Origin of the sequence: Bradyrhizobium sp. 215_C5_N1_1, from assembly GCF_052075935.1 — a bacterium.
Classification (GTDB): domain Bacteria; phylum Pseudomonadota; class Alphaproteobacteria; order Rhizobiales; family Xanthobacteraceae; genus Bradyrhizobium; species Bradyrhizobium barranii.
In genome coordinates this window covers 7,222,501-7,279,189 of sequence record NZ_CP197228.1, presented here as the reverse complement: position 1 = coordinate 7,279,189, position 56,689 = coordinate 7,222,501, and the positions used below count along the sequence as shown (strand labels likewise).

Below are 56,689 nucleotides of genomic sequence, written 5' to 3'. Positions count from 1 at the left end.
AGCGTGCCGGGAGGTCGTCACCATCTACCGAACGCGAAAGGAGGAGGTTTTTGGCGGCTCCTTTCAACAGCCTCGGCGCATGATCTAGGACCGCAATCCCGACGTCAGACATCCGTGGATGTGGGGGCGGCTCACGCAATGGTGAGCGTGCCGATTTGCCGTTCGCGCAGCTGTGATTTTCCACTGCGTGTCTTTTCCCAAGCGCATACCTAGCTAATCCTTGTCAAAAAAATTCGCAGGAAACGCTTTCAACAGAGCAGCCGATTCTAGCCAGCGCGAACGCTCCGCACGAAAACAACAACCGTTCGGAGTACGATTATGATTGGATTCAGGACTTCCATTATTGCAGCGATGATGTCGATTGGCGCGATAACCTCTGCAAGTGCCCAGTGCCCGACGTGGGCGACTCAAAATCCAGCTTCGTTTCAGGCGCAATATCCCAATAGGGATATATTGAACGACTGCGAGTTAACGCCAGCAGGCAGAATGGGCCTCGAACTCCCTGGCGGCGCGGCTCCCTGGTATGGGGCCAACAGGGCTTATGGGGCAATGCCTGGCGTTGCTCAACACCACAGCTTTCAGCACCGATAGCGGTGAGTAGTGGCCGTTCTTTTCGGGACGGTTGCGTTGCAGGCCCAGAAATCGGGAGACAAGTCGATGACATCACAAACCGACGAGGCCGCGCAGTCCAGGCTTATGGCGGACATCCCGTACGATCAGCAGACGAAGATCACCATCGAGCGCAGAGGCCAAATTGTACTGATTGGCATCAATCGGCCTTACATCGACAACCGGCTGGATCCGGATGCGACAGAAAGCGTGGCGAGAGCATACTACGAGTATGATCGGGACCCCTCGCTCCGTGCGGCGGTTCTGTTCGGCTATGGCGACCGCTTCTCCAGAGGTGTCGATGTCGATGCCTACAAGGCATTCGCTCAGTCGGGAAAAAAGATGATGGATGGGCCCGGCTTCATCGACCCTCTGGGGCGGACCGGGCCAGCGCTCACGAAGCCTCTGGTTGTCGCGGTGCATGGCGACACCTGGAATATGGCGCACGAGCTTTTCCTTGTAGCGGACATACGCGTAGCGTCGGAAGACACGGAGTTCGGTCAGGATGAGAATACGCACGGCCGTTTTCCCGGAGGCGGTGCAACGGTTCGTTTCCCCAGAGAAGCCGGATGGGGAAATGCCATGCGGTTCATTCTAACAGGCGATCATTGGGGTGCGAAGGAAGCCCTCCGGATGGGAACGGTTCAGGAAGTGGCCCCAAACCGAGATGCGGCTCTCGCGAAGGCTGTCGAGATCGCCAACAAGATCGCCGCATGCGGCCCTCTCGGGATTAAGACGTCCCTGGCCTCCTCCCATATGGCGCTCGAAGACTCTCAGACGGCGCTCGCTAAGCTCGGCGACCAATATAGTGCGCTGCTCACGACCAGGGATTTCCAGGAAGGCCGTGATGCCGAGGCACAAAAGCGTCCACCCGTTTACGATGGACGGTGACAACAAGCTCGCGGACGGTCGTGTTGCGTTCGCGTATCGCCAGCGTATTTCGTTCTACCAAGTCTCGCCGAAGGGCAGGCGCTCTTCGACTGTTGGGCGACGTGCCACGCCTCATTGGGATGGCGGCGGGCTGGATAAAGAAGTCGTTGGGTGCATCGGGACGGGGTTGGCAGTCAACCTCAAAACGGCAAAGGCTCTCGACGTGGCTGTACCGCCAGGGCTCCTCGCCCGCACCGACGAAGTGATCGAGTGAGGACGGCTTACTTCTCCTGATGGCCCCAATGCGAACTGCAAGCGAACTGCGAAGTGGTCCGCTTATCGGGGCGGACCGGAAGTGACCGGCCGACTTCCCAAGCGCCGTTTTTGACCCGTTGCGGACATTGCGTCGCACGGTTAGGGCGGGCTGCCAGCCCTTTTCTCGCTCGGCTCCCGGTTGAAAAATGCTAGGCTGTATGCCTCAGTCGGGCGCTTCAAACGAGTAATTCAATGAGGCGGCGCGAGTTCATCACGCTCGTCGGCGTTGCCGCGGTTATGGGCCCGAGCCCGGCGCGGGCGGAGCAGACGAAAAAGCTACCCATCATCGGATTCTTGGGCCCGGCCTGGTCGGCCCAAGATTTCGAGGATCAGTTGCGCGAACTCGGTTGGATCGCGGGGCGGACCGTTGCGATCGAGTATCGCTCTGCGGAGGGACATACCGAACGCTCCAAGGAAATTGCGACCGAGTTCGTCCGGCTCAAGGTGAATGTCATCGTCACGGTGGGGGGATCTCCGACTCTCGCGGTAAAACGCGCGACATCGCTCATCCCAATTGTCTCCATTTCTGGCGACCCTGTTGGCAGCGACCTCGTCGCAAGTTTGGCCCGACCGGACGGCAATGCGACCGGCCTGGCGCTCAACCCCATCAGTCTTGCCGGCAAGCGCCTCGAGCTGTTGCGCGAGGTTGTCCCAGGTTTCCGCCGCTTGTCCGTTATGGTCAATGCCAATAGCCCCGGTTTCAAAAACAGGATGGATGAGGTGCAGGCGGCGGCATCCGCGCTCGGCCTCGAGGCGACGATATTGGAAATCCGGCGCGCAGAGGACGTTGCATCGGCTTTCGAGGCCCTCAGGGACCGTGCGGACGCACTCTATGCCGTCGGCGTCCCACTCACCTTCGCCATTGCGACCCGAGCGCTGACCGCGCGAATTCCAACGATGTTTGAATACCGAGAGTTCGTCGATGCGGGCGGGCTGATGTCCTACGGCGTGGACGCAACCCACCTATGGCGGCTTGCTGCGACCTTTGTCGACAGGATTTTGCGTGGGGCGAAGCCCGCCGACTTGCCAGTCCAACAGCCGACCAAGTTCGACCTCGTCATCAATCTGAAGACCGCCAGGGCACTCGGTCTGAAAGTACCGGAGTCATTCCTGTTACGCGCCGACGAGGTGGTTGAATGAGCGCGGCTGCCGGGCAGCCACCAAGGGACCGCCGCCCAGGAACTGGCTGGAACGTATGTCGGCCCGAGCTGCATGGTGTGAGACGAGAGCAAATATCGCTGCATTGGACAACAGGCCGAGATTTCGCGAGAGCGGCACGGCGGGCCTCCAGCTCTTATTTTGCGTTTGCGAATACATCCGCTGCGTAGACGACCTTGCCACCCACGACCGTCAGCAGAGACGCCGTGGCGCCAATTTGCTCGACGGGGACGGACATGAAGTCCCGATCGAGAACCGCGAAGTCGGCGAGCTTGCCGTTTTCGAGCGTGCCGCGCCGCGTCTCGTCGAAGCAGAACCAGGCGCTTCCCACGGTGTAGAGGCGCAAGGCCTCTTCGCGGCTGGGTGTTTCGTCCGGGCCGCGCGTCGATAGTCCGCCGACGGTCTTGCCGTCGAGCATCCATTGCAGCGCCACGAACGGATTGTAGGATGCGACCCGATGCGCATCCGTGCCGGCCCCGACATGGACGCCCGTCCGCAACGCCGTGACGATGGGCGGCATGCTGCGCGCGGCTTCGCCCGCCTGCGCCACGATACGGTCGCCTCCGAGGTACATGGCGTCCTGCATGGTCCAGCCCACACCAAGGGCCTTCATCCGCGCCAGCGTTTCGGGCGAGGTGTTGTCGAGATGGGCGATGGACCAGCGCAGCGGCGCGATCGGCGTCTCCTTGTTGACCTCTTCATAGAGGTCGAGGAGGTGATGGACGGATTTGTCTTCCTGCCAATGGATGGTGACCGTCAGCCCTTGTTTTGCCGCCCAGCGAATGATCTCGAGGAACTTGTCCTTCGCCGCCGCGTCGGGCGCGTTGTTGTTGTACATGGCGCCGGTGATCCGCTCGCCGATTCCGTTGAATCGCAGCATGTCGTCGCCGAATCCCATCGGCAGGAACGGCGTGAGGTTCTTGTACTCCTCGAATTCGGCGCCGACATTCTGGGCGAACAGGCTGTAGGAGACACGCACCGAAAGTGATTTTTCACGCCAGAGCTTTTGCAAGGCGGCGTAGTGGCTGGGATAAATGCTGAAACCGCCGGGATCCACGATCCCGGTAATTCCGAGACGATTGAGCTCCGTGAAGAACTGCCGGGTCCCGGCGACATTGTCCTCGAAATTGGGCCTCGGCAGGCGATCGAACAGCGCGGAGATACTGACGATGGAGCCGTTGAACCAGCCCGTGGTTTCGCCCGATGTGGCACGCTCGGCCGTGATCCCGGCCGGCAACTGATCCGCGGAGATCCCGAGGGCTTGCTGCGCCTTCGGCGTCATCAGCAGCGCCGAATAGAACAGCTGGATGTAGGCCGGATTGTCGGGAACGGCCGACATCACCTCGGCGAGCGTCGGCCGCCGCTTCTCCGCAAATTGCAAGTCGCTCCAGCCACCGGCCACGATGATCCAGGACGCCGGGCGCGCTTTGGCCGCCTGGCGCAAGCGTTCCATGGCTTCGCCAATGGTCTTTGCGCCGATCCAGTTGACCTCGGTGGCGTAGGTGAGGCCGGCGCGCACGGCGTGAATATGGGAATCGATCAATCCCGGAATGATCGTGCGTCCGCCGGCGTCGACGCGGCGCGTCGCGGGCCCGATCAGGCCTTCCATGGCATCGTTGCCGCCAACTGCAACGATCTTGCCGTCGCGGACGGCGAGCGCCTGCGCGATCGTCGATGCAGGATCCAGCGTCACGATCTTTGCGTTCGTGACAATGAGGTCGGCCGTTTGTGCGTAAGCCGAAGTGGCCCAGCACGAGATCACCAAAATCGCCAGAAGCTTGCGCATGTTCAGTCCCGGAATGAGAGAGGCAGGAATGAGAGAGGCAGGAACGGCGCCACACATCCGCCGCTGGATGCGCTCGCGGGCATCGCGTGTCGCAACGGGGAGTGTCGCGATCTTGATCATGTCTGGCTCCAACAAAATCAGCCGGTCCACCGGAAAATTCGGTCAAGGCCCAAATCATTGATTTCGCAGCCCGCCTTCGCCCGTCGGGCTTCGGCGCGGCAGCCTTCGCCGCTTCGCTTGCCATTTGCGGCACCGGTTTGCCTAGCCGAAGCTCGCGAAGCGTGTCGGGACCAATCAAAAGCGAGTCGCTTAACCCATTGATTTATCGTGGCCTGCCAAAAATTCGCGAGTCGAGAAACCCAAGAATCATGAGTCGATTTTCACCAAAAGCCAAAACTCGTGAGTCGATAGGGGAAGCGCGCTCGATATTGAGTTCTGAGTTCGCGTTGCCCGCTAAATGTCGTAGGTCGAAGTCTCGTCAAAGGCAGCCTAGCGGGTCGCGACTCGTGAACTAGGCCGCGAATTCTGACAAAAGCTCGAGCCAACCACCTAGTCCTTGATGGATGGAACTCCGCCTGAACCAGGGGCTCGGCTCTTGATCCTAGCCACAACTCCGGCGGCGAACTCACTCTTGCTGCTCAGCCCTCTCAAGGCTGAAACAGGGGATCGATTCCCCTAGGGAGCGCCAGCAAGTGTTTTTCAGTCACTTACATCAACAAATAGCGGCGCTAGCGGCATTCGATAGCGGCAATTCGCGGGGTCGCCACGCTCGCCGGGCGAGTGCTTCGTGAAGTTGAATTTGGTTGGATATGGAAATCGACGAAAACCTGATCCGCCGCGACCTGACGTCGGCGCAACGGGCGAAGCTGATCTCCAAGCGAAAGGCGGCTTGACGGCCTTATGGACAGTTTCGCTAAGGACACGGCGGCAAAATCTGGCAAGTCCGAGCGATCGATTGAGCGCGACGTAACCCGCGCCAAAGCGCTAGGCTCCGACCTTGATCGCGTGGCCGGGACGTCGCTGGAGAAGGAGCGCTTAACTGGACGCGCGGGCGTGCTGCAGACCACAGTAGCGCTTGTTCCAGATTTAACCTTCCGCGACGACATCAAGCTTAATCCGCGTCTTCGATTGCACCCGAGCTGCGGAGCGCTAACCTCTCTGCACCGGACATTGCCCCGTCCGGGTTCACCATGGCGAGGTCGTCGCGCCAAGATACTCGGCGCGGCGGCTTCGTTTATCTACCGCAACGGTATGAGCTTCATTTGGCGAATAAGCCCGACGATGACCGGTTCGATCTCGTTGAGATGCGACGACAGATCACGAACTTACGCTCGCAACACTCTGACAATCTTCTCGTCACATCGCGATTGAACCGCTTCTTCGTGAAGATTGCATTTTTATCTGAGCCGAAGGATGCAGCACACGCGCAGCACCTGCGGTCCGAATTCGCGCGGACGCTGCAAGGTATTGAAACGATCGTCACCCGGAGGCCATCTGCGAAGCGATCTGGTATCGTTAAGCGGCCCAAGTAATGCTAACGCGGGTGCGCTCTTGCGCTCGCCGGGTCCGGGTCCGGGGCCGATGGTCGATGGAGTCGCGAAGTCGTCCTCGTTTCGCGTATCGAAGCCGCATCGCCGCGTTGGCGTTGATGCACCGCATTCCGAGCTTCGCAACATCGCCGGATTTCGTCGGGGAAGGTGGTCTACTCGCTTACGGTGCGTCGAGACGGCGTCATTTTATTCGATCAGCTTACCACGTCAAAGGAATCCTTGAGGGTGCACGAGCCAGCGACTTGCCCGTCGAACAGCCGACGCGGGTCGAGTTATGGATCAACGTTAGAACTGCAAAAGCGCTCAAGCTCGTAGTTCCGACGACACTACTCGCACAAGCTGACTCAAATAATTGAGTAGACGCAAAAGACGTCTATTGGCACGAGCCCGACCAGTCGCGTTGGTCTGCCAAATTCCGTTCACGCGAGTAGACCGGAAGTCACCGGCTCAAAGGTGGACCGGTGCGTACGACCCGGACCTTGGCACGGGACCTCTGTCCTGGGCTTTTCATTAGGACCACGGCGGCTCTTCGCTCGCCCCGATTGCCTCGTGGTGGATTGTGAAGCCCGCCGAACGTCAGCAACACAGTTCTTACAGAGGCAGGATCGAAACCAATATCCTTGGCGTTTGGTGGATGTGCCTCGCTGCCCTTCAATCGGAGCGTCAAGTGCAACTGCTCGCAAAGGTGCCGAACCACGAGATTGACCTGATCGTCAGTCATGATCTGCTTTTCCCGCTACCATCTTGCGGCCCAACTGGTAGCACATCTGATAGCCCTACACGCAACGACCCCGCCTCGCGAGTCGCGTGGTAGGGCCGCCTGCCGTCCGGACTTGGGCTGGATGAGTCGAGCCGGCCAACTCAATTTATTCCCGGTCAAAGTGAAGAGGTGACTGCGCAAAAGGAGCACTCCGTTGGGTATCCTAATGTGACAGATCGATTGTCCTAATTCGGACAGCTCCAGGCGGCTGGCCGCACGCTAAGGGTTCACTCGGGAGGGTCATTCCCCTTCGGCTCTTGTAAAAACTTTGGCGGATGAACTGACCCCTGAGCTGCGACCATCGATCTATCGGGCCTAGTGCTCGACCTCGGAGGTAAGCCGCTTCCCGACATCAGTAGTCACATCGTGACACGGTAACGAAGTCTCAACCCTACCTGGCTCGACCCTCATTTGTGTTTTGAGTTTCCTCGTTTGTATGCTTGAGCATCGCTTTGAGTTCTTCTTCGAGCGATCGCGGCGAAATTCCGAGTGAACCGAATCCCGGCCGGCTGCCCGAGACCATCGTGTCGATCTGCATAAGCTCAACCTGATTGCGCGTGAGCGGCGGGTGCGGCAGGATCTCAGCGAGGCCGGCGGCGGCATTCCAGAAAGCAAAGGGTATTCGCACCAGCATTGGCCGCAATCCGGCGGTGCGCGCAATGGTCCGCAACAGCTCGCCGTATGAGTAAACGCGCGGGCCGGCCAGTTCGTAGATTGGAAACGGTCTTTGTGTTTGCCGCAGGACCTGTGCGATCGCCGCGGCGACGTCGTCCACGTACACCGGCTGAAGCCTCGTCCTGCCGTCGCCGAATAGCGGATAAGCCGGCAGGGTCCGAAGCAGCCCAAGAATTGTCGTGAGAAAGGCGTCGTCCGGCGCGAACATTACCGCCGGGCGGATAACGACTGCGCCAGGGAACGCCGCTTGCACAGCCACCTCGCCCTCGCCGCGATTGCGAATATAGGGCGACGGCGATGTGGGGTCAGCGCCTATGCCTGATAGGTGCACAAACCGTTTGACCCCGGCCCGCCGTGCCACTCCAGCGATCCTGGCGGCCGCTTCGACGTGCACCGAATGAAATGTGTCGCCTCCATGCTCGGTGTAAAGGCTGATCGCGTTGACGACGCCGTCGGCACCCATAACGGCGGCCTCTACAGAGCGCTCGTCATGGGCATCAGCGATGACCTGTTCCGCGTTGTCGCCCTCGGCCCGCGCAGGATGCCGTGAGGCTATACGCACCGTAACGCTGGAGACGCTCAAATGGCGTACAACGCGACAACCAACGAAGCCGGTCCCCCCAAACACGGTCACGCGGTTCATTCCCCGGTCCATCCCACGATCCTGCGCAACGTTCTGTATTGACCCGCCGAGCGCCGCGCGCACTGCCTCAGTGGCCTCCGCCGGCGAACTGCCTTTGTTGAGATGATGTGAGATCACATCAATCAAAATGTGCGCTGCAGGGCCGACCGTTTGCCACTCTCTCCTAGCTTGATCGATTAGCGGCTGCGCCTCATTATAGAGCGTTTCCGCCTGTTCGATGATCGGATGTGCCTTACTGAGAAGATCGATCAGCGCCTTGGTCGCGGGCAACGACCGCTCAATTTGTTCAAGCTGCGCGTCGCTGAGACCGGAAACGTGACCAATGACTTCAATGAGCAAGTGTTTCAGCATAGCGCAACCTGCTGGTAGCGACGCACTAACTCAGGGCAACCAAGCGAAAGTAGGCACGGGCTCGGGGGGCGTCAGTTGTTGTCTCAGCCGACAGGGTCCGGCCGCCAAGCTCTCGGAGCTTGGAACAATCGCGCGCAATGGTGGATGATATTTGATCCACATCGATTATGTCCAGCATCTGGACCCAAATTTTCGTTAGCTGCCTTGGGCAAGGCCTTTGGGGAGTGCAAGGCTGACAAGTCTTGGTACGTCCTAGAAAACACGACGTCGGGCCACTCTGTTAGGACACATCCGGCGGGGCCGCCTTGCCGAAAGAGGCGCGGTATTGAGAACTGTCCTGATGGACGGTGATGGGCTCAGTGCCCAAGTCGAACGGCTTGAAGCGGTGGAGACGGGTCGGCGGCACCGCTGGTCCGAGGACGTGCGTGTGGCCATTTCCCGGCGAAACCGGTACGACACTTTCATTCAGGGATTATTTTTCGGGTCGGCAGAACCTTTAGCGTTACCCAGCCGATCTTGTCGTGACCGCCAATCTTCCGCCAAGAAAAACGATTCTTGTATCGAATACTTGGAGAGCTGTGAAAGGCGATGAGCGGAGAGGTACGTGGGCAACCGCGTGCACTGGCCTAATCTCTGAACCTCAGAGACGCGCTGGCGCGCGGAAAAAACGTCGCGAAATTCGATAGGGGTGATCCAATCTTTGCGCGGACCGCAAGCAGTTCTGGAGCTAGATGCATGAAACTATCCGGCGGAGCGAAGCGAACATCAGGCCACCGCTCATACAGCTGCCGTCGCACGTAAATGCGCAACAATCCGACCATCGTGCAAAAATACGGCGGCGTCTGTCTAGAAACCCCGGAAAAAATCCGCGCGGTTGCGAGGAGCCTCGCCGATTTGCACAGCCGTGGTCATCGCGTCGTGGCGATCGTTTCAGCGATGGGTAAGACGACCGACGAATTAATTAAGGCGGCTTATCAAGTAAGCCCGCATCCCAACCGCCGCGAACTGGATATGTTGCTAACGACCGGTGAGCGCATCAGCATGTCGTTGATGAGCATGGCCCTGTCTGATCTCGGTGCGCCAGCCATTAGTTTTACCGGGAGTCAGGCCGGTGTAATGACAGACGAATCTCATTCTTCCGCGCGAATTTTAGATGTGCGGCCTGCGCGCGTGCTCGAAGAACTCGATCGCGGACGCATCGTGGTTTTAGCGGGCTTTCAAGGCGTGAATCCGCGAACCAAAGAGATCACCACACTAGGCAGGGGCGGCAGCGACACCACTGCCGTCGCCATGGCTGCGGCGCTAAAGGCCGAGCGCTGTGAAATTATCAAAGAGGTCGACGGAATTTGCTCGGCCGATCCGCGCGTCGTGGCGAGCGCAAAGCCATTGCGCCGGCTGGATTTTGCATCGTTATCCGAAATGTGTTTTTGGGGCGCCAAGGTTTTGCATTTTCGCAGCGTGGAGCTGGCACAAAGCCAAAATATCCCTTTGTTCTTACGAAAATGGGGCAATTACGAACACAGCACGCGAGTGATGAAAGAGGTTATCGGAATGGAAACCGGAAAAATTCTGGCCGTCAATTCGATGGCTCGTATTGAGCATGTGGAGATCGCTTCGACGAATCTCAGTCATGGTTTTGAGAAATTTGCGCAGCATCTCAAGCAAAACGGCCTATCTTGGCCGCAAGTCCTCGTCTCGGCTTTCACCGCCGGAAAAACGCGCATCATGATGACTTGCGAGTCGGAAACGCTCGACACTCTGCTGCGCACGCTGGAAAGGAGCAAGGACTTGCGCAAAGGGCGTGAGACTTTGAGTTCGGTGAGCCTCACTTGCTTCGGCGGCGTTTCTTCAGACTTGCCATTTCAGGCGATGCAAATTCTGCAATCCCACGGGATTGTCGTTGAAAAGTACGTTCTATCACCACATTCGATAAATTTGTTCGTTCCTGTGGAGACCCGCGAAGCCGCGGTCAGGGCCTTGCATTCGCTGATCTAACAACCTCTTTGAGAAGATATCACGAAATCGCGTATGGGGAGGGATGGTCAAGAGGGGCGGCTCGCCGGCTCGATGCGGCGACAACGAGAGTTCTTAATCTTGCTGATACGCGCCCGTCCGCCATCGTTGGTGTCAATTTTTTATAGTCGGGAGGCGTCGATCATGCCGGGCACCATTGGTTGGCTACTTCGCGAGGGCGAACGAATTATTGCTTGCAACACAGGTCTATTGGGTGACAAGCACCTTCTAATCGGCGCTACCCGCGTTCGTAACGAAGCGCTTATTCTCAGAGACACACTGGATTACGTGGGCAAGCAGGTCGATGCGATTGTCGCTTATGATGACGCGAGCACGGATCGTACGCTGGAGATTCTATGCGAACACCCGAAAGTCGCTCTGATTGTGACAAATCGTTCATGGGAAGCTGACATCGAGGCGCGCCGGATTGCTGAGGGTCGGCATCGCGGCCTCTTGTTGCAGACGGCGCGCGAGCATTTGCAGTTCGACTGGATGTTTTGCTTCGATGCGGATGAGCGCGTTACCGGGGATTTACGCGGATTCATAGAAGGAACGCATTCTAGCGAATGCGACGGCGTGCGGGTTCAACTGTTCGATGCCTATATGACTCCTGGGGACCACGCACCCTATCAGGCCGATCGCGAACTGTTGGACTTTCGTCGTTTCTTTGGTCCGGAAAGGCGAGACATTCTGATGTTGTGGCGAAACCGGTTGCAGGTCACCTTCGCAGAGCACCATGCGCGCGAGCCGGGTGGCGTTGAACGCGTGGCGACTGGCCTCTATTGCCAGCACTACGGCAAATCGTTGTCGGTCGACCATTGGGAAGAGACCTGCGACTACTACATGCGACACTTTCCGTTCGATACCTACGGACGAAAATGGCGTGAACGCAAAGGTCGAGCAATCCACACCCAATCGGACTTCATGCGGCCGTTGTACGAGTGGGGTGACGGGCTCTTCGCGAATGCGATCAAGATGTGATTGTCCGAAAACTGAGCCGCCCCCGTGCCAATGCGGCCGCTTCGAAGTCGGCTTCGTTGATCTGGACGCGTTTTGGTCTGCGTTCGGTCGTGTTCGTTGTGTTCCGGTGAGATCGTTTCTGGTGCGAAACTGGTGCGGTAGATGGTCTGAGATTTTCGTGCCTGACGTGCTGTTTCGCAACGCCTCCCGAAGATTGTTCGTGACCAGCGCGCCAAACAAATCGCGCCCAACAAGCCTTGCCGCCCCGCGCGGTCGACGAACCTCGCTCCGGGATGAAGCCGGCTCTGACGGTTCCAAACTAGGAACCTGACAGGCGCTGAGCGCAAGAATCCCGGGAGGTGTGAGGCGGCTCACACCCCCACGTCAGGCTTCGCGCTAATCAGATCGCTGCGGGGATTTCTGGCGGACAGGAGATTTCGCATGAAGCCTTTGATCATTTGTTCCATCGCCGCTGTTGGTCTGCTTGTTGCTGTGACCGGCATCCCGCGATCACACTCGAACGCAACGGTCGGGCGCGCCGGAACATCAAGCACGTCGACATTGCAGGGCATGCAAAGCGGTCGAAGCGCAGACAAGCTGCCGGTCGACGATTTTGACGATCGGTCATTGGTCTTTCCGCGGGATTCCAAGCGCTAAGGCATGATCCGAAAAAGTGCGCAGCGGTTTTCCGAAAAGATCATGCTCAAACAACAACCTAAAGCGCGATGACGATTCATCCCAATCTCATCGCGCTTTAGGCAGAAGGCCGCGCAGCAGACCGTTCAGCCAGGGCTCGCAAATCGATGCGCTTGAGCCTGCGAGGTCGAACGAAATCGTGGTCGAGAGGCGGGGCTACGGGCCCAGGAAAGCGGGCGGAATCGGGTAGTCGTTCCCCAAAAGGCCGAGCAATTCCAGCTCGCCTCGATGAGCGTCCAGTTCCAGAATGGCCAAGAGAAGCATCAGCACGGCCGCGGTATAGATGAGGAACGGTGACGTTTCAGCGGGCACATCGTCACGGTGTGGCGGTATCGCATCGCGAAGTGATCGCCACAACGAAATGAAATGCAGATACGTTTTAGGTCGTATTTGCATGACGTCGTCCTCGACGTGTCAGATCAAGCATAGGTTCAGGCTATGCCCGGTTCAAGCCGACAACAGCCGTTGCGGCATTGAGTAGCGGAGCCATGCCCGTCCTGCGGTGCAGCATGGAAACCGGATAACGGCTTCAATCATTGACGAGACCGAGCGAGTGCACGTACGCCGTGTCAACACCGACGACATGCCCGAACGACCTGTAAGCCGCAGATGAATTGGGTCCCACGTCTCAGCACCAGTCTCTGCATCGTTGCCGCTCTGTTGGCGATGCATTCAGCGCCGGCGCCAGCGCAATTGACAGGTCACGGTGGGCCCGTGCGGGCGATTGCGATTTCCAGTGATGGCAAAAATGTTCTGTCGGGCAGCTTCGACACCGCCGCCATCCGATGGTCGCTCAAGACCGAATCCGCCGAGCAGGTCCTTCGCTTTCACTCCGATGCGGTGAACGCGGTGGCCTTCCTGAAGGATGGGCGGATGGTGACTGCCGGAGCGGATGCGAAGGTAGCGATCTGGACGCCTGGCCGGCAGCAGCCGGATCAGGTTTTCGAGGGCCATGGCGCGCCGATCGCTTCACTTGCAGTCTCGCCGGATGGCGCAAGAGTGGCTTCTGCCTCCTGGGACCATACAGTTCGTATCTGGTCGCTCGGCGATGGCGCGCAGCAGGTGCTGGAAGGGCATGCGCAGAACGTCAACGGCGTCGCATTCACGCCGGATGGACGATCGCTGGTGAGCGTGGGTTACGATCGTGAACTGAGGATCTGGCCATTGGCGGGTGGCACCCCTAATGTCATCACGCTGGGCTCACCCCTTAATGCCGTGGCAGTCGCGCCTGACGGCGAGATCGTAACGGGTGGTGCTGATGGCAAGCTACGCTTTCTGATGTCGGAGGGCCGGGAAAGCGGCGAGGTGCAAGCTGGCCAGACGCCGATTGTCGCGTTGTCGATCTCTCCAGACGGCACGTCGGTCGCTGCTGCAGGAATTGGCGGTGTCGTGACGGTCATCGACCGAAAGGCGCGAGGCATCGCGCGAAGCCTGGTCGATACAGGTTCGCCCGTGTGGTCGGTCGCTTTCCTGCCGGACAACGCAACATTGCTGACGGGCGGCGTCGACGGCAGGATCCGGCGCTGGAATGCGCTGACCGGCGCCCCCATCGGCTCATCGTTGCAAGCTACGCCGCACGATCCGCTTGCAGCCTATACGGGAGATCACGGGGCCGAGGTGTTCAGGGCGTGCGTTGCCTGTCATACCCTGTCCGAGCAGGACGCGCAGCGCGCCGGCCCCACGCTTGCGGGCTTATACGGCCGCAGGATCGCGTCGCTGCCTGGTTATCGCTTCTCCGACGCGCTCAAAGCGATGGACATCGTGTGGACGCCCGAGACCGTGTCAAAATTGTTCGAACTCGGTCCGAACGCCTATACGCCTGGCACAAAAATGCCGGAGCAGCGGATTGGATCCGCGAAGGATCGCAAGGCGCTTACGGATTTCCTGGCGCGCGCCACCGCCAAGTAGCTAACGCTTGGTCTCACGCTCACGGAGATAATCATCGGTCGTGCGAGGCGAAGCGCGTTCGGGCACGCCGGCGAACGGGTCGAACTGTTGTTCACTCATGGCGGTGACGCGGCAGTCCGCGCACATTCTGACCACGTCCAGCCGCTTGTCGCCCGCGGGATACATCCAGTGTCGGCCCTCGAGTTTCGCAGCGATCTTCTCGATCGTGCTCTTTACCCCAAAGGGCTTATTGCAGCGGATGCAAAGCGCCGGCTCCTCCTCCTTGATGATCCGTGCCGGAGCCCTTGCGGCCCGGAAATCGATCTGCGGCTTCAGAGTGATCACCTTTTCCGGGCAGGTGCTCTGGCATAATCCGCACTGCACGCAGGCATCTTCGACGAATTTAAGCACGGGACGTTCGGGATCGTCGCGGAGAGCCCCGGTGGGACAGGCCGACACGCAGGCCAGGCACAAAGTGCATCCGTCCGTATTGACGGTAACCGTACCAAGCGGCGCGCCCTGGGACAGCGCAATGACGTCGGTCGGCACAGGCGCAACGCGGTGCAGTTCGTGAAGAGCGAAGCGAAGCAGGTCGCGCCGCTTGCCTACCGTCTTGAAGGTTGCGGGACGCTCCACGGCCGGCGCGGGTTCAATCGACCGCAGCACTTCGCCCAGCACGTCCGGGTCGTCCGTTTCGATAGTCGCAACCCGGCGCCCCGAAAAACCTAATCCGGAAACAATGGCATCAGCCATCGTTATGGTTTGAGAAAGCCCGGAGATGTCGTGCAAAGGTCTTGCGCGGAGGAGAAAGCGTATCCCCGCTGCGCCATAGGCGAAGGATGCCACGACCGCTTCCAATCCAACCTGTGTCACCTCGTTGACGGCGAACGGCAGCACATTGGCGGGAAGCCCGTCGCCGTGGCGGGCGAGCGCATCGATCAGCGTGCTGCCATGTTGGGTGTCGTGCAGCAGCACGACCGCACCGGAGCCGCCGGCTTCGCGGTAGGTCAAAAGCATTGCGCGCAATTTGTGCAGCAGCGCATCGGGCGGCGGAAGGGCATAGGTTGCTGCACCCGTCGGACAGGCCGTGGCGCACTGGCCGCATCCGGCGCAGACCTCGGCGTTGATCTTGACGTGATCGCCATGTGGCGTGATCGCTCCGGTCGGGCAGAGATCGAGACAGCGATGGCAACCCGTCAGCCTCGAGCGCGAATGGACGCAGATCTCTGCGGTGAAATTGACGTATTTCGGCTTGTCGAAGTTGCCGACGAGGTCGCGTGCCCTGAGCACCGCACGCAGCATCGCGGCCGGGTCCCGCGGATCCGCGCGGAGATAGCCGTCGCGCAAGTCATGCGCGGGAAAAAGCGGTTTCCCGCCGGAGAGATCAAGGACGATGTCGCAGCGCGAAGTCAGGCCGTCGCACGGAGCCTCGAAGACGAGCGTATCGCGCGAGGAGGGGCGGGGGGCCGCATAGTCGTCGACCGTCAACTCGAAGGCCCCCAAATGGCCCTTGGCGTTACGGATCGTTCCTTGGACGATCGGAAAGGATGTCGTCGCCGGCGGCATAATCTGTGACGGCTTTGTGATCATGATCGTCACGTCGAGATGATCGGCAAGCAATCGACCAGCTTCGACCGCAAGTTCGTCGCGGCCATAGATCAGGATCACCCCTTCGCTCGATAGGGTGACCAACGGAAAAGCAGGCGCAGCCTCGGACACAGCGGCGAGCAGTGCTGCCATTTTTGGGCCTGCCTTGGTTCCCTCCACCGACCAGCCGGCCGTCTCGCGAAGGTTGATGAAATCCAGTTTCCCCGAACGCCCCTTCGCCTCGTCGCCAAACAGTGGGGCCTCCTGGGTGCAGCCGACGATGAGCGGTCCTTCCGCCTTCGCCGCGTTGCGAAAATGATCGAGCTCGGCCCTGCAGAGCTGGCGGAACTCGGCGATTTCGCTTTTGCGGCATCCTCGCTTCACGGCGGCCGTATCGAGGCGCATCGTGTCTTCGCACGAGCAGATCAGGATCGTGTTCGGCGGATCAGGCATGCGCAGCCCTTCACCTCCTGAAGAGGTCCGGGAACGACGGCGAGCGGACTCGCGTCGCCCCTCCTGGTCGATTAAGTTATTCTCACAAGAGAAGAAAAGAAAGCTGGAGGTCCGCCTGACACCGACAGCCCCTGGGCACTCATCGGTCACGGAGCCAATCAATCTGCCTCCGCCATTCACGCTGGTGAGGCTGCGCGAAAGTCGTGACTCTTTCGCCCATGCCATGCATATCGCCGAAGAGAGTGGGGCAGGTACGCTGACCTACGTGGGGCGGTTCGATCTTGCCGAGTTCGCAGTCGTCCTTGAACCTGGCGAGCCGTTGCGTACCGCGCGCCGCGCTTTCTATGCGGGGATGGTGGCGCTGACCGACGCCTTGCGCGCGTATGCGCCGCCGAACAAGGAGATCGCGATCGACTGGCCGGACGCGATCCGTGTTGACGGCGGCCTCGTTGGTGGCGGGCGGCTCGGCTGGCCTTCGTCCGCAAAGGAGGACGAGCCGCCGCGCTGGCTGGTGTTCGGTGCCATGATCCGAACGGTTGCGATGAGCGACAGGGAAGCCGGCGTTTATCCGCTCGCTTCCGCCCTGGATCAGGAGGGTTTTGGTGAGGCCGGCGCGATTCAGGTGACGGAGAGCTTTGTGCGGCATCTGATGCGCGCTCTCGACGCCTGGCAAGCCGATGGATTCGACGGCATCGCACGCGAGTTTCTAAGTCGGTTGCCGCGTGCGCGGCAAACCACATATGTGATCGCTGACAACGGTGATCTTATTGCCCGCCGGATTGGGACAAACAGGACCGATCGGCACGACCTGAAGAAGGGCTTGCTATCGCCGTCATGGTTCGATTCAATACTCGGAGGACCGCGTCTGTGAAGCTCTTGCGCACCATCGCGCTCGATCCATCCGACACGTTCGTGTTCGACGTGCCGGCGCAGCCCGGCGATTGGGCGGTGTCGGGCGCCTTCCGCTTTTGTAATCGGGATGCAGCGAAGCTGAGCGGCAAGGACCGTTCGGCGTTTCGAAGCGGTTTCCTCGGCGTGCAATCCTGGGGCTGGTCGACACTGGTGCAAATCGTCCCCGCGACTGAAGGCGATCGCCGGACGTTGGTGGAGCTCCTTGCGAAACAACTGGTCGAACGGTTCGGGGCGCCGGACCTTGCAACCGCGCGCCTTGCCGCTGAAGAGGAAGTCGCCTTTGCGCAATCACTCTGCACACATCCCATCAGCGCGCTGATCGCGGTCCACCGCTCGGCGAGCAATGGCGAGGTCCGCGAGTCATTCCGCAGATTGCAACTGCGCGAGGGCCAGCGTCACGGCAAGGCGTTCTCGTTCATGGAAGTGGAGGATGACACCGAGCCCGACAAGGATCTCAATCTTGCGAATATGAGCGAGGAGCCGTCGCGCCGATGAGGGATTTCTGGATCGCCTGCGGCCACCACCTGCTCGATCACAATGCGAGCGGCGGGCTCGTGGTCACGGATGAGTTCCTGAAGGCCTACTTCGTGCGTCCCGAACTGATGCCGCCGAACGACGCTTGCGCGGTCGAACGCAGGTTGCACCAGGAGCTGCTCGCTGACCCGGGCCGGGCAGTCGCTGCGGAGGAGGTAGCTGCGATCGCCGATGCGGATGCGCGGGAGAACTGGCAATTCGTACTGGCATTTCGGAAGCTTCTGCTGCGCGAACCCACGTTGGAAGCGGCCTATCTTGCATTGGTTCGCTCACGTCACGTCAACCTGCCGCCGCTGTTTGTGAACCACCTTGTTCACGTGATCCTGCGAAATGCGCTTGACGGCTGCGAGGACCCGTTCGTGCTGCGCGCGGCCGAACTGTTCTTCCGGCCGCAGCGTATCGTGCCGCACGAACACTTGCTGCTGTTGGGCGACGAGGAAATCATTGGCGGGCCAAGCCAAACGCCCGTGTTGTCGCTGATGTCCATGTTGGGGGCAACAACCGGCGCGGAGATCGACGTCCTCAGCGAGGGGAATGCCGACAGCTACTGGCAGCGCAGCGATCAGTTCGATCTTGCGCTCGATTTCACCGGCGGAACGCGGGGCCCCGCTGCGCTGGCAGAGGCCATGGGGCGCTGGATTACTCATTTGCTTGGATTTGCCGTCGGAATTGAGCCGCTCACCGCCCTGCGCGATGCGAAGCTCACCTGGTATGTTGGGCTCGATGCTGAAGCCACCCGGATGGGCGACCAGCTTTGGCATGGAGAGGCGCTGGACGACCGCACCGCAAGTCGTGTGCTAGCGCTGTTCCGGCTCACTTTTCCAGATTCCAGCCTGGTCGTTGATGCGGTCGGGGGCGAGCCGGTCTACCTGATCCTTGCAACGACCTCCGATCAGCTGGTGCAGATGAAGCCGCAGAATCTGTTGACGGGGTTGCCGATCAAGCACCTGGAGGCTGCAACGTGAGCCCCGGCGCGCTGCCATTGTTGCGCATTCCGGTCGGCGTTGTCGTCGAGCGCCGCAAGGCGGATTCCCCATGGATTGATTTTGTCTGGCGCGGCATCGGCGTCTTGCCGGATGAGTCGGAGATGATGCCGTGGACTGTCCTACGGGCGCAGGAGGGATTGACGCTCTTTTATGCCGGGAACGCCATGGTCGATCTCTATCGCTCGGAAACCGAGCGCTACCGCGACAATCTTGCCACGGGCGCTCCCCGCATCTGGATCGTATTGACTCCCTCCGAGGGCGCCTGGCCCTATGCCGTTTCGGCCGTCACCGCAGATCCAGCGGAAGGCGAGGCATTCACGGAAGCAGGTGCCAATCTGGTCGAAGCGGTGCCAATGCCTGAGATACTGCATAAGGCGATTGAAAATTTCATCGCCGAGCACCACGTCGAGAGGGAATTCGTCAAGCGCGAGCGACGCCGCGCCGATCCTGAGGCGCTTGCGCGGCGTCACCACGACGGTGAGCACGAATGAGCGACGAGCAATTCCTGGCGCGCTGGGCGCGCCGCAAGCAAGAGGCGAAGGCCGGTCACGCTGAACCAGCCCCTGAAGAAGCCGCTGAGGCGCATGGGCCGGCGCTGTCCAACCGGGCCGCGGCAGAGCCGGCTCCCCCGGAGACGGAGCTGTCGAAATTGCCCCCGATTGAATCGATCGATGCTGCCACCGACATCACGGCTTTCCTGCGCAAAGGCATTCCGCAGGAGTTGAGCCGGGCGGCGCTCCGTCGCGCCTGGAGCGCCGATCCCACCATCCGCGATTTCGTGGGGTTGGCGGAAAACGCCTGGGACTTCAACGACCCGAACGCCATGGCTGGCTTCGGTCCGCTGGACTATTCGGCCGAGCAAATTGACGCTCTCGTCCGCCGCGTCGTCGGGGGCGTGGTAGAGGCCGCCGAGGGCCGCCCCAATCCGCGCGAGGCTGCCGAAGACGCCGCGCGATCGGCTCCCGCGGAGGCCGGTTTCGAGCAATCATCAAATCCGGTGAAGGCGATCACGGAACCTCGACCGCTCGGCGAGTTCGCAGCCGCGGAATTGCCGTCGAATTCTACTGCATCGCAACCCGTAGCTGCGAGTGAAGAGACTCCCCTTCGGCACCGCACACATGGCGGGGCGTTGCCCCGGTAGACTGCGACTAAATGCGATAGCCTCAGGCTATGGCTATCAATTGACCGCTCCCGGACACGCGGCTAGTCTTTGTTACGCAAACGCAATCAAGCGCTTGGCCCCCTGGATGGGAGGTCGGCATGCGCGATGCGGGCCTTGAACGAGCCATCGATGCGGCGGGCGGCGTTGCCGAGCTTGCCCGAAAAATCGGTATTGCCCAGCCCTCGGTGTCGAACTGGAACAGGGTGCCCGCGCAACGTGTGATTGCGGTCGAAGGCGCAACGGGTGTGTCGCGCGAAGTGCTTCGTCCCGATCTCTATAGCGAGCCGGCCGCGCCGGACGACGCGGTTGATCCGACCGATGCCGCGCGCGCGCAGGAATACGCGCTGCTTGCAACCTTGCTCTCGTCCGCGCCGTCGGCCGCATTGCTCGAGCAGATCGCGCAACTGCATGGCGATGCGACGCCGCTTGGACGCGCCCATGCAACCATTGCAGAAGCTGCATCGGTAGCGGCCGTATCCGAGGTCGAGCGCGAATATTTTGACCTCTTCGTCGGTCTGGGTCGCGGCGAGTTGCTGCCTTACGCATCCTATTACTTGACGGGGTTTCTCCACGAACGTCCGCTGTCGCGCCTGCGCGACGATCTCGCCGCGCTCGGCATTGAGCGGGTCGAGAGCAATTTTGAGCCCGAGGATCACGCGGCGACGCTGTGCGAGATCATGGCGGGCCTTGCGGTGGCACGCTTCCCAGTGCCAACGGAAGCACAGCGCACATTCTTCGAGAAGCATGTGTCCCGCTGGATGGGACGTTTGTTTGCCGACATGGAGAAGGCGGAAAACGCCAAATTCTACCGGTCGGTCGGAACACTTGGACGAAATTTTCTGGAAATCGAATCCGAGGCTTTCACGTTCGTCAACTGACCAGCGCCGCTGGTCCAGGAGAGATGCGATGAGGGACGAGCAGAGAACGACAGTCGGACGCCGCGATTTCCTTCGCAAGGTCGGCATCGGCACGGTCGGTGCGGGCGCGACGCTGGCAACGCCCTTGATCACGCCTGCTCAGGCGGACAGCGAGACCGACGATGAGAAACGCAAGGCGCGCTACAAGGAGACCGATCATGTGAAGGCGTACTACCGTGTCAATCGCTATCCGGGTTGAGAGGAGGCGGCCGTGCTGATCAGGAGAACACAACAGCGTTCCGAATCCGCTTCACGCGGATCAATCGCGGGAGGTTTGTCCGGGCAAACCAATGGTCTCGACCGCCGCACCTTCCTGCTCCGGTCTGGCCTTGGTGGCGGCGCTCTCGCTGCAGTGAGCACGCTGCCGGTCGGCGGCGTCCGCAAGGCGAAAGCAGCAGTGGCAGGTCCCCTCACATCGGGAGCAACCGTTCGCAAGAGCGTCTGCACGCATTGTTCGGTTGGATGCACCGTGACGGCGGAGGTGCTGAATGGGGTGTGGATCGGCCAGGAGCCGAGCTGGGAGTCCCCGATCAATCGCGGATCACATTGTGCCAAGGGCGCTTCTGTGCGCGAGCTCGTGCACAGCGAGCGGCGGCTGCGCTATCCGATGAAGCTTGTGGGCGGGCAGTGGACGCGTGTCTCCTGGGATACGGCGATCAACGAGATCGGCGACAAGCTCCTGGAAGTCCGCGAGAAATCTGGGCCCGATTCCATCTATTGGCTCGGCTCGGCCAAAATGACGAACGAAGGCGCCTATCTGTTCCGCAAGCTCGGCGCGTTCTGGGGAACCAACAACACGGATCATCAGGCGCGCATCTGCCATTCAACGACCGTTACCGGTGTGGCCAACACCTGGGGCTACGGCGCGATGACCAACAGCTTCAACGATATCCGCAATGCCAAGACCCAGGTCATCATGGGCGGCAATCCAGCCGAGGCGCACCCTGTATCGTTGCAGCATCTGCTTGAGGGCAAGGAGCTTCAAAAGGCCAACTTTGTCGTCATCGACCCGCGCCTGACGCGAACCGCGGCACACGCGACCGAATATGTTCGGATGCGGCCGGGCACCGACATCCCGGTGCTGTACGGCATGATGTGGCACATCCTCCAGAACGGGTGGGAAGACAAGGAGTTCATCCGACAGCGGGTCTATGGATTCGATGATCTCCGGAAAGAAGTGGAGAAGTGGAATCCGGCAGAAGTCGAGCGTGTCACCGGCATTCCCGGCGAGCAGCTCAAGCGCGTCGCCAAGATGTTTGCTACCGAGAAGCCGGCAACGCTGATCTGGGCCATGGGCCAGACCCAGAAGACCGTTGGCACCGCCAACGTGCGGGCCAGTTGCATCGCACTGCTGATGACCGGCAATGTCGGCGGAGCGGGCATGGGCGCCAACATCTTCCGTGGCCATGACAACGTGCAAGGCGCGACCGATGTCGGGCTCGATATCGTCACGCTGCCGTTCTACTACGGGCTCGCCGAAGGCGCGTGGAAGCACTGGTCGCGGGTTTGGGAAGTCGACCATGAGTTCCTGAAGTCGCGCTTCGACTCCAAGCAGATCATGGAAACGCCCGGCATCCCGCTGACCCGCTGGTTCGAAGCGGTGACGCTGCCGAAAGATCGGATCGCGCAGAGGGACAATGTGCGGGCCGTGTTCGTGCAGGGGCACGCCAGCAACAGCATCACCCGCATTCCTGAATCCCTTAATGGCCTGAAGGCGCTCGAGCTGCTCGTCATCGCCGACCCGCATCCGACGACCTGGGCCTCGCTCTCGGTCGAGGCGGGACGCAAGGATGGAGTCTACATTCTCCCGGTTGCCACGCAATTCGAGTGCAAGGGTTCGCGCGTTGCCTCGAACCGCTCGTTGCAATGGGGCGAGCAGGTCGTGAAGCCGATCTTCGAATCGAAGGACGACCTCGAGATCATCTATCTCCTGGCGAAGAAGTTCGGCTTCGCCGACAAGATGTTCAAGAACATCAAGGTCGAGAACAATCTGCCCGAGGCGGAGGATGTGCTGCGTGAGATGAACCGCGGCAGCTGGTCGACGGGATATTGCGGGCAATCGCCCGAGCGCCTCAAGGCGCATATGAAGAACCAGGCGAAGTTCGACATGCTGACGATGCGGGCGCCCAAGGACGATCCCGAGGTCGGCGGCGACTATTACGGTCTGCCTTGGCCGTGCTGGGGATCACCTGAAGTCAAGCATCCGGGCACGCCGCTGCTCTACAACACCAATCTGCACGTGATGGACGGTGGCGGCACGTTCCGTCCGCGCTTTGGCGTCGAGCGCGAAGAGAAGCTGCCCGACGGCACCACGCGCAAGGTCAGCCTGCTCGCGGACGGCTCGTACTCGAAGGGTTCGGCGATCGAGGACGGCTATCCGGAATTCACGCTGGCGAGCCTGAAGAAGCTCGGCTGGGACACGGAGCTCACGGAAGCCGAAATGGCTGTTATCAACAAGATCAACCCGGCCAAGCCAGACGTGGTGTCGTGGTCGCTCGACCTGTCGGGCGGAATCCAGCGTGTCGCGCTCATGCATGGTTGCGTGCCCTATGGCAACGGCAAGGCGCGGATGAATGCGTTCGGCTTGCCCGACCCCATTCCGGTACACCGGGAGCCGATCTACACGCCGCGCGTCGACCTGGTCGCGAAATATCCGACGTTGCCCGACGCCGAGCAGTTCCGGGTGCCCAATATCGGCTTCTCGGTGCAAAAGGCGGCGGTCGAGAAGGGGATCGCGAAGCAATTTCCGCTCATCCTGTCGTCCGGCCGTCTGGTCGAATATGAGGGCGGCGGCGAGGAGACGCGCACCAACCCCTGGCTCGCCGAATTGCAGCAGGACATGTTCATCGAGATCAATCCAGCCGATGCCGCCGAGCGCGGCGTCACGGACGGTGGCTGGGTCTGGGTCACGGGCGCAGAGAACAATTCGAGGGCCAGGATGAAGGCGCTCGTCACCGAGCGTGTCGGCAAGGGCGTTGCCTGGATGCCTTTCCACTTCGGCGGTTGGCTCGCAGGCAAGGATCTTCGCAGCAACTACCCCAAGGGCACCGATCCGATCGTGCTCGGCGAAAGCGCGAACACGATCACCACCTACGGGTATGATCCCGCGACGAACATGCAGGAGACGAAAGTCACTCTCTGCCAGATCGCGGCGGCATAAGGAGCAACGACGATGGCACGTATGAAATTTCTCTGCGACGCCGACCGTTGCATCGAGTGCAACGCCTGCGTGACGGCTTGCAAGAACGAGCACGAGGTCCCCTGGGGCATCAACCGGCGTCGTGTCGTCACCATCAATGACGGCAAGCCGGGCGAACGCTCGGTCTCGATGGCCTGCATGCACTGCACCGATGCGCCCTGCGCTGCGGTGTGTCCGGTGAACTGCTTCTACACCACCGCCGACGGCGTGGTGCTGCACTCCAAGGACCTCTGCATCGGCTGCGGCTATTGCTTCTACGCCTGTCCGTTCGGCGCGCCGCAATATCCGAAGGTCGGCAATTTCGGCTCCCGCGGCAAGATGGACAAATGCACCTATTGCGCCGGCGGTCCCGAAGCCGACGGCAGCAAGGAGGAATACGAGAAATACGGCGCGAACCGGCTTGCCGAAGGCAAGCTGCCGCTTTGCGCCGAGATGTGCTCGACAAAATCGCTGCTCGCCGGCGATGGCGAGATCATCGCCCAGATCTACAGAGAGCGCGTACTGAAGCGCGGCTACGGCTCGGGCGCATGGGGCTGGAAAACCGCCTATCGCGAGACGATCGAGTCCTGAAGCAGGCCGCGGCCACGCGGCGCAGATGCCGAGGAGGAGTTCATGTCGTCATCCGGAAGGTTCATTCCAGTCACCATCGGCGCGTGGGCATTGCTTCTGTTGATCATTGCGGCGCCGGCACCGTCACTGGCCCAGCAGGTCAATCCGACAGCGAGCTCGGTTAACGAGCGGCAGCTGCTCCAGGAAATGGACCGGATCCAGGGGCGCGTCAGCATTCCCGACCAGCGCTCCAGCGTGCTCATGCAGCCGGCTGGCCGCGAGTGGCGTGAATTCCGCAACGTGGCGCTGCGCTGGATTGGCGGGGTTGCCATCCTCGGCATGCTGGCGGTTCTCGTGATCTTCTATTTGACGCGCGGCATGGTCCGTCTGGAAAGCGGACGATCCGGCCGCACAATCGTGCGCTTTTCCTTATTCGAGCGTTTCGTGCATTGGATGACTGCGACCTGCTTTGTCGTTCTGGCGATTTCCGGATTGAACATCACCTTCGGCCGTCCGTTGCTCCTGCCGCTGATTGGCCACGAGGCGTTTTCCGAATGGTCGCAGTGGGCGAAGTATGCGCACAACTACCTCAGCTTTCCGTTCACCATCGGAGTCGTGCTGATCTTCCTGATGTGGATCGCTGGCAACGTCCCGAACAAGGCGGATGTCGATTGGATCAAGCGCCGTGGCGGTATAGTAGGTCACGATCATCCACCGGCCTATCGTTTCAACGCCGGCCAGAAGGCGATCTATTGGATCGTGGTCATCGGCGGAGGCCTGGTGGCGGCCACCGGATATGTGCTGATGTTCCCGTTCTATCTGTCAGGTATCGAAGGGATGCAGTTCGCGCAGATCGTTCACTCCATCGTGGCGATGCTCTTCATCGCGGCGATGCTGGCGCACATCTATATCGGGACGATCGGTATGGAAGGCGCGTTCGAGGCAATGGGCAGCGGCACTGTCGATGTCAACTGGGCCAAGGAGCACCATGGGCTCTGGCTTGAAGAGCAGAATGCGCGCGCCGAAGCGAATGCACGGCCCCGGCCGGCGGCCACCGCGGCGGAGTAGGGATCGCGCGGCCCATAAATGTGCCAGGCGCTTGGTCAGAGCCGCACGCCCGTCGTCGCAAACGCTTGTTGGACGGGTTCCTGGATCTGGTCAAGGACGACAAAACCGGCCGCCGCGATCACAATTGCGGCTGCGCAGGCGAGCAAGAAGGCTTTCATGGCAAGGCTCCGCAGGAGATCGGGGGGTAGTTTATATGAGCGAGCAACCTGCGGACAACTGAATCAGCACGTGTCAAAATCCGATCGTTGGTTGGTCGGTTGGCACGATAGCGCCGCCGAATCTACCACAAGAACGGAGCGACCATAGTCAGCTGTCGAGCAGTAGTTTGACGAAACAACATAGGCAATCATCGCGACTCGTTGGCGCAATCGCTGAGCCGTCAGGAAGAAAACTGTCCGCAGATCATTTAGGTCGCGCCGATGATCGGTACATCGCGCGCCTTTGAATTATGACAAATTTTCTGCTGGCGGCGGCCTTACGGACCGGGCAGCTCGATCCGCGAGCTGGACGAGCACCCGGTCGTGCATGTGGCGTTCAACGACGCCGAGGCTTTTGCCAAGTGGGCAGGCAAGGAACTTCCGACCGAGGCCGAATGGGAATTCGCGGCCGACCTCGCCACTTTGCGCTGTTTCGCGATCCTGGCGACCCAGGTTCGAGCACCCGTGCCCCCGCCTTGAGGCGCTATTCCGACCGCGAAATCGAGCGGCGGGCGTCCCTCATTTCCGCTATGATCAAGCCATGACGATCGGGATCACCGGACCCGAACGGAAGGTACCAAGGCAGAGTGCCGTGGTCGGGCTCACTATTGCGGCCGCTGTCATTGGGGTTTGCCTGATCCTTCTCTGGCTCGCGAGCGACCTCCTCGTCGACTGGCTGTGGTTTTCCTCGATCAATTATCCGCAGGTTTTTTGGACGACAATCGGTGCGAAAACCGTCATCTTTCTTGCGGTCTGGACCGGAACCGCCATCATCCTTTGGCTGAACGGATGGTTCGCACTGCGCTTTGCCCGACGGCGGTCGACACAGCTTGTCACCGCTTCGGTGTGGAACTTCGCGGTCAACGCGCCGCCAGATTTGCTTGCGCTTTTACGCGATCGACTGCCGTGGTCCCGGTTGATCGTAGGTGGGGCAGCTTTGATCGCTCTGCTCGTCGCCGCCGCAGAAGTCGGCAACTGGGGTGTCTTCCTGCGGTTTGTCTATCAGGTGCCATATGGCGCAGACGATCCGCTCTACAACAAGGACATCGGCTTCTATCTCTTCTCGCTGCCCGCCTATATCCTCATCAAAAACTGGATCATGCTCGCGCTCGTTCTCAGCGCGCTTTTCGCCGCGGCGATCTACTGGGTGCACGGCGATATCGAATACGACCTTCATCGTCGATCAATGTCGTCGATGGCGATTGCCCACGGCTCAGTGCTGCTCGGTCTTTTCTTTGCGGTGAAGGCCTGGTCCTATGGTCTTGATCGCTATCTGCTGCTCTACGGCGACAACGGTGTGGTCGTCGGCGCAAGCTACACCGATGTCCACGTGAGGCTCCCGGCCTTGTGGTTGATGATCGGACTTTCGGTCATCGCGGCGTTCGCCACGTGGGCAAATTTGCGGGTGCGCACCTACCGGCTTCTTGCCGCCGCGTTCCTGCTTGTCGTGATCGGGTCTTTCGTGCTGTCCAGCGTGATTCCCGTGCTGTTCCGGGAGTTCTTCGTCAAACCAAGCGAATTGGAGCTGGAAAGGCCCTATATCGAACGCAACATTGCGCTCACCCGGCAGGCTTACAATCTCGATCAGATCGCAGCCAAGCCGTTTGCGGCGGAACAGAAGCTTAGCTTCAAGACGCTCGACGCCAACAAGGCGACAATCGACAATATCAGGCTGTGGGACTGGCTGCCCTTGTCGGACACCTACGCGCAGCTGCAAGAGATCCGCACTTACTACAAATTCCATGATCTTGATGTTGATCGCTACTGGCTCGATGGCTCCTACCAAAGCGTGATGCTCTCGGCTCGCGAATTGCAGCCCTCCCTGCTGCCGCCCAATGCCCAGACATGGGTCAACCGCCACGTGCTGTTTACTCACGGCAATGGCGCGGTGATGAGCCCGGTCACGCGCAAAAGCACCGAGGGGCTACCGCTGCTCTATTTGCGGGATATCCCTCCGGTTGCGGATGGAGGCCCCAAAATCCACGAGCCGCGCCTCTACTACGGCGAACGGAGCGACAACTACGTCATCGTCAAGGGGAGCACGCCGGAGTTCGACTTTCCGAAGGGAAAGGACAATGTCTACGCGGCTTATGACGGTACGGGCGGCGTTCCGATAGGAGCGATGGTGTGGAGAGGCCTGTTCGCTTACTACTTCAACGACCCGAACCTACTGCTCTCAAGCTACATCACGACCGACAGCCGTATCATGATCCGGCGCAATATCGGGGAAAGAGTACGAACGATCGCCCCGTTCCTCAGGCTCGATCACGATCCTTATCTGGTCATCAGCAATGGGCGGATGTTCTGGATGCAGGACGCCTACACGGTGAGTTCCTACTTCCCCTCCGCGCAGCCGGCGCAAGACGAGGATATCAACTACATTCGCAATTCAGTGAAGGTCATCGTCGATGCCTATAACGGGACCGTCGACTTTTACCTGATGGACACCGGCGATCCGATTGCAGCGACCTATAGGCGTATCTTTCCGAGCATGTTCAAGCCATTCTCGGCCATGCCGGCGGATATGCAGAGGCACATTCGCTATCCGGAGGACCTGTTCCTGATTCAGGCGCAGCTCTATCAGAGCTATCACATGGAGGCCGCTGACGTTTTCTATAACCGCGAGGATCTCTGGCAGTTCCCGCGCCAGCCGGGCGGCGGCGGCATTGCGACGATGGCCCCATATTACATCATCATGCGACTGCCCGGCGAGCCGCAGGCCGAGTTTTTCCTCATGCTTCCCATGGTGCCAAGCCGCCGCGACAATATGATCGCGTGGCTCGCCGCGCGTTGCGACGCACCCGACTACGGCAAGCTGATTGTCTACGAGTTTCCCAAGGAGAAGCTCGTCTACGGGCCGTTCCAGATCGAAGCGCGGATCAATCAGAGCACCGATATATCGCAGCAGATCACGCTGTGGAATCAGATGGGCTCGCGGGTGATACGCGGTGCGAACCTGCTTGTGATCCCAATCGAGAACTCGATCCTCTATGTAACGCCGCTCTATTTGCGAGCGGAGCACGGACACCTGCCGGAGTTGAAACGCGTGATCGCAGCCTATGGTGAACATGTGGTGATGAAGGAGACGCTCGACGAGGCCTTGTCAGCACTGTTTATCGAGCCTGGCGCGGTGCGGCCGGTCTCGAACACGAAGGAGGAAATTCCTGTCGCACGCCCGTCGGCAAGTCAGGCACGGGAGGCGCTCGACCGTTACAATCATGCCGTTGAACGATTGAAGTCCGGCGACTGGAAAGGCTTTGGCACGCAGTTCGACGCAATGCGCGAGCTTCTGGAGGAAATGAACCGGCACGCCACGGGCCACTAGCGTCGCGGCTCCTTTGGCGCTCATTGGAGAACACAGGGGCTGCATAGTTCGGGCTGAACACGCAACGAAGAGAGGCCTTGAGCTTGATGCGATACAGGCGGTGTTTGCACTCGCGGTACGAATGCCACTGAGAAGCGAGGTGGACCGCAAGCAGGTCGAGCCGGATCTCCCCTGTGAACCAACCGACAGGCCCACTGTCGCGCCTACTGCTGTGGCCACTGACTGAGTTCATCTTCAGTTACAACACGCTCGAAATTCTCGGTTTTGCTTTTGATGCGGTATCGAATGCGTCCGTCCGCCTCAATCGGGAGGCATGCAACAATTGTGTAGACGGTCCGTCCGCCATTGTCGGCGCGGCCCTGCGGTCGCTGGGCTTGATGATGAACGTCGTCGTTGATCGAGAAGATGTAGGGCATTGTGTTCCTTACAGCATTTGGGGCGCGTGCGCCGCACAGAGAAGCCCGCCGGCCCGCTGATTGCAATCAAGGTTTTGCGGGCCGTGAACAGTCCCTTCGAGAAGGCCGCGGAACCCGAGGCCAGCCGCGGCGCCCTCTCATCTCATTCCCGTGGCAACCCATGCCACCGGTGGTATGGTGAAGGGGTTCGACCTATTGAATGACTTGATGGCCGCGCCCCGAGGGGGCCTTTCCAAGACATCGCTGGATCGAATTTGCTCACACGGATTGTGGGTAGCGAACTCTTTCGTGGGTATTGTTGGAGACGGATAATGGCAACGGGTGTCGTGAAGTGGTTCAACGGCCAGAAGGGCTTTGGCTTTATTCAGCCGGACAATGGTGGGCCGGATGTATTTGTTCACATTAGCGCCGTCGAGCGTGCGGGCCTTCATGGACTAGCCGAAGGGCAGAAGGTCTCCTTCGAGGAGAAGACCGATCCGAGGCGCGGAAAGACGAGCGCTGAAAATCTGAAGACCCTATAACATCGGTCGACGCTTCGGTTTCACGGATGTACTGAGAAGCAGGCTACAGGGGGGATATCATCGCCGACCTGCGGCGGAGATGCCGCACGATTGTTCGTTAAGTTTTATCGTTCATCCGCTAGGTCGCGGAACTTAGCACCAGCGGCACCGTCCCCAGCGTGCGCAGCAGCCGCCGCAACCCCCGCAGCCACCGCAACCACGCACAGCTCGGCAACCACGGCAGCCACGGCAACCACCGCAACCTCGGCGAACAACAACAGCGGCTAGCTGCACGTCGCTTCCAGCATTTTCCTTATCGAAGAGATAGAACGTGGCGAGACTGACGTCGGCCATTTCCTCTTCGCCAAGAACGAAGCGCTGATTGGGCGAGATGTTGTCAGAATGCGGGATATGAGCAGTGGGTATCGTGTGCGCGGATGCGCTCCCCGCCAGCGAGAGACCCAGTCCGGCCGTACCGAGTGCCGTCACGGCGGCGGCTTTGGTTGCGCGTGCGTGCTTCGCAGCTTGCTTCACCCGTGGCATGGTCGCCATCCTTTCGGAAGTTGTCGTGAAAGGGTCAGCTTGACGTAGCAAGTGTGCCTGTACGTCTAGAAATGCGACCTAGCGCATTCGGTTCCCCTTCGCGCGCGGGTCTTTTTGAGTTACAACTGGTGGTGGACCTGACTGACCGTCTGACGATGTCCGTTAACAGGGGCAGAGCGGAAGTTGGACTTCGCGGCGGTCAGTGCAGCTTTTGACCCGAAGCCGACAGGTTCGAACAGCTGGCGCTTTCCGCAAGGCTCCAGCCAGCGAGGCGACTGCGCAAGTGCTGCTCAAGAATTAAACGTCGATTGGCTTTATCTGGTGAGCGCGTAAAGGGTACAAACCGCACGAGGCTGGCGGCGCGCGTTGTTGTCTTGCCCGGGCCGGTTTTTTCCACCACCGTGAGTTGCTGAGTGGTGTAGGCAGGTCCCACCGGCATCACCAGCCGGCCACCCAATTTGAGCTGCTCAATCAGCGGCGCCGGTACGTGCCCGAGCGCTGCGGTGACGATGATTGCTTCAAAAGGACCGCAATCGGGCCAGCCAGCATAGCCGTCGCCAAGCCGAACGCTCACATTGTCATACGCGAGGTCTTTGAGCGTTTTGGCTGCGGCTGCGGCCAACTGCGGGATGATCTCGATGGTGCAGACCTTTCGCGCCAGGTGCGCAAGGATGGCAGCCTGATAGCCCGAACCCGTACCGACTTCGAGCACAACATCATCGGGCGCGACGTAAGCCAGCTGAGTCATCAAGGCCACGATGAATGGCTGCGATATGGTCTGGCCGGCGCCGATCGGAAGCGGCATGTCTGCGTATGCGATGGAGCAAGATCGCTCAGGGATGAACAGATGGCGTTGTGTTTGCCCCATGGCCTCAAGGACTCTCCCCGACAGCCCCTGCTGTCCCAAAACACTGACGTGGGACCGGGCGTAAGACCGGATGGTTTCGACCATGGCGGCGCGTTCGAGGACGCATTGCGCGTCCTGTGCGGTCACTTCGCGCACGACGGTCACCATAGAAAGCACGAGCAGCAGCAAGGTCCTCATGAGCCGTCTCCCCGATCTCGGTGGCGCTGCGGCGACAAGGCCGGTTGCGACGCACCCGCAGCAACCAGTCATGCCGGCGCTTGGGTCACCATCTATCTATGACGCGCGGTTGAGAAAGATCGGCAACCCCTGCTTGTTGCCGTAGATGGGGCGATAGCGCTCCGTGTTGTAGCTGCTGGCGACGTCCAATTTGCGCGGGCCGAGCTTGGCGTCAGGGATGGGCACGAGGTCGTAGCAGCCCTCTACCAGCGCCGACATGAGGCCGGTCTTGCCTTCCAGGATGGCATCGTAGGCCATGTTGCCGAAAGTCAGGGCCACAAGCTTGTCGATGAAGTCCGGATCGCCCGATCGCAGGTCGTAGGTGAGGTCGGAGGTGATCGTCTCCTCGCCGGCGCGCCGCCTGATCTCGTCGGCAAGCGATTCCGCCACGTTGGCCTTCTTGCGGTGACCGTAGGCGTCAGGCTCGCCGTATTCCTGCAGGTTGAAGCCCTCCCACTCGGCACCCTCGCTGAGCACGATCAGCGCGTAGTTGCTTGGGTTCGCTCGCTTCTCCTCGAGGAGCAGCTGGATCAGTTTGTCGAGGTTGACCTTGTACTCCGGTATGACGCATCGTATCGAGGTCGCATACGCGGCGTAGAGCGCTGTGAATCCAGCATCGCGGCCAAAGACGCGGAAAATGCCAATTCGCTCATGCGAGCCGACAGTGGTGCGCTGTCGCTGGATGGCATCGCTGGCGCGGGTGATCGCGGTCGAGAAGCCGATGCAGTACTCGGTGTTGCGGACGTCGTTGTCCATCGTCTTCGGGATGGCGATGATCTTGACGCCGAGTTCGTTGAGCTTGGCCGCATAACTGAGCGTGTCGTCGCCGCCGATGGCGATCAGGTGTTCGATTCCGAGCCCCGAAAGGTTCGCCAGCACCTGGCCGGTGAGGTCCCAGGTCTTGGTTACGATGCCGTCCTTGGTACTCAGGGAGACTGGAACGTCCCTGCCGACGAGATGATCGGGCAGCTTTTGTATTCTGGACGGATTGATGCGGCTCGAGTGCAGCACGGTGCCGCCGCGCCGGTCGATAGTGCGAGTGTTTTCACGGTTGAGCGGGATGACATAGTGAGACCTGCTGGTCGGGTCCTCGAGGTTCAAGTGCGTGAGGGCCTCCCAACCACGGCGGAGACCGACGACCTCGATGTCGTTCTCACTGCCGCGATAAGTCACGCTCTTGATGACTGCGTTGAGGCCGGCGACGTCGCCGCCGCCCGTGAGAATGCCGATGCGTCTTTTCGCCAAGCCAAACCTCCCAGCATTGGCAGGTCGTAATAATGCACAGCGCAGCTTCGCTACTCGGCCGCCTCCGGCTTGCGCTCCTCACGCAGCCGAAATCGCTTCACGAGTGCGGATACGGTGTCGCGGAAGCCGCCATATTCCAGCTCAGAATATGGCAGCATCGCAGCGCCGGACCAGCCCTGGCTGGGCATCTCGATTGCCTTGCGTTGCGCGCGCCGGCGCACCTCGTCCCACGCCGGGTTGTCGAAGAAATCGGTATAGGACTCGGAAAAGCGGCCGTCCTTGTCGACCGAAAAGCCAGCGCAAGAAACGATCGGCAGGCAGTACATGCCAGTGACCGGTGTATTGAGCGGCACGGGCATCAGCGGCATCACATGCGAGCCGCGCGCATCGCCACCCACGAAGTGTGCCTTGGCGAAGGGCGAGATAATCTCCTCGGGCGCCGGGAAAATTCCCTGGTTCCTGATGATTGCGACCGGATCGTCCTTGCCGGTGTACTTGCCTGCGATTGCGTGAAGACGTTGCGCCGACACGGCGGCGGCAACCTCGCCATATGTTTGAGAAACGATGCGATCAATGCCAAAGCGCTCGTTGTCGCGGAGCAGCGCGGCAATGTGGTAGTTGTCCTCGGGCGCGTCGAGTTCGATCACGCTGTCGCCCGCCGTGTGGTCCATGTCGATGACATGGAAACGGAATCCCTTGATCATCGGGGGTAGCATCAGCCCGGCGCAATACATGGGATCAGCGAAGGCGAGGTAGAGCGGCAGGTTATAGGCGCCGGGGCCGCATTTGTCGGCGGCGAACACCATGAATGATTCCGCGGGTCTCGGCCCCGAGAGGCTGTGGTCGAAGCTGAGCTCGGCGACGCCCGGGCCGGCACCGCGAATGTTTCCGGAAGGTGCGTCTGCGAGAAGATCCTGGCCGGCGCCGTAGAGACCGGAAGTCCTTGCAACCGAAGTGGCCGTAAGAAACGCCTTCCAGGCGAGTTGATGGATCTCTGAGCTCCCCTCGCCACGTGTGTGCGTCATGATGATCGCAATGTCGTCGCCGGTGTGGCAGACAAAACCGTCGATCAACAGACCATTGCAGATCGCCTTCGCGACCTCGCCCTCGACAGCTGCCATCATGCGTGAAGATGGCTTCGTATGCCCGCCGACTGAGCCAACGTCAGCCTTGATGACCGAAAGAGTGAGTCTCATGAGCATTCTCTCCGACCAGCACAGCGCGACGCCTCTGCGCGGGCTGCGCCGGGGCGACGGCGCTGCTCATACGCCGGAAGAACGTCTGATGCTACGTTCGGTTCCGCAGATGCCCTTCCTGCTCGAAAAATTCGGGCTCATCCGCTTCCCGAGATCTTCAACCACCTTAGGGATCATACCAGAACCGATAGGATAAGTAGATCATGCGCATCATTTTCTGCGGTGCACGAGTCCGGTTTTGGCCCGCGTGATACACGCCGGTGCAGTCTGACGATTTCCGTTCACAGGGGTAGACCGGAAGAGAGCGGCATTGTCCGCCGCTTGTGCCCGCACTGTAGGTAAGAAGGTGTCGAAACCACTGGAGAAGCGGCAGCCCAAAGAGCTCAGCAAGCGCCAGCTTTACGCCATACTAGCTGAGGCGGTCAGGAATACGGACTAAGAGCTAGCCCGCGAAGCGCGCCCGCCCTCCATAGTCCTGAAACGGGAAATGATATTGCCCGTCAGAATGCGGCGTCTATTGCAGATCGTGCCAAGATCGGGAAAGTTCGGCAATCTATGACGGCGTGTTCCGCCCGTGAATACACCGTATGGTTGGCCCAGAACAAAACGGGCCACGTTGTCATTTCAAACTAGGCCACTGTCGCCGGAAACAGGCCAGTGCCAAGACTTTGACAGTGGTCCGACCAGATCGACTTGCTTGAGGATGGGAGACCGCTTGGCCTATTACACAGCCCCTCAAAAGTGACCAACGGAAGTTATTCGCATTTTCGCAGTGCCGTCATCATCTTCTCAGCCAGCAACAACAACGGCGACGGTCTCTACCTCGTCGTCGCGAGTGCCAGAACTGGTGCTACCGATACTGGAAAGAAGGTAAGCCGCGCTGGCTCGGTCTAGGATCGCTCAAAGACGTGTCGCTAAAGGACGCGCGGCTTGCCCGCGACGCAGCGCGTCTTCGTGTCAAAGGCGATCGCAGCGCACCCGGCGTCGACATCGTGTGGAGAAGCGAGCGGCGCCTGAGGAAGCGAAAGCCGGAGAGACCAAGGTCACCCTGCCTACTTTCGAGCTGTGCGCCGAAATCTACATGCGCAAGCACTGGTCGATCTGGAGCACGAAGCATCGCAGTCAATGGCCGTCGTCGCTCAAACGGTACGCTGGCCCGACAATTGGAAACTCACGATCCCAGAGATCAAGCCTAGCCACGTCTACGAATTGTTGCGGCCGATCCGGGTTGAAAAGCGAGAGACGGCTACAACTTTCAGAACAATGCGCCATCTAGCAGGACCTTGGGGGCGATCCGAAACCGCCGGTCGTCTCCCTAAGGAGGGCAAGAGCGTCGCGCGTGCCGTGAGTGAGACGGGGACATCCTATCGAGAAACGTTCTGCGGGTGGACTTGAGCGTCGTAGCTCACTTGATCCTTCCGCTGCTGTCTGATCCGTTAGTGCTCCCAATCAGCATGATCCAAGGCATTAGAAAGCTGAAGTAAAAGTTGCGACAATTGTTTTTTGTCGGCGATTGGGAAATCTTTGAATAGCCGAGCCTCGCGCTTACGCGAGGCTTCGGCCATTCTAGTGGCGAAATCTCTACCTTCGCGGGTAAGCTTGGCGATAGCGGCTCTGCCACGGGAGCGAGTCTGCTCGATCGAGATCAGCCCTCGATCCGCCAGGATGGCGAGACTGCGACTTGCTGCAGCCTTGTCGACGTCGGCAGCGTCGGAAAGTTCACTGACATTGAGGGATTCGATGCTCTTGAGCGTCATGAGAAGACGCCATTCCACGATGCCGATGTTCCAGGCCGCGCGGTAATACGCAGTCGCGCCTCTGTTGAGGCGCATGCCGAGGGTCGACACCAGCACGGCCACATGTTCACGGGCCAGCATTCCGGCATTCCGGGAACGTTCGTCCGAAGCTTTCTCCCTCTCGAATTTCTTGGTCGCCGGCATTTTCGAAGATCTCCAATGGACTTCGTTCCAAGTCCCGCATTTTGCAGCGCATTGATCCAGATCAAATTTCTTGACAAAACATTTATTGATGTATCAACATAGCGTCCAATCTCCCAATTCCAAGAAAAAAGTGGCGAGAGTGACATGGAAGGAAACGGCTTGGTCGCCGGTCTTGATCAGGCGAGGACGTATGCCGGCGCAATCGATTGCGACCTTCATCCGGCTGTGCCCGGGATGGGCGTCCTCCTGCCCTATCTGGACGATTATTGGCGCGAGATGGTCTCCGTCCGCGCGCTCGACCGTCTCAATCTGAGCCTGACCAGCTACCCGCAGAACTCGCCACTATCCTGTCGTCCGGACTGGCTTCTCCCGGGTGGTGCGAAGGCGGGCTCCTCGCTCGAAGCGATGCAAGACCATGTGCTCGATCGGTTTCGACCACGCTATGGAATTCTGAACTGCCTCTACGGCGCGCAGGTCCTTCACAGTGAGGATATGGCGGCAGCGTTCTGCCGGGCGACCAACGACTGGATCAGGGATCACTGGCTCAATCGGGATCCGCGCCTCCGCGCCTCGATCGTGATCCCGTCGCACAACGCGGAACTCGCCGTGGCGGAAATCGACCGCCGCGCCGACGACTTCCGGTTCGTGCAGGTCCTCATGCTGGTGTCCGGTGAAACTACGCTGGGCCGGCGACATCTCTGGCCCATCTACGAACGCGCCGAGCGCCTCGGCCTGACGATCGGAATTCACGCAGGAAGCGCCTATCGATATGCGCCTACCGCCGTCGGGTGGCCGTCATACTATGTCGAGGACTATGTGGCGCAATCCGCCGCATTCGAGAGCCAGCTTCAAAGCCTGATATCGGAGGGCGTGTTCGCGAAGTTTCCCGGGCTCAAGGTCGTTGCAATCGAATCCGGGTTGACGTGGCTGAGCGGGTTCATCTGGCGCGCCGACAAGACATGGAAAGGCGTGCGAGCCGAGGTTCCGTGGGTCACGCGCACGCCGTCGGAGATCATCCGTAACAATGTGCGCTTCACCGTCCAGCCGGTCGATGCGGCGGACGACGGCGAGGCCATCATGCGGCTCGCCGATCACATCAAGTCGGACGAACTGTTCCTGTTCTCGACGGACTATCCGCATTGGCATTTCGACGGGGATGCGGTTCTCTCCGGCCGGCTCCCTGATGCGCTTTTCCGCAAGATCGCCAGTGAAAATGCGCTCGCCACTTACTCGCGATTGGCCACGGCCGATCAGATCATGGAGGTTGTGCCATGAGCACCGTTGAACTGGAACGGCCACGGGCCTCGAACTACAAGCTGAAAGTCATCGATTGCGACATCCATCCGGCGATGACGTCCTGGACCGAGGTGCATCCTTATCTGGAAAGGCAATGGATCGAGCATCTTACGGTCTATGGCAGCCACCTGCGCCACGCCTTCTCCGAGGCGCTGTCGCATCCGCGCATGTCGCCCGACGCTGCGCGGATCGATGCCTATCCGGAGGAGGGTGGGCCGCCGGGATCGAGCCTTGACCTGATGAAGAAGCAGCACCTCGATCCGAACGGGATCGAGGTGGGCATGTTGATACCCCTGCGCTGGAATCCGGGCAGTCAGAGAAATCTCGACCTTGGCGTCGCATTGACCCGCGCGATGAACACCTGGCAGGTCGAACGCTGGGTGAAGCAGGAGCCGCGTTTGAGGGCCTCGGTGCTGATCGCCCAGGAAGACACGGTTGCCTCCGTCGCCGAGATCGATTCCAGGGGAGGGGATCCCAACTTTACCCAGATCTTGATCCTGCCCAAGACGGACGAGCCGCTCGGACGCCGGCGCTACTGGCCGATCTATGAGGCGGCCGTGCGCAACAACCTGCCGATCACGATTCATGTCGGTGGCACCAATGGCCATCCATCGACCGGCGGCGGATGGACATCCTATTACATGGAGGAACATCACTCGGTCGCCCAGACCATGCAGGCGGTCGTGGCGAGCCTTGTCTTCGAAGGGGTCCTGGCGCGCTTTCCCGCGTTGCGCGTCGTGATCATGGAAGGCGGCTTGGGCTGGGTACCGTCGCTCAATGCGCGCATGGACAAGCACTGGGCACGCCTTCGGAGCGAGGTTCCTCATGTGAAGAAGCCGCCGTCGGAATATGTGCGCGAGCAGGTGTGGTTCAGCACGCAGCCGATGGAAGAGCCGGCGACGTCGGCCGAATTGATCGATCTGTTCGACAGGATCGGATGGGATCGGCTGCTGTTCTCCACCGACTACCCGCATTGGGATTTCGACGATCCGCGCTACGCGTTTCGTGCCAACCTCACACAGGCCCAGCGCGAGCAGCTTCTCTACGAGAATGCGCGCAAGTTCTACAGGCTGGACTGATGGCGCGGCATGTGGTTGCGACCGTGGATCAGATCCCGCCGGGCCAGCGCCTGCTGGTCCAGGTCAATGGACGCGAGATCGGCATCTTCAATGTCGAGGGCGAGTATTTCGCCGTCGGCAATCGTTGCCCGCATGAGGGGGCGTCCCTGTGCAAGGGACGCATCGTCGGGCTCGTCGAGGCGACGGGGCCCGGTGACTATCAATACAGCCGTCGTGGTGAGTTGTTGCGCTGCCCGTGGCATGGCTGGGAATTCGATCTGCGAACCGGTCGGTCATGGTGCGAGCCGGATCGCACCAAGGTCCGAAGCTATGAGCTGAAAGTCGAGCCCGGAGGCGCGCTGATCGAAGGCGAGCTGCGCGCCGAAACGTTTCAGGTCACGATCGACAAGCAATATGTTGTCTTGGAAGTCTGAAGACCAGTGAATCAATTAAGCAAATAAAAGCGCATTGGGAGGAGTAAGTGGTGTTCAAGCTAGGGATGTCGGCGGCTGTCGCCTGTTTCGTGGGTCTGTTGAGCTCCGCGCAAGCCGAGGACGGTTCTTGGGACAAGGTCGTCGAGGCCGCCAAGAAGGAAGGCAAAGTCGTGGTCTACAACATGGCCTTGGGCGCTCCCTACTTCACGGCTGTCCTCAAGTCGTTCGAAGCGAAGTACGGAATTCCGGTCGAGAGTCTCGACCTCCGTGCCAGTGAGCTCTCCGAGCGCATCCGCACCGAGCAGGCGGCCGGCCGCTTTCTGGGCGACGCGGAAATGGTCACGACGACCATGATCGAGGAGCAACTCAAGAACGGCGATTTCGTGCAGAAACTGCCGCCGATCCCGAATGCCGCCCATTTGCGACCGCCGTTCAAAGCCAATGAATACAGCGTGCCGGCCTTCATGCAGCCGATGGGCATCCTCATCAACACGCGGCTGGTCAAGGAGCAGGACATCCCGACGAGCTGGAACGATCTCAACGATCCCAAATGGAAGGGCAAGATCCTCTCGGACGACATGCGGCCGCTCGGCAGCGGGAATACCATGTTCGCCATCCTGGAAAAGACCATGGGCACCGACTTCAACCAGAAGCTCGCCGAGCAAAAGCCCGTGTTCAGCCGCGATATGCGAAACGACGCGCGGCGCGTCGCTCGCGGCGAGTACGCCATCTATATCCCGCAGATCTTTGCCTTTACGTCCGATCTGAAGGGGCTGCCGGTGAAAGTCGTGATTCCGAAGGAGGGTGCACCTTTCGCGGAGATGGATCTCGCGGTGCTCAAGAACGCGCCGCATCCCAACGCTGCGCGTTTGTTCATCGACCACTTCCTCAGCGTCGAGTCGCAATTGCTCTACGCGAACGCATGGATGCTTCCGGTGAACGCCGCGGCCGCCGAGCGCGCCAATCCGGACGCGCAGCAGTTCGTGAACGCCAAGATCATTGGTCCCGCCAAGCTGGCTGAGCGCTCCTCGATGATGGATCTCGCCAAGAAGCTTTACCCCTGAGAGACCCATGAGCGTTTCAGCCGGAGAGGGAGTGAACAACCTCGTCGAGAGGCGTACGACCGGCCTGAGCGGGATCGGGCGGTGGCTGCAGGCGACTGCGGCAGGCCGCCTTGCGGCGCTCGCTCTGCTCGTCGTCGTTCTCGCCTTCCTTTCCGTCTATCCGCTGTCGATGCTGCTCTATGGAAGCCTGCATTCGACGCCGCCGGGAATGGCCGGCACTTTCAATCTGGACGGATATCGCGACGTCATCACGCTGCAAAGCGCGGTGACACTCCTCAACACCGTCGGCATATCCCTGGCCAAGACCATCCCTTCGGTAATCCTGGCCGTCTTGCTCGCCTGGATACTGGCGCGAACCGACACGCCATTCCGGGGGGCTCTGGAAGTCCTGATCACGCTGCCATTCTTCATTCCCCCGATCCTGACCGCAATGGCGTGGGGCATGCTCGGCAATCCGCAGGTCGGATTGCTCAATCAGCTCTATCAGTGGGTCACGGGATCAGAGACAGCGCCGATCAACGTCTATTCATATGGCGGCGTAGTCTGGCACATGATGCAGTATTCCGTGCCGTTCCTGTTTCTTCTTATCGTGGACGCCTTCCGAGCGATGGATCCGAGTCTCGAGGAGGCGGCGACCATGTGCGGCGCATCACGCCTGCGAACTTTTCGCTCTGTCACGCTGCAGCTTATGCTGCCCGCGCTGACCGGTGCGGCCATCCTGAGCTTCATTCGCGGCATCGAGAATTTCGAGTCGCCGCTCTTCTTCGGCTCACCGGCGGGAATTCGGGTCATCACGACGGACATCTACGACTCGATCAACCAGCGGTCGCCGCCGCAATATCAGTATGCAACCGCGATCAGCTTCGTCATCATGGCGCTATTGTTCCTGATCGTTCTTCTGCAGCGGCGGATGCTGCGCGGCCGGAGTTTTCAGACCATCACCGGCAAGGGCTATTCACCTTCGGTGATGAAACTCGGTGCATGGCGATGGGCAACCTTTGCCTTTTGCGTTCTGTTCTTTGTGGTGACGGTGGTCCTCCCGGTCGGGCAACTCATCATCGGCTCGTTCTTCAAGTTCTTCGGGTTCTACCAGTGGGACATGCTGACACTCGAGCACTATCAGGCGGTGTTCGGCAGCAGCGAGTTCTGGCGCGGGTTCAGCAACACGATGTTCCTGGGCCTCGTCGGCGCCACGCTGACGATGTTGCTCGGCGCAACCGTCGCCTATGTCTCGGTCCGAACGAAGTGGCGAGGCCGGTTGCTGATCGATTCGATGGCTTGGCTGCCGTGGATGATGCCCGGCATCGTCCTTGGTGTCGGGTTTCTCTGGGGGTTTGCTCTGCTGCCTCACGCGATTCCGATCTACGGCACGATCTGGGCGCTGCTGCTGGCCTATATTTCGCTTGGGACGCCGCTTTCGGTGCGCGCCATGTCGAGCGCATATGCGCAGCTTTCGTTCGACCTCGAGGAGTGCTCCCGGGTGCATGGCGCAAGCTGGCTGCAAACCATGAGGCGCATCGTCCTTGCCCTGGCCTGGCCTTCCTTCGCCGTCGGATGGGTGCTGGTGTTCTTCGGCATCATGCGCGAGCTGAGCGCATCCGTTCTGCTCTATTCTGTCGGCTCCGAGGTGTTGTCTGTCGTGCTGCTGAAGCTGTGGGCGAACGGCAATGCGGAGCAGGTCAGTGTCATTGGGCTCATCATGATGGTTCTCGTGATCGTCTTCCGTTGGGTTCAACTCAAGTTCATCAGCAGCCGTATCGGTGGAATGTGACCAGGCTTGGATCGTGCCATGTCGAATGTCGTTCTTGAGAAGGTGAGCCGGAGCTTCGGTAATTTCGTCGCGGTCGACGGCGTCGACCTGCGCGTCAGCGAGGGTGAATTCGTCACCCTGCTGGGGCCGTCGGGGTGCGGCAAGACCACGACGTTGCGGATGGTCGCGGGCCTCGAGCAAAATTCCGGCGGCCGCATCAGCATAGGCAACGAGGTCGTCAGCGATGCGGCTCGCGGCGTCTTTGTTCCGTCGGAGCGCCGGCGGCTCGGCATGGTCTTCCAGTCATACGCGATCTGGCCGCACATGACCGTCTTCGAGAACGTCGCCTATCCGCTGCGGGTGCGCCGCAAATCCGCGGCCGAGATACGCGATCTCGTCGCCAGGGCACTCCGCCTCGTCGAAATGCAGGATTTCGCCGAGCGGCCGGCACCGGCGCTGTCCGGCGGCCAGCAGCAGCGAGTGGCGATCGCGCGGGCCCTCGTCTTCGAACCCAAGGTGCTGCTGCTCGACGAGCCGCTCAGCAATCTCGACGCAAAGCTCCGTCTGCAGATGGGCGACGAGTTCCGTTCGATCCAGAGACGGCTTGGGATGACGAGCCTGTACGTGACACATGATCAGGCCGAAGCGATGGCGTTGTCCGACCGTGTGGTCGTGATGGATCGCGGCCGAATCCAGCAGATCGGTGCGCCCGAGGAAATTTATCGCTATCCCGCAAACCGGATCGTGGCGGCCTTCTTCGGAACACCGAACCTGCTGGAGGCCAGTGTGGAGGCCTGCACGCGGATCGACGATCGCCGGGTGCGGCTCAACGTCGTCGGCAAGGGCTGGCGTGGAGCGTGCGAGTCGGCAAGCGAGATCCGGCCCGGGCGGCCCGTGACCGTCATGGTTCGTCCCGAGGACGCGCGTATCGCGGCGCCGGATGCGGCTCACAGTGACCACGAGCTTCGATGGTCCGGACAGATTGCGCACACGATCTTCCGCGGCCCGATCCGGTCGGTCGTGGTGCAGACCGACGATAGCCGCCTCAATGTCGATGCGCCGCCGTTCGGTGGCTTCTCCGTCGGAGACAATGTGACCGTCGTCGTTCCGCAGCAATCAGCTTGGGCAGTGCCGGAGCAGGCCGGCGCAGCCCCTTAAGCCGGGGGTGCCTCTCAGCGATAGATCTGCTGAGCCAAAGACAGCATCTCGTTCATGCGTTCGGGATCGGTGGTGCCGAGAAGCTTCGTTGTTTCGATCTGTGCCACCGCGGGATCGACACCGGTCAGCGCGTCCGCCGTGGTCGGCAGCAGCCCGAGCCTCGCAAGGCTCTGCTGCATCGTCTTGCCCAGATAGTATTCCATCAGCAGCCGCGCCGCGTTTGGGTGAGGCGCATTCTTCAGCAGCGCGAGATCGTAGCCGACGTAGGGCAGCCCCTCCTTTGGCGCGATGAACTTGACCGGGAGGCCCTTGAGTTCGAGCAGCGATGTCAGACTGTCGGGGATGTAGAGCGGGTATTCGCCGCGCGCTACGCGGCGCTCATTTGCGGGTATCTCCCGGCTGAACTTCAGGTCCTGCTGGGCAAGCTTCTCGTGGAAGGCGCGCCCGTAGAGGTCCTGCAGGACCGAGAAGAGCACGCCGCCGCCGCCGAGCGTCCGCAGATCGTCGCTGAGGATTTTTCCTTTCCAGCGCGGATCCGTCAGGTCGAGCCAGCTTTTCGGCTCGTCCGCCGGCTTGACCAGCATGGTATTCGCCAGGATGCCGTAGACGATCGCAAAGACAGGGAGCCGCATGCCGTCGCTTGGGAAGTCCGCCTTGAGACGGCCGAGGCTGGGGAGGGGGCCGTGAGGTTCGAAGACACGCTCCTCCTTGATCTGCAGCGTGGTCGTGGTCCGCCCGTTCTCGGAGACGTCGGCTGCGTTGCGGCCCGCGGCCTGCTCGATGCGGATGCGCTCCCGGACTTCGCTCGCGCGCGCTTCGAGAATGTCCACGGTGATTCCGTAGGCGGACTCGAACTCCTTCTTGAGCTCCTTGTGCGCGGCAAGGCCAACGAACGCGCTGTAGAGCACCACGCGGCCTTCCTTCTTTGCGGCTGCGACCAACGCGGACCATTCGCCCTCCGCTCTCGACGGGGCCATGATCGATGGCAGGATCGAAGAGGCGGTCAGTCCAAACACCGTAGCGCGGCGCGTGATGCGCGCGCGCTTTTCCCGGTCCGGCGTGGCCATTGTCGCTACTCCGCGGCTTGCGGGCTCGGGGCACGCCAGCGAATGGCGGTCTTCAACTTGTCCTGATAGGCCTCGAGCCAGTCGATCTTCGCGTCAGCGTAGTAGGAGCCTGCGCGCGCGTTCCAGAACACCTCGGCATCGTCGACGCCGGGCGGCACGGTGCCGCTGTTGGCGAATGCCCGTGCAGCGTTGAGCAGGCGCCGCCTCGTCCGCGCGATCATCACGTCGCTCGGTGCGAGATGTTCCTTGGTGTGATCGACGATCGGCCCCATGCTTTCCGTGACGGCTTGGTCCTGCATCACGATGTTGCGGATGCCGGTGTAGATCTTGTTGGTGCGCTGAGCTTCGCGATCGATCTGCCAGTCGTTGCCGATGTTCTGGACCGCACGCCAGCGCCCATACCAGTCCGTGGTGTTGGGCAGATAATCCAGACCGTCGGCCCCGGGGATGCCGCCACCGGATTTCAGCTTGGAACTCGAGTAAGTCGCCCCCTTGGCGCGGCCGCCATAGATCGAGATCAGCATCGTGTGGGTGTCGTCCATGGGCACCCACGCCTTGGCGACCACGTGGTCGGCAAAGTCGGCGTTCGGGGTCTGGGTCCAGAACGGCAGTGAGAAATGCGCCATGCGCCAGTGCATTCGATCGTCCGCTTCCGGCCGAAACGCGCCGTACATCGTGCCCCAGTCGGTCTCGGTGACCTTGTACTCCGGCGCTCGGTTGGAAACCGTGTGACGGGCCGGGTGGCCTTCCTCGAAATCATCAGGGTTGATGTGTCCGGCATGCAGGAAGCCGAAATGCGACGTGTCGATATCGCCTTCGAGGCCCTGGAGCCAGTTGGCTTCGCGTTGGAGGATGGTGACGGTCAGATCCTGCTCCGGAACGAACAGCGCTTCGTGCATCGGCATCGGCGGCGCCTCGGCCCGCGCGCCCATGTAAACCCATATGAGGCCCGCGCACTCGCGAACCCTGTAGCTTTTTGCGCGGACCTTTTCCTTGAAATCCTGCGGAGGGGGGACGTTCGGCATTTCGAGGCAGCGGCCGTCAACGTCGAACTTCCAGCCGTGATAGACGCAACGGATGCCGTCCTGCTCGTTACGGCCGAGGAACAGCGAGGCACAGCGATGTGGACATTGATGATCCAGCACGCCAACCCGGCCCGAGCTGTCACGGAAGGCAATGAGCTGCTCACCAAGCAGCATCAGGCGCATTGGATCGCCGTCGACCGATAGTTCCGAAGAGAGGGCGGCGGGTATCCAGTATTGCCGCATCATCTCGCCCATGACCGTACCCGGGCCAACCAGCGTCAGATCCTGGCCGTCAGTCGATTTCGACATGGTGATCCTCCCTAGCTCTTTTGAATGCTTATTATTTGCATTATGCAAGTAATTCGCCCCTGCGTCAATGACGCGATCGTCCGGAAAGCGAGCGGTTGAGCGGTGCAGTGCAACTCGTTATGGTTCTGCTCCCATCACCGCGAGCAAATTGTCTTGATGAACAAGGTCAGCACGATCCTCCCGCTCGAGAACTGGACCGGATACCGGTTCGGTCTCATCGCTTCGCGGCTGGGCAGCTTCATCTCCCCCATGTACGAAGATCGTTACGAGCTGACGATGCCGGCCTGGCGAAGCCTCGCGGTCATTGCCAGGCATCAGCCGCTGACGGCCACGCAACTTGCGACATTGACCTCGTCCGATGCGTTCAAGGTCGCGCGCTCCATCGAATTGCTGGTGCGCCGAGGGCTGATTCATCGTGACGTGGATAAAGCGGACCGCCGCCGCGCCAGCCTGAGCCTCACGACCGATGGCCGCAAGGTCTACAAGGATATCGAGAAATTCGTTGTTCGGGTCGAGCGCAAGCTCATGGCCGCGCTCGATCCGCACGAAATCGAGGTTTTGAGGCGAAGCCTCGACAAGCTCGATCAGCAACTGGAGACCGAGATCAAAGCACAGGGCCGCGAGAAATTCCTGTAACGGTCTCCGGCGGCCTCTGTTTGCGCCTCAGTATCTTACAATGTCCGAATGCCGCTCTTGATGCCATCGGCGATCTGACCAATCTGCTCCTCGTTGATGATAAGAGGCGGCGACAGGATCAGTGTATCGCCAACAGCGCGAACAAAGATCCCATTTTCGAAACAATTGTTCGCCACGGCGCGGGCCCGTTGACCAGGAGCGTTCGGGGCAGCTTTGATCTCTACGGCCCCAAGTAGCCCGAGGTTGCGGATATCGCGGACCGCGCCGCCGGCGCCCCTGATGTCGTGAATGGCGGCTTCCCATGTCCCGGCGATGCGCGCGACTTTCTCGAAGATGCCTTCCTCCTGATAGACATCCAGGGTGGCAATCGCGGCGGCGCAGGCAAGCGGGTGGCCGGAGTAGGTGTAGCCGTGAGCGAGCTCGACGGTGGCCTCCGGTCCCTGCGACATGGCCTCGTGCACATGATGATGAACCAGCACGCCTCCCATTGGAACGGCGCCGTTACTCATCCCATTCGCGCATGAGGTCCGGCGTGACGCCTAGAGCCTGTGCGGCAAACGGCGCCCCTAGTCTTCCGAAGCCGGTGACGACCTCATCGAAGATCAGCAGGATGCCGTGCTTGCTGGTGATCTCGCGCAGCCGCTTGAGATAGCCCTTGGGCGGCGGCAGCACGCCGCCGGCGCCAGCTATCGGTTCGACGATGACGGCTGCGACTGTCGAGGGGTCCACCGCGGTCAGGAGACCTTCCAGCGCATCTGCAAATTCGACGCCGTGCTCGGGCTCGCCCTTGCTGAACGCATTTCGCGCGAGATCATGTGTGTGAGGAAGGTGTGACACCCCCGGAAGCATGACGCCGAACTGCGCCCGCTGCCATCCGATGCCCGAGACCGAGAGTCCGCCGAATCCCATTCCATGGTAACTGCGCTGGCGCCCGATCAGGCGCTGGCGATGGCCTTCGCCGCGCGCCCGGTGATAGGCCAGCGCCATCTTAAGGGCGGTGTCGACCGCCTCGGAGCCGGATCCGGCGAGGAAAGTATGGTCAAACCCTTCCGGCGCGATCTCCAACGCGGCAAAGTCAGCTAAGGGCCAAAAGGCGAATTACACCGTGACCAGCTCGGGGATTTCCGGTCTAGGCAATGTGTGCGCCGTCGCTCTCTCCCATTTGTCAACGTGGTTGACGGTAATTGCCCGGAATTGCTGTTCCGCGAACTATTGGATGGACTCTTCCGGCAACCAGCTGAATTTGCCTTCGCAAAACTGGTCGTGGTGGTTGAAGTTCGGCGCGTGGACCGGATGCATTAGCGATGTCATGACGCGCGATATGGACTCCCGAGGTGAACGGCGCCGTTGAAGTTGCCATCGCCTGCACCTCTTTCGTAATGAAACAATGGCCGGCCACAGCGCGACCGGCGACGGTGTCGTCATGCTGGCGGGAGCGCAGCCGCGGCAGACGACCGGAGAGATGATCTAATCATTCGGGAAAGGCGTTATCCAACAGAGGAGTATCCTATGAAGTTGGCTCAAACATCAACACTACTCATTTGTCTGCTCGGCGCGCCGGGAATTTCGTTGGCCGCGGACGCCAAGGGGGACGTGGAGAAGGCTTACGCCGCTTGGGATGCCGCATTTAATAAGCACGACGAGAAAGCCATCGGCGCCTCCTATGTCGCGACGGCAAAATTGATGCCGCCCACACATCAGGTCGCGTCGGGGCCGGCCGAGATCGAGAAGTTCTTTGCCGGACTCTTCGCGAGCGGTGTGACGGATCACAAGTTGGAGATGATCGATGCCGGCGGAGACGACAAGGTAGTCTTCGGCACAGCCAAGTGGAGCGCTACGGGTAAGGACAAGGAGGGCAAGCCGTCTCCCTTCAGTGGTTTGGCGACGCACGTCTTCGAACGCCAAGCCGACGGATCGCTCAAATTGAGGCTGCAAACATTCAACTAAAGCGGTCGAAGCTTAATCGGTCCGGCGAGGCGGCGGCCTTACCGGACGCCCAAAAGGGCTACTTGTCTCCGGTGCAAGATATGTCCGGGTTGGGTCAAACTGCGACTTAACGGGGAGGGCAGTTCTTGGCGAAACGCGGACATTTGCCCTGATCGGCACGTCTCCGAAGAGCCAAGATCAGAGTGATCGTCGCATTCGGTCGCGGCGTGGACTTGCTACCTACGATGACGTGAGGATTCCGCAGCTATCCTCTCATACAACGCCACCTCTACGCGCTAGTGCGGTAGAAGAGCTATCTGCTGGGGTCATTTGGAGCAACGGCCTCCTCGAACAGCTCAACCTTACCGCGCGTGTTGTCTGTTACCGCAAAAACCTCGTAAAAATCGATCTGCGGCTTCATGCCGTAGCGCTGGATGATGCCCTCGAGCCACGGCCCGGTGTAGAACGCCGTAGCGTCCTCGATACGCTCCCACTGGTACACGCCGCCCGCCCAGCCGCTTTCGGACCAGATGAAGTGCTTGCTGATCAGCCCCGTCACCCCGCGGAAGTTGGGGGCGATCTTGTGAAAGTGCTCGCGACACGCGGCGTGGTCGATCTGCGGCGGCAGTGTGTATCGTACAACGGCGGTAATCATGCGACCTCCTTGTAAGTATGCCCCGGCGCAACATTGATGCCATTCCCGGGATCAAGCTAGCGAAGCGGGAAGCCGACCATTCCAAAGCATGCTGAACTTAGCGTCGAAGTTCAGCCTATCCTGCATGATCTCGGTCCGGGCGTTGCTCAATTCGCGCAACGCAGGCTCCATGCATGCTGGTGCGTGTCGACTCAGATATTGACCATCTACTCGCGCCGATCGCGATCAAATGCGACAGACGCCGCCGTGAGTAGGTCAACACGATTGACAAGAGCCTTAATCGCCGCGCGGCTATCTCCTTTCAATTTTTTGCGTTAATGTGAAGCTCTTCACACCCGTGTAGCAGACGGGCTCGGATGATGCCCAAAGAGAGGTGAGCTAAGGCCCCGCAAAGCGCCGCCCAGTTCTATTCCATTCACACGCGAGTTTGGGAGCGACACATGGAAAAGCGCGAAATTGGCAACAGCTTGACGAAAGGTCTGTCCGAAGCGAAGCGGGGCGCCTTCTCCCGCCGCTCGGTGTTGACGTTGGTTTGCACCCTCGGCGCCACGGCGCCGCTTGGAATGTTTGGAGCGGCTCGCGCGCTGACGGCATCCGGGACTGGATCGCTGTCTTATATTCCCGGCGAGCCTCTTATTTGTCGCGCCGCAGCGAGCAGTGAAGAGCTGCAGGGCCCACCCCGCCAACTCAAACTCGCCTGGAATGCGAACGCGGCGTGCACCGTCGCTGCGGCAGTCGCAAAGGAGCGGGGTATCTTCGCCAAGCACAACCTCGATGTCGAATTCGTCAATTTCGGCGGTTCGACCGACCAGTTGTTGGAGGCGATTGCAACTGGCAAGGCGGATGCCGGTTTGGGATTGGCCCTGCGCTGGCTCAAACCGCTGGAGCAAGGTTTCGACGTTCGGATCACCGCCGGTGTGCACGGCGGCTGCATCCGGCTCCTCGGCTCCAAGGCTGCGAATATTGACAGCCTGGAATCCCTGCGCGGCAAGGCTATCGGGATTAGCGATCAAGCGAGCCCAGCGAAGAACTTCTTTTCGATCTACCTCGCCAAAAAGGGCATCGATCCGGCCCAAGAGGTAGAGTGGCGCCAGTACCCGGCCAATCTGCTCGCGCTTGCCGTCGACAAGGGCGAAGTGCAGGCGCTGGCCGAGATAGATCCGCTGCCCTACCTCTGGCTCAAGGAAGGCAAACTCAACGAGATCGCGACGAACTTGACGGGTGAATTCGCCGACCGCACCTGCTGCGTTCTCGCGATACGTGGCAGCCTCACCCGAAGCGAAATGCCGGTGGCGGCCGCTCTGACCCGATCGATACTGGAGGGGGCAGACCTAGTTGCCAGCGATCCCGCCGATGCCGCAGCAATCTATTCGGGCTACGGCGGGAGAGGATCCGTAGAGGATCTCGCCACGATGTATCGCAGCCATACTCACCACAATCACCCGGTCGGGGCAACGCTCAAGAAGCAGCTTCTACTCTACACCGACGAACTCAAGGCAGTGAACGTCATGAAGCGAAGCACTGACCCGGCCAAATTCGCCGAGCGGATTTATCTTGACGTTCTAAGCTGAGCCGATTGGGAAGATCCGCAGTGAGCTCGGTCATCGATGAAGTGCCGAGGCCATCAGAGAAATCGGGTTTCGGCTTTTTTGAAAGTTCGACCACTCGGTCGTTGATCGGCGGACTGTCTGTTGCCGCCGCATGGTCTATGGTCGCCGTGCTCACTGCGCTCTGGCCGGATAAGCCCGAGAGCGATTGGGCCTACACCGGCGGCTTCGCGATTGCCTGCGGCGCGTTGGCCCTTGCGCTCGCCCTGGCAGCCTTTGCCGGCGTTCGTTTTGTTGCTTTTCAGCGTCTCCAGTGGCTCTCCCCGTGGCTGTTTGCGCTCGCGCTGTTTTTTGCTGCCTGGGAGGCCGTCACAGCAAAGCTTGGATTGCTGCCGTTGCCGTTCTTTCCGCCGCCGCAGGCCGTTGTCGAAGTCGTAATCGATGATTGGGGGCGGCTGGCTGAAGGCATCTTCGCCTCAGCGCGTCTGCTCGCGACCGGTTACTTTCTCGGTGCGGCGGTGGGGTTCGTAACCGGCGTGGCGATCGGCTGGTCGCGGCTCGCCGGTTATTGGATCCACCCAGTTTTGCGGTTCATCGGGCCGCTGCCCGCGACAGCTTGGCTGCCGCTCGCATTTTTTGTTTTCCCGTCGAGCTTCAGCGCCAGCATTTTCCTGATTGCGCTCGCCACCGGGTTTCCGGTCACCGTGCTGACCTGGTCGGGCGTCGCCTGCGTGAAGAGCGCCTATTACGATATTGCGCGGACATTGGGAGCAACCCAGCGCTTCCTCGTGCTCAAGGTTGCCATTCCGGCGGCAATGCCACATGTCTTTGTTGGCCTGTTCATGGGTCTCGGCAACTCGTTTGCGGTTCTTGTCGTAGCCGAGATGCTGGGCGTGAAGGCGGGGCTCGGCTGGTACCTGCAATGGGCGCAAGGTTGGGCGGCCTATGCCAATATGTACGCCGCGCTGCTGCTCATGGCGTTCTTGTGCTCAGGGCTGATCACGCTGCTGTTCCGCTTGCGGGACCGCCTGCTATCCTGGCAGAAAGGTCTGGTGCGATGGTAGCGGCGATCGCAAGCGATCACGCGGTCCGTGGATCGACGCTAACGCTCCGCGAAGTGAGCCACAGCTTCGATCTCGAAGGGCAGCCCCTGCCGGTATTGGACCGCATCAGCCTTCAGGTCGGCCGCGGCGAATTTGTCGCTCTCCTGGGGCCGAGTGGGTGCGGAAAATCGACCCTGCTGCGGCTGGTCGCGGGGCTCGACACTCCAACAGCCGGCTTCCTGCTAGCGGAGGGAAGAGAGATCGAAGCACCCGATCCGTCGCGCGTCGTCGTTTTTCAAGACCCAACGCTCTATCCATGGCGGACGGTACGGAGCAACGTTGCGCTCGGTCTGGAAGCCCGCGGGTTGCTACGCACTCATGGCGGGCGTATCGAAGACGCCTTGCGCCTGGTGGGGCTCACGGGCTTCGCCAATGCCTACCCGCACCAGCTTTCCGGTGGCATGGCGCAACGCGCGGCTCTGGCGCGTGCGCTTGTCAACGACCCAAAGCTGCTCATTCTCGACGAACCTTTGGGCCAGCTCGACTCGCTGACTCGCATCGCGATGCAGGCGGAACTCGTATCACTTTGGCAGCGCTCGCGCTTCACGGCGCTGATGGTCACGCACGATGTCGAGGAGGCGCTATTGCTTGCTGGCCGTGTCATCGTGCTGAGCGACCGGCCTGCACGGGTCAAGGCTGAAGTCGTCAACAGCCAGCCCTATCCTCGCCACCGGGGCGATCCGCACTTCGTTGAGCTTCGTCGCGAGGTGTTTGGGCAACTCGGCCTCGATGAGGCATGGTAGCCCTCAAAAGGAGCTCGCCGTGACGGATCTTCTCATACGCATCCACAGAGCAAGCAGCACGGCGTTCTCGCCGCGATCGCAATGCGATTGTGTTAGCGGCTGTGCAGCCACCTCGTGGAGATCTAAAAATCTGGGAAGCGCACGGAGACTTCGATGACCTCAGAATTCAACGTCCACAACGCCGCGGGCTATGAGCAGCTCATGGGCCGCTGGAGCCGAAGACTCGCGCGGAAATTCATCGACTTCACAGGGATTTCCGACGGCGAAAGGATTCTCGACATCGGCTGTGGCACCGGTAGCCTGACCTTCACGCTCGCCAGAGCCGCCGACCTCGCCGAGATTACCGCGATCGACTATTCACCAGTCTTTGTCGAGGACGTGATCCGGCGCAACACAAACCCGCGAATAAAAGTCCGGCAGGCTGATGCCTGTGCACTGCCCTTCGAGGGCGGCACGTTCGATCGCGCTTTGGCGCTTCTCGTGCTCCACTTCGTTCCCGAAGCCGGTAAGGCAGTAGCCGAGATGCGCCGCGTCGTTCGGCCGGGCGGCGTGGTCGCGGCAGCGGTGTGGGATCATCTCGGCGGGATGCCCGGCATGCGCATGATGGTCGACACGGTGGCGGCACTCGGTGAAAGCGGGCGCCAGCTGCGCAGTCGCTATTGCTTTCAACCAATGATGCAGCCGGGCGAACTGAGACGGACTTTTGCCGAACAGGGTCTCGTGAGCATTGCGGAAGTAGAGCTGATGATCCGCATGGACTACAAAAGCTTTGCCGACTATTGGACGCCGATTGCCGCTGGCGAAGGGCCGCTCGGCAAGTATGTGGCAGCGCTCGACGCTGCGGAGCGAGCGCGCACCGACGCCGCCGTGCGCGATGCCTACGAGGCCGGCCGGCCCGACGGCCCGAGGTCCTTTGCAAACGTCGCGTGGGCGTGCAGAGGCATCGTTCCCTAACTCGACGGCCAGAGCGGTCTCTTCCGAGGTCCTGACTATCTGAGTGCCCGGGTGGAAAGTCGATGAACGTCTGGGCTTAACCAGGACGAGCAGGCTTGCTGCTCTGCTACGCGGATACGAGAAGATTGGCGAAGTGGAAATTTTTCATTTTCTGCTTGAAGTCAGGTGAGTGAGCGTCTATGCGTTTTCCAGCGTTGCTCGTCTGTCGGGCGCTCTCTTTGGCCTAGATGCCAAGGGAAGCATGCACGCTCTTGATGCTCCTCACCTTGTTGAGTGACACAACAGTCGACGTAAGTCGATTGGAGTTCATTCATCGTCGGTAAGGGTGTCGGAACCCTTCCACTCTGGAAGGTTGGGGCCTCGTGGTCCCGGGCTGTTTGACAAGTGAAGATGAAGAAAGAGAAACGTGGACGGCGGAGTCCTTGCGCCTCTCGGACACTGAAGAGCTTCGGCTTTTGAGTTCTGAGAGGGGACGAAAGACTTCGGCGGTACACGTTTTAAAGGAAACACCATCGCTGCCAGCGATGTGAATCGCGGGCAGCTCGGCGACTTCGGTTGTCGAAATAATGGTGGGACCTCGTCAAACGTTGTGATCAGCCGGTTCAAAGTTCAAGTCCAACTTGAGAGTTTGATCCTGGCTCAGAGCGAACGCTGGCGGCAGGCTTAACACATGCAAGTCGAGCGGGCGTAGCAATACGTCAGCGGCAGACGGGTGAGTAACGCGTGGGAACGTACCTTTTGGTTCGGAACAACACAGGGAAACTTGTGCTAATACCGGATAAGCCCTTACGGGGAAAGATTTATCGCCGAAAGATCGGCCCGCGTCTGATTAGCTAGTTGGTGAGGTAATGGCTCACCAAGGCGACGATCAGTAGCTGGTCTGAGAGGATGATCAGCCACATTGGGACTGAGACACGGCCCAAACTCCTACGGGAGGCAGCAGTGGGGAATATTGGACAATGGGGGCAACCCTGATCCAGCCATGCCGCGTGAGTGATGAAGGCCCTAGGGTTGTAAAGCTCTTTTGTGCGGGAAGATAATGACGGTACCGCAAGAATAAGCCCCGGCTAACTTCGTGCCAGCAGCCGCGGTAATACGAAGGGGGCTAGCGTTGCTCGGAATCACTGGGCGTAAAGGGTGCGTAGGCGGGTCTTTAAGTCAGGGGTGAAATCCTGGAGCTCAACTCCAGAACTGCCTTTGATACTGAAGATCTTGAGTTCGGGAGAGGTGAGTGGAACTGCGAGTGTAGAGGTGAAATTCGTAGATATTCGCAAGAACACCAGTGGCGAAGGCGGCTCACTGGCCCGATACTGACGCTGAGGCACGAAAGCGTGGGGAGCAAACAGGATTAGATACCCTGGTAGTCCACGCCGTAAACGATGAATGCCAGCCGTTAGTGGGTTTACTCACTAGTGGCGCAGCTAACGCTTTAAGCATTCCGCCTGGGGAGTACGGTCGCAAGATTAAAACTCAAAGGAATTGACGGGGGCCCGCACAAGCGGTGGAGCATGTGGTTTAATTCGACGCAACGCGCAGAACCTTACCAGCCCTTGACATGTCCAGGACCGGTCGCAGAGATGTGACCTTCTCTTCGGAGCCTGGAACACAGGTGCTGCATGGCTGTCGTCAGCTCGTGTCGTGAGATGTTGGGTTAAGTCCCGCAACGAGCGCAACCCCCGTCCTTAGTTGCTACCATTTAGTTGAGCACTCTAAGGAGACTGCCGGTGATAAGCCGCGAGGAAGGTGGGGATGACGTCAAGTCCTCATGGCCCTTACGGGCTGGGCTACACACGTGCTACAATGGCGGTGACAATGGGATGCTAAGGGGCGACCCTTCGCAAATCTCAAAAAGCCGTCTCAGTTCGGATTGGGCTCTGCAACTCGAGCCCATGAAGTTGGAATCGCTAGTAATCGTGGATCAGCACGCCACGGTGAATACGTTCCCGGGCCTTGTACACACCGCCCGTCACACCATGGGAGTTGGTTTTACCTGAAGACGGTGCGCTAACCAGCAATGGAGGCAGCCGGCCACGGTAGGGTCAGCGACTGGGGTGAAGTCGTAACAAGGTAGCCGTAGGGGAACCTGCGGCTGGATCACCTCCTTTCTAAGGATGGTTCTTCAGAAGCTTGCTTCTATCGAACCGTTTTAGAAACATCAGTGGCCAACGATCGTCAGGATTGTTGAGCTGCATTGGCGGGATTTCGCCGTCTTCGTTTCTCTTTCTTCGCGGACGAACACGCGCTGGGGCTGCAGGCTTGCAGAATCCCTGGTCCTTGACTGGATATGCGTTAGGGGCTTGTAGCTCAGTTGGTTAGAGCGCGCGCTTGATAAGCGTGAGGTCGGAAGTTCAAGTCTTCCCAGGCCCACCACACTCATCGAGTGAGCATTCGTCTTCTGGTTACGGGGCCATAGCTCAGCTGGGAGAGCGCGTGCTTTGCAAGCATGAGGTCGTCGGTTCGATCCCGTCTGGCTCCACCAGATGGTTTGATCATCGACTGATCGTGCATCTAAATCGTCCGCGAAACATCACTTCGCACTTACTAGTCCGGATGGACAGTGAGCTGCGTGATTTCTGACATCGTAAAGAGGAGATCGATCCGAGTTGGATCGGGCAACAAGCAATTGTTGCGCGATACTTCATTATCTCCGGATCATTTCGGCGCTCGTGCGTCTTTCAATGTAGCTCACAAGGCTGCGTTTGAGAGACATGCGAGTTGTAAATGATCCTTTTAGCGAAGCTTGACCGCCTCGCTATCGGAACGATCTTACGAAGCAAGCTGGTCTTTCTAATCATTGTCCGGCTGTGAGAATAGCGTTCATCGAGGACGCGCGCCGCAAGGCAGTTCTTACAGACAACATTCTGCCGAGTGTGTGGACATTGATAATGAGAGCAATCAAGTGCCTTAAGGGTGTTCGGTGGATGCCTTGGCGCTGAGAGGCGATGAAGGACGTGCTACGCTGCGATAAGCCGTGGGGAGCTGCGAAGAAGCTTTGATCCATGGATTTCCGAATGGGGAAACCCACCTTCGATAGCCGGAACTCCAAGACCTTTGTCGAAAGACATTGGTGTGGGGTTCGATCAGAAATGAGAGATGCCTGGACCTTTAGATTTCGATCGAAGAGGTTTTGGATTTCCGGTTATCAAGAGAAGGTATGAGACTTCTGAATACATAGGAGGTTTCAAGCAAACCCAGGGAACTGAAACATCTAAGTACCTGGAGGAAAGGACATCAACAGAGACTCCGTTAGTAGTGGCGAGCGAACGCGGACCAGGCCAGTGATACATCAAAGACAATCGGAACCGGTCAGGAAAGCCGGGCCTTAGAGGGTGATAGCCCCGTACGAGTAATGCGATGATGTATCCACGAGTAAGGCGGGACACGTGAAATCCTGTCTGAACGCGGGGGGACCACCCTCCAAGCCTAAGTACTCCTCAGCGACCGATAGTGAACCAGTACCGTGAGGGAAAGGTGAAAAGCACCCCGACGAGGGGAGTGAAATAGACCTGAAACCGGACACCTACAAACAGATGGAGCCCAAGATACGTTCTGGGTGACATCGTACCTTTTGTATTATGGGCCAGCGACTTAATTTAACGAGCAAGCTTAAGCCGATAGGCGAAGGCGTAGCGAAAGCGAGTCTGAATAGGGCGTCAAGTTCGTTGTATTAGACCCGAAACCTAGTGATCTAGCCATGAGCAGGTTGAAGGTGAGGTAACACTCACTGGAGGACCGAACGGGTGTCTGTTGAAAAAGACTCCGATGACTTGTGGTTAGGGGTGAAAGGCCAATCAAACTGGGAAATAGCTGGTTCTCCGCGAAAGATATTTAGGTATCGCCTCGGATGAATACCTCAGGGGGTAGAGCACTGGATGGGC

The 56,689-nt window shown here is 60.1% G+C and carries 50 protein-coding genes, 3 tRNA genes, 2 rRNA genes and 1 pseudogene (2 of these 56 running past the window's edge); 41 read left to right on the top strand and 15 right to left on the bottom strand.

Going from position 1 to position 56,689, the window contains the following annotated elements:
• From AB7G19_RS34805 to AB7G19_RS34795, 3 genes are all read left to right on the top strand, one after another.
• Positions 1–88 carry the 3' end of a DUF2336 domain-containing protein gene (locus AB7G19_RS34805; RefSeq protein ID WP_085403290.1) on the top strand. Its footprint begins 1,028 nt before the window's first position, so only the last 88 of its 1,116 coding nucleotides appear in the window; its start codon lies off the left edge, out of view; the stop codon is at positions 86–88.
• A 569-nt stretch (positions 89–657) separates the two neighbouring features.
• Positions 658–1,500, top strand: a complete 843-nt coding sequence (locus tag AB7G19_RS34800; RefSeq protein WP_244623263.1) for an enoyl-CoA hydratase-related protein — start codon at positions 658–660, stop codon at positions 1,498–1,500.
• Positions 1,501–1,986: 486 nt separating this feature from the next.
• Positions 1,987–2,934, top strand: coding sequence for an ABC transporter substrate-binding protein (locus AB7G19_RS34795; protein WP_085403293.1), 948 nt, complete (start codon positions 1,987–1,989; stop codon positions 2,932–2,934).
• 154 nt (positions 2,935–3,088) lie between these two features.
• On the opposite strand, the gene AB7G19_RS34790 is transcribed toward AB7G19_RS34795, so the two are convergent.
• Complete coding sequence (locus AB7G19_RS34790; RefSeq protein ID WP_245344195.1) at positions 3,089–4,858, bottom strand: amidohydrolase; 1,770 nt, start codon at positions 4,856–4,858, stop codon at positions 3,089–3,091.
• Positions 4,859–5,341: 483 nt separating this feature from the next.
• On the opposite strand from AB7G19_RS34790, the gene AB7G19_RS34785 reads away from it, so the two are divergent.
• From AB7G19_RS34785 to AB7G19_RS34775, 3 genes are all read left to right on the top strand, one after another.
• A tRNA-Glu gene (locus AB7G19_RS34785) sits at positions 5,342–5,426 on the top strand.
• Positions 5,427–5,638: 212 nt separating this feature from the next.
• Positions 5,639–6,109 carry a hypothetical protein gene (locus AB7G19_RS34780; RefSeq protein ID WP_167768314.1) on the top strand — a complete coding sequence of 157 codons (471 nt, stop codon included), beginning with the start codon at positions 5,639–5,641 and terminating at the stop codon, positions 6,107–6,109.
• Between the two features lie 160 nt (positions 6,110–6,269).
• Positions 6,270–6,644, top strand: coding sequence for an ABC transporter substrate binding protein (locus AB7G19_RS34775; protein ID WP_135216936.1), 375 nt, complete (start codon positions 6,270–6,272; stop codon positions 6,642–6,644).
• A 795-nt stretch (positions 6,645–7,439) separates the two neighbouring features.
• Here the strand turns inward: AB7G19_RS34775 and AB7G19_RS34770 are convergent.
• A complete protein-coding gene (locus tag AB7G19_RS34770) occupies positions 7,440–8,717 on the bottom strand; it encodes a complex I NDUFA9 subunit family protein (RefSeq protein ID WP_244623454.1) in 1,278 nt (425 codons plus the stop codon).
• Between the two features lie 801 nt (positions 8,718–9,518).
• On the opposite strand from AB7G19_RS34770, the gene AB7G19_RS34765 reads away from it, so the two are divergent.
• From AB7G19_RS34765 to AB7G19_RS34755, 3 genes are all read left to right on the top strand, one after another.
• Positions 9,519–10,712 carry an aspartate kinase gene (locus AB7G19_RS34765; RefSeq protein WP_135216935.1) on the top strand — a complete coding sequence of 398 codons (1,194 nt, stop codon included), beginning with the start codon at positions 9,519–9,521 and terminating at the stop codon, positions 10,710–10,712.
• A gap of 162 nt (positions 10,713–10,874) precedes the next feature.
• Positions 10,875–11,711 carry a glycosyltransferase family 2 protein gene (locus tag AB7G19_RS34760; RefSeq protein ID WP_085403335.1) on the top strand — a complete coding sequence of 279 codons (837 nt, stop codon included), beginning with the start codon at positions 10,875–10,877 and terminating at the stop codon, positions 11,709–11,711.
• A gap of 420 nt (positions 11,712–12,131) precedes the next feature.
• Positions 12,132–12,347, top strand: a complete 216-nt coding sequence (locus AB7G19_RS34755) for a hypothetical protein (protein WP_441268749.1) — start codon at positions 12,132–12,134, stop codon at positions 12,345–12,347.
• Positions 12,348–12,542: 195 nt separating this feature from the next.
• Here AB7G19_RS34755 and AB7G19_RS34750 read toward each other — a convergent pair whose 3' ends face one another.
• Entirely contained in the window at positions 12,543–12,782 is a 240-nt protein-coding gene (locus AB7G19_RS34750; RefSeq protein WP_085403298.1) for a hypothetical protein, read from the bottom strand.
• Positions 12,783–12,995: 213 nt separating this feature from the next.
• Here AB7G19_RS34750 and AB7G19_RS34745 point away from each other — a divergent pair, with 213 nt between their 5' ends.
• Positions 12,996–14,294, top strand: a complete 1,299-nt coding sequence (locus tag AB7G19_RS34745) for a c-type cytochrome (RefSeq protein ID WP_085403299.1) — start codon at positions 12,996–12,998, stop codon at positions 14,292–14,294.
• On the opposite strand, the gene AB7G19_RS34740 is transcribed toward AB7G19_RS34745, so the two are convergent.
• Positions 14,295–16,265, bottom strand: coding sequence for a 4Fe-4S binding protein (locus AB7G19_RS34740; RefSeq protein WP_085403336.1), 1,971 nt, complete (start codon positions 16,263–16,265; stop codon positions 14,295–14,297).
• Between the two features lie 211 nt (positions 16,266–16,476).
• Here AB7G19_RS34740 and AB7G19_RS34735 point away from each other — a divergent pair, with 211 nt between their 5' ends.
• The 10 genes from AB7G19_RS34735 to AB7G19_RS34690 all read left to right on the top strand — a co-directional run bounded on the left by AB7G19_RS34735 (position 16,477) and on the right by AB7G19_RS34690 (position 25,640).
• Positions 16,477–17,184, top strand: coding sequence for a biotin/lipoate--protein ligase family protein (locus AB7G19_RS34735; RefSeq protein WP_085403337.1), 708 nt, complete (start codon positions 16,477–16,479; stop codon positions 17,182–17,184).
• On the top strand, positions 17,181–17,720 hold the full coding sequence (locus tag AB7G19_RS34730) for a DUF6505 family protein (RefSeq protein WP_063985312.1): 540 nt from the start codon (positions 17,181–17,183) through the stop codon (positions 17,718–17,720). Before AB7G19_RS34735 ends, AB7G19_RS34730 begins: the two co-directional genes overlap by 4 nt.
• Positions 17,717–18,724, top strand: coding sequence for a DUF6352 family protein (locus AB7G19_RS34725; RefSeq protein WP_085403300.1), 1,008 nt, complete (start codon positions 17,717–17,719; stop codon positions 18,722–18,724). Before AB7G19_RS34730 ends, AB7G19_RS34725 begins: the two co-directional genes overlap by 4 nt.
• A complete protein-coding gene (locus AB7G19_RS34720) occupies positions 18,721–19,236 on the top strand; it encodes a DUF3305 domain-containing protein (protein WP_071916335.1) in 516 nt (171 codons plus the stop codon). Before AB7G19_RS34725 ends, AB7G19_RS34720 begins: the two co-directional genes overlap by 4 nt.
• Positions 19,233–19,886, top strand: a complete 654-nt coding sequence (locus AB7G19_RS34715; protein ID WP_085403301.1) for a DUF3306 domain-containing protein — start codon at positions 19,233–19,235, stop codon at positions 19,884–19,886. The genes AB7G19_RS34720 and AB7G19_RS34715 overlap by 4 nt, the downstream gene beginning before the upstream one ends.
• 119 nt (positions 19,887–20,005) lie before the next feature.
• Complete coding sequence (locus AB7G19_RS34710) at positions 20,006–20,785, top strand: molecular chaperone TorD family protein (protein ID WP_085403302.1); 780 nt, start codon at positions 20,006–20,008, stop codon at positions 20,783–20,785.
• Between the two features lie 28 nt (positions 20,786–20,813).
• Entirely contained in the window at positions 20,814–21,023 is a 210-nt protein-coding gene (locus AB7G19_RS34705) for a twin-arginine translocation signal domain-containing protein (RefSeq protein ID WP_063985307.1), read from the top strand.
• Positions 21,024–21,035: 12 nt separating this feature from the next.
• Positions 21,036–23,984 carry a formate dehydrogenase subunit alpha gene (locus AB7G19_RS34700; protein WP_063985306.1) on the top strand — a complete coding sequence of 983 codons (2,949 nt, stop codon included), beginning with the start codon at positions 21,036–21,038 and terminating at the stop codon, positions 23,982–23,984.
• Between the two features lie 12 nt (positions 23,985–23,996).
• Positions 23,997–24,593: a formate dehydrogenase FDH3 subunit beta gene (gene fdh3B / locus AB7G19_RS34695; protein ID WP_063985305.1), complete on the top strand. Its 597-nt coding sequence runs from the start codon at positions 23,997–23,999 to the stop codon at positions 24,591–24,593.
• A 42-nt stretch (positions 24,594–24,635) separates the two neighbouring features.
• Positions 24,636–25,640, top strand: a complete 1,005-nt coding sequence (locus tag AB7G19_RS34690; protein WP_063985304.1) for a formate dehydrogenase subunit gamma — start codon at positions 24,636–24,638, stop codon at positions 25,638–25,640.
• 35 nt (positions 25,641–25,675) lie between these two features.
• Here the strand turns inward: AB7G19_RS34690 and AB7G19_RS34685 are convergent, their stop codons facing one another.
• Entirely contained in the window at positions 25,676–25,798 is a 123-nt protein-coding gene (locus AB7G19_RS34685; protein WP_256376430.1) for a hypothetical protein, read from the bottom strand.
• 306 nt (positions 25,799–26,104) lie between these two features.
• Here AB7G19_RS34685 and AB7G19_RS34680 point away from each other — a divergent pair.
• Positions 26,105–26,248, top strand: a pseudogene (locus AB7G19_RS34680) (SUMF1/EgtB/PvdO family nonheme iron enzyme); the annotation flags it as partial.
• Between the two features lie 130 nt (positions 26,249–26,378).
• A complete protein-coding gene (locus tag AB7G19_RS34675) occupies positions 26,379–29,162 on the top strand; it encodes a UPF0182 family membrane protein (protein WP_441268748.1) in 2,784 nt (927 codons plus the stop codon).
• Between the two features lie 203 nt (positions 29,163–29,365).
• Here the strand turns inward: AB7G19_RS34675 and AB7G19_RS34670 are convergent, their stop codons facing one another.
• Complete coding sequence (locus AB7G19_RS34670) at positions 29,366–29,578, bottom strand: hypothetical protein (RefSeq protein WP_085403304.1); 213 nt, start codon at positions 29,576–29,578, stop codon at positions 29,366–29,368.
• Between the two features lie 311 nt (positions 29,579–29,889).
• Here AB7G19_RS34670 and AB7G19_RS34665 point away from each other — a divergent pair, with 311 nt between their 5' ends.
• Complete coding sequence (locus tag AB7G19_RS34665) at positions 29,890–30,099, top strand: cold-shock protein (protein WP_038945713.1); 210 nt, start codon at positions 29,890–29,892, stop codon at positions 30,097–30,099.
• Positions 30,100–30,820: 721 nt separating this feature from the next.
• Here the strand turns inward: AB7G19_RS34665 and AB7G19_RS34660 are convergent.
• From AB7G19_RS34660 to AB7G19_RS34650, 3 genes are all read right to left on the bottom strand, one after another.
• A complete protein-coding gene (locus tag AB7G19_RS34660; protein WP_441268747.1) occupies positions 30,821–31,666 on the bottom strand; it encodes a protein-L-isoaspartate(D-aspartate) O-methyltransferase in 846 nt (281 codons plus the stop codon).
• 96 nt (positions 31,667–31,762) lie between these two features.
• The gene (locus AB7G19_RS34655; protein ID WP_085403306.1) at positions 31,763–32,950 is read right to left on the bottom strand and encodes a 6-phosphofructokinase; all 1,188 of its coding nucleotides are present in this window, start codon (positions 32,948–32,950) and stop codon (positions 31,763–31,765) included.
• A 50-nt stretch (positions 32,951–33,000) separates the two neighbouring features.
• A complete protein-coding gene (locus AB7G19_RS34650; protein ID WP_085403307.1) occupies positions 33,001–34,146 on the bottom strand; it encodes a fructose-1,6-bisphosphatase in 1,146 nt (381 codons plus the stop codon).
• On the opposite strand from AB7G19_RS34650, the gene AB7G19_RS34645 reads away from it, so the two are divergent.
• Positions 34,145–34,342, top strand: coding sequence for a hypothetical protein (locus tag AB7G19_RS34645; RefSeq protein WP_135217087.1), 198 nt, complete (start codon positions 34,145–34,147; stop codon positions 34,340–34,342). The two genes, AB7G19_RS34650 and AB7G19_RS34645, sit on opposite strands and share 2 nt — an antisense overlap.
• A gap of 526 nt (positions 34,343–34,868) precedes the next feature.
• Positions 34,869–35,342, top strand: a complete 474-nt coding sequence (locus AB7G19_RS34640; RefSeq protein ID WP_343287581.1) for an Arm DNA-binding domain-containing protein — start codon at positions 34,869–34,871, stop codon at positions 35,340–35,342.
• Between the two features lie 240 nt (positions 35,343–35,582).
• Here AB7G19_RS34640 and AB7G19_RS34635 read toward each other — a convergent pair whose 3' ends face one another.
• On the bottom strand, positions 35,583–36,086 hold the full coding sequence (locus tag AB7G19_RS34635; RefSeq protein ID WP_085403308.1) for a MarR family transcriptional regulator: 504 nt from the start codon (positions 36,084–36,086) through the stop codon (positions 35,583–35,585).
• A gap of 144 nt (positions 36,087–36,230) precedes the next feature.
• On the opposite strand from AB7G19_RS34635, the gene AB7G19_RS34630 reads away from it, so the two are divergent.
• Genes AB7G19_RS34630 through AB7G19_RS34605 form a run of 6 tightly spaced genes read left to right on the top strand, consistent with a single transcriptional unit; the run spans position 36,231 to position 42,846 of the window.
• Complete coding sequence (locus tag AB7G19_RS34630; protein ID WP_354113996.1) at positions 36,231–37,361, top strand: amidohydrolase family protein; 1,131 nt, start codon at positions 36,231–36,233, stop codon at positions 37,359–37,361.
• Positions 37,358–38,461 (top strand): amidohydrolase family protein, encoded by a 1,104-nt coding sequence (locus AB7G19_RS34625; RefSeq protein ID WP_441268746.1) that lies wholly within the window; start codon positions 37,358–37,360, stop codon positions 38,459–38,461. The genes AB7G19_RS34630 and AB7G19_RS34625 overlap by 4 nt, the downstream gene beginning before the upstream one ends.
• A complete protein-coding gene (locus AB7G19_RS34620) occupies positions 38,461–38,874 on the top strand; it encodes a Rieske (2Fe-2S) protein (RefSeq protein ID WP_063985295.1) in 414 nt (137 codons plus the stop codon). Before AB7G19_RS34625 ends, AB7G19_RS34620 begins: the two co-directional genes overlap by 1 nt.
• A gap of 47 nt (positions 38,875–38,921) precedes the next feature.
• Positions 38,922–39,938 carry an ABC transporter substrate-binding protein gene (locus AB7G19_RS34615; protein ID WP_245344197.1) on the top strand — a complete coding sequence of 339 codons (1,017 nt, stop codon included), beginning with the start codon at positions 38,922–38,924 and terminating at the stop codon, positions 39,936–39,938.
• Between the two features lie 31 nt (positions 39,939–39,969).
• Complete coding sequence (locus tag AB7G19_RS34610) at positions 39,970–41,709, top strand: ABC transporter permease (protein ID WP_441268745.1); 1,740 nt, start codon at positions 39,970–39,972, stop codon at positions 41,707–41,709.
• Positions 41,710–41,727: 18 nt separating this feature from the next.
• Positions 41,728–42,846, top strand: coding sequence for an ABC transporter ATP-binding protein (locus AB7G19_RS34605; protein WP_085403313.1), 1,119 nt, complete (start codon positions 41,728–41,730; stop codon positions 42,844–42,846).
• Positions 42,847–42,860: 14 nt separating this feature from the next.
• Here the strand turns inward: AB7G19_RS34605 and AB7G19_RS34600 are convergent, their stop codons facing one another.
• Both AB7G19_RS34600 and AB7G19_RS34595 read right to left on the bottom strand, forming a co-directional pair.
• Positions 42,861–43,913, bottom strand: coding sequence for an ABC transporter substrate-binding protein (locus AB7G19_RS34600; RefSeq protein WP_085403314.1), 1,053 nt, complete (start codon positions 43,911–43,913; stop codon positions 42,861–42,863).
• A gap of 5 nt (positions 43,914–43,918) precedes the next feature.
• On the bottom strand, positions 43,919–45,247 hold the full coding sequence (locus AB7G19_RS34595; RefSeq protein WP_063985290.1) for a Rieske 2Fe-2S domain-containing protein: 1,329 nt from the start codon (positions 45,245–45,247) through the stop codon (positions 43,919–43,921).
• 156 nt (positions 45,248–45,403) lie between these two features.
• On the opposite strand from AB7G19_RS34595, the gene AB7G19_RS34590 reads away from it, so the two are divergent.
• The gene (locus AB7G19_RS34590) at positions 45,404–45,883 is read left to right on the top strand and encodes a MarR family winged helix-turn-helix transcriptional regulator (RefSeq protein ID WP_085403315.1); all 480 of its coding nucleotides are present in this window, start codon (positions 45,404–45,406) and stop codon (positions 45,881–45,883) included.
• Positions 45,884–45,918: 35 nt separating this feature from the next.
• Here the strand turns inward: AB7G19_RS34590 and AB7G19_RS34585 are convergent, their stop codons facing one another.
• Positions 45,919–46,392 (bottom strand): aminotransferase class III-fold pyridoxal phosphate-dependent enzyme, encoded by a 474-nt coding sequence (locus tag AB7G19_RS34585; protein WP_283808584.1) that lies wholly within the window; start codon positions 46,390–46,392, stop codon positions 45,919–45,921.
• Positions 46,385–46,948, bottom strand: coding sequence for an aminotransferase class III-fold pyridoxal phosphate-dependent enzyme (locus AB7G19_RS34580; RefSeq protein ID WP_275552147.1), 564 nt, complete (start codon positions 46,946–46,948; stop codon positions 46,385–46,387). Before AB7G19_RS34580 ends, AB7G19_RS34585 begins: the two co-directional genes overlap by 8 nt.
• Before the next feature lie 444 nt (positions 46,949–47,392).
• On the opposite strand from AB7G19_RS34580, the gene AB7G19_RS34575 reads away from it, so the two are divergent.
• Positions 47,393–47,830 carry a YybH family protein gene (locus tag AB7G19_RS34575; RefSeq protein ID WP_071916327.1) on the top strand — a complete coding sequence of 146 codons (438 nt, stop codon included), beginning with the start codon at positions 47,393–47,395 and terminating at the stop codon, positions 47,828–47,830.
• A 292-nt stretch (positions 47,831–48,122) separates the two neighbouring features.
• Here the strand turns inward: AB7G19_RS34575 and AB7G19_RS34570 are convergent, their stop codons facing one another.
• A complete protein-coding gene (locus AB7G19_RS34570) occupies positions 48,123–48,464 on the bottom strand; it encodes a hypothetical protein (protein ID WP_085398205.1) in 342 nt (113 codons plus the stop codon).
• A 440-nt stretch (positions 48,465–48,904) separates the two neighbouring features.
• Between AB7G19_RS34570 and AB7G19_RS34565 the strand changes: the two genes are divergently transcribed.
• The 8 genes from AB7G19_RS34565 to AB7G19_RS34530 all read left to right on the top strand — a co-directional run.
• A complete protein-coding gene (locus AB7G19_RS34565; RefSeq protein WP_085398206.1) occupies positions 48,905–50,035 on the top strand; it encodes an ABC transporter substrate-binding protein in 1,131 nt (376 codons plus the stop codon).
• A gap of 20 nt (positions 50,036–50,055) precedes the next feature.
• Positions 50,056–51,075, top strand: coding sequence for an ABC transporter permease (locus AB7G19_RS34560; protein WP_245343889.1), 1,020 nt, complete (start codon positions 50,056–50,058; stop codon positions 51,073–51,075).
• Positions 51,069–51,857 carry an ABC transporter ATP-binding protein gene (locus AB7G19_RS34555; RefSeq protein WP_085398208.1) on the top strand — a complete coding sequence of 263 codons (789 nt, stop codon included), beginning with the start codon at positions 51,069–51,071 and terminating at the stop codon, positions 51,855–51,857. Before AB7G19_RS34560 ends, AB7G19_RS34555 begins: the two co-directional genes overlap by 7 nt.
• Positions 51,858–52,010: 153 nt before the next feature.
• A complete protein-coding gene (locus AB7G19_RS34550) occupies positions 52,011–52,811 on the top strand; it encodes a class I SAM-dependent methyltransferase (RefSeq protein ID WP_085398209.1) in 801 nt (266 codons plus the stop codon).
• Between the two features lie 616 nt (positions 52,812–53,427).
• A 16S ribosomal RNA gene (locus AB7G19_RS34545) occupies positions 53,428–54,916 on the top strand.
• Between the two features lie 188 nt (positions 54,917–55,104).
• Positions 55,105–55,181 (top strand) — tRNA-Ile (locus tag AB7G19_RS34540).
• Between the two features lie 33 nt (positions 55,182–55,214).
• Positions 55,215–55,290, top strand: a tRNA-Ala gene (locus AB7G19_RS34535).
• 414 nt (positions 55,291–55,704) lie between these two features.
• A 23S ribosomal RNA gene (locus tag AB7G19_RS34530) occupies positions 55,705–56,689 on the top strand (it continues 1,888 nt past the right edge of the window).
• Together the 16S and 23S rRNA genes with 2 tRNA genes alongside form the textbook arrangement of a ribosomal RNA operon.

What these genes read in the sequence shown, in the direction of transcription:
- AB7G19_RS34570 (WP_085398205.1), bottom strand. Translation starts at nt 48,464, where the DNA reads ATGATTACCGCCGTTGTACGATACACACTGCCGCCGCAGATCGACCAC.
- AB7G19_RS34780 (WP_167768314.1), top strand. Translation starts at nt 5,639, where the DNA reads ATGGACAGTTTCGCTAAGGACACGGCGGCAAAATCTGGCAAGTCCGAG.
- AB7G19_RS34620 (WP_063985295.1), top strand. Translation starts at nt 38,461, where the DNA reads ATGGCGCGGCATGTGGTTGCGACCGTGGATCAGATCCCGCCGGGCCAG.
- AB7G19_RS34745 (WP_085403299.1), top strand. Translation starts at nt 12,996, where the DNA reads ATGAATTGGGTCCCACGTCTCAGCACCAGTCTCTGCATCGTTGCCGCT.
- AB7G19_RS34725 (WP_085403300.1), top strand. Translation starts at nt 17,717, where the DNA reads ATGAGGGATTTCTGGATCGCCTGCGGCCACCACCTGCTCGATCACAAT.
- AB7G19_RS34670 (WP_085403304.1), bottom strand. Translation starts at nt 29,578, where the DNA reads ATGCCCTACATCTTCTCGATCAACGACGACGTTCATCATCAAGCCCAG.
- AB7G19_RS34650 (WP_085403307.1), bottom strand. Translation starts at nt 34,146, where the DNA reads ATGAGACTCACTCTTTCGGTCATCAAGGCTGACGTTGGCTCAGTCGGC.
- AB7G19_RS34685 (WP_256376430.1), bottom strand. Translation starts at nt 25,798, where the DNA reads ATGAAAGCCTTCTTGCTCGCCTGCGCAGCCGCAATTGTGATCGCGGCG.
- AB7G19_RS34740 (WP_085403336.1), bottom strand. Translation starts at nt 16,265, where the DNA reads ATGCGCCTCGATACGGCCGCCGTGAAGCGAGGATGCCGCAAAAGCGAA.
- AB7G19_RS34595 (WP_063985290.1), bottom strand. Translation starts at nt 45,247, where the DNA reads ATGTCGAAATCGACTGACGGCCAGGATCTGACGCTGGTTGGCCCGGGT.
- AB7G19_RS34555 (WP_085398208.1), top strand. Translation starts at nt 51,069, where the DNA reads ATGGTAGCGGCGATCGCAAGCGATCACGCGGTCCGTGGATCGACGCTA.
- AB7G19_RS34790 (WP_245344195.1), bottom strand. Translation starts at nt 4,858, where the DNA reads ATGATCAAGATCGCGACACTCCCCGTTGCGACACGCGATGCCCGCGAG.
- fdh3B (WP_063985305.1), top strand. Translation starts at nt 23,997, where the DNA reads ATGGCACGTATGAAATTTCTCTGCGACGCCGACCGTTGCATCGAGTGC.
- AB7G19_RS34575 (WP_071916327.1), top strand. Translation starts at nt 47,393, where the DNA reads ATGAAGTTGGCTCAAACATCAACACTACTCATTTGTCTGCTCGGCGCG.
- AB7G19_RS34755 (WP_441268749.1), top strand. Translation starts at nt 12,132, where the DNA reads ATGAAGCCTTTGATCATTTGTTCCATCGCCGCTGTTGGTCTGCTTGTT.
- AB7G19_RS34605 (WP_085403313.1), top strand. Translation starts at nt 41,728, where the DNA reads ATGTCGAATGTCGTTCTTGAGAAGGTGAGCCGGAGCTTCGGTAATTTC.
- AB7G19_RS34635 (WP_085403308.1), bottom strand. Translation starts at nt 36,086, where the DNA reads ATGCCGGCGACCAAGAAATTCGAGAGGGAGAAAGCTTCGGACGAACGT.
- AB7G19_RS34675 (WP_441268748.1), top strand. Translation starts at nt 26,379, where the DNA reads ATGACGATCGGGATCACCGGACCCGAACGGAAGGTACCAAGGCAGAGT.
- AB7G19_RS34565 (WP_085398206.1), top strand. Translation starts at nt 48,905, where the DNA reads ATGGAAAAGCGCGAAATTGGCAACAGCTTGACGAAAGGTCTGTCCGAA.
- AB7G19_RS34600 (WP_085403314.1), bottom strand. Translation starts at nt 43,913, where the DNA reads ATGGCCACGCCGGACCGGGAAAAGCGCGCGCGCATCACGCGCCGCGCT.
- AB7G19_RS34625 (WP_441268746.1), top strand. Translation starts at nt 37,358, where the DNA reads ATGAGCACCGTTGAACTGGAACGGCCACGGGCCTCGAACTACAAGCTG.
- AB7G19_RS34710 (WP_085403302.1), top strand. Translation starts at nt 20,006, where the DNA reads ATGCGCGATGCGGGCCTTGAACGAGCCATCGATGCGGCGGGCGGCGTT.
- AB7G19_RS34750 (WP_085403298.1), bottom strand. Translation starts at nt 12,782, where the DNA reads ATGCAAATACGACCTAAAACGTATCTGCATTTCATTTCGTTGTGGCGA.
- AB7G19_RS34550 (WP_085398209.1), top strand. Translation starts at nt 52,011, where the DNA reads ATGACCTCAGAATTCAACGTCCACAACGCCGCGGGCTATGAGCAGCTC.
- AB7G19_RS34690 (WP_063985304.1), top strand. Translation starts at nt 24,636, where the DNA reads ATGTCGTCATCCGGAAGGTTCATTCCAGTCACCATCGGCGCGTGGGCA.
- AB7G19_RS34630 (WP_354113996.1), top strand. Translation starts at nt 36,231, where the DNA reads ATGGAAGGAAACGGCTTGGTCGCCGGTCTTGATCAGGCGAGGACGTAT.
- AB7G19_RS34715 (WP_085403301.1), top strand. Translation starts at nt 19,233, where the DNA reads ATGAGCGACGAGCAATTCCTGGCGCGCTGGGCGCGCCGCAAGCAAGAG.
- AB7G19_RS34765 (WP_135216935.1), top strand. Translation starts at nt 9,519, where the DNA reads ATGCGCAACAATCCGACCATCGTGCAAAAATACGGCGGCGTCTGTCTA.
- AB7G19_RS34760 (WP_085403335.1), top strand. Translation starts at nt 10,875, where the DNA reads ATGCCGGGCACCATTGGTTGGCTACTTCGCGAGGGCGAACGAATTATT.
- AB7G19_RS34770 (WP_244623454.1), bottom strand. Translation starts at nt 8,717, where the DNA reads ATGCTGAAACACTTGCTCATTGAAGTCATTGGTCACGTTTCCGGTCTC.
- AB7G19_RS34665 (WP_038945713.1), top strand. Translation starts at nt 29,890, where the DNA reads ATGGCAACGGGTGTCGTGAAGTGGTTCAACGGCCAGAAGGGCTTTGGC.
- AB7G19_RS34645 (WP_135217087.1), top strand. Translation starts at nt 34,145, where the DNA reads ATGAGCATTCTCTCCGACCAGCACAGCGCGACGCCTCTGCGCGGGCTG.
- AB7G19_RS34795 (WP_085403293.1), top strand. Translation starts at nt 1,987, where the DNA reads ATGAGGCGGCGCGAGTTCATCACGCTCGTCGGCGTTGCCGCGGTTATG.
- AB7G19_RS34800 (WP_244623263.1), top strand. Translation starts at nt 658, where the DNA reads ATGACATCACAAACCGACGAGGCCGCGCAGTCCAGGCTTATGGCGGAC.
- AB7G19_RS34705 (WP_063985307.1), top strand. Translation starts at nt 20,814, where the DNA reads ATGAGGGACGAGCAGAGAACGACAGTCGGACGCCGCGATTTCCTTCGC.
- AB7G19_RS34590 (WP_085403315.1), top strand. Translation starts at nt 45,404, where the DNA reads ATGAACAAGGTCAGCACGATCCTCCCGCTCGAGAACTGGACCGGATAC.
- AB7G19_RS34585 (WP_283808584.1), bottom strand. Translation starts at nt 46,392, where the DNA reads ATGAGTAACGGCGCCGTTCCAATGGGAGGCGTGCTGGTTCATCATCAT.
- AB7G19_RS34775 (WP_135216936.1), top strand. Translation starts at nt 6,270, where the DNA reads ATGCTAACGCGGGTGCGCTCTTGCGCTCGCCGGGTCCGGGTCCGGGGC.
- AB7G19_RS34660 (WP_441268747.1), bottom strand. Translation starts at nt 31,666, where the DNA reads ATGAGGACCTTGCTGCTGCTCGTGCTTTCTATGGTGACCGTCGTGCGC.